At 72.5% G+C, this 57,047-nt stretch carries 47 protein-coding genes and 1 tRNA gene (2 of these 48 cut by a window edge); 18 read left to right on the top strand and 30 right to left on the bottom strand.

What is annotated here, in order from left to right; all coding sequences use genetic code 11:
- On the bottom strand, positions 1-338 hold the 5' portion of the coding sequence (locus IG94_RS39735; protein ID WP_052410829.1) for a hypothetical protein. It extends 13 nt beyond the left edge of the window; only the first 338 of its 351 coding nucleotides appear in the window; its start codon is at positions 336-338; its stop codon lies beyond the left edge, outside the window.
- A gap of 250 nt (positions 339-588) precedes the next feature.
- Between IG94_RS39735 and IG94_RS0123785 the strand changes: the two genes are divergently transcribed.
- Genes IG94_RS0123785 through IG94_RS0123775 form a run of 3 tightly spaced genes read left to right on the top strand, consistent with a single transcriptional unit; the run spans position 589 to position 5,554 of the window.
- Entirely contained in the window at positions 589-4,152 is a 3,564-nt protein-coding gene (locus IG94_RS0123785; RefSeq protein WP_031040673.1) for a CHAT domain-containing protein, read from the top strand.
- Positions 4,149-4,877, top strand: coding sequence for a serine/threonine-protein kinase (locus IG94_RS0123780; RefSeq protein WP_031040670.1), 729 nt, complete (start codon positions 4,149-4,151; stop codon positions 4,875-4,877). The genes IG94_RS0123785 and IG94_RS0123780 overlap by 4 nt, the downstream gene beginning before the upstream one ends.
- Complete coding sequence (locus IG94_RS0123775; RefSeq protein ID WP_031040666.1) at positions 4,877-5,554, top strand: RES family NAD+ phosphorylase; 678 nt, start codon at positions 4,877-4,879, stop codon at positions 5,552-5,554. Before IG94_RS0123780 ends, IG94_RS0123775 begins: the two co-directional genes overlap by 1 nt.
- Positions 5,555-5,658: 104 nt before the next feature.
- On the opposite strand, the gene IG94_RS0123770 is transcribed toward IG94_RS0123775, so the two are convergent.
- The 3 genes from IG94_RS0123770 to IG94_RS0123760 form a co-directional block, all read right to left on the bottom strand.
- Entirely contained in the window at positions 5,659-7,338 is a 1,680-nt protein-coding gene (locus IG94_RS0123770) for a hypothetical protein (RefSeq protein WP_031040663.1), read from the bottom strand.
- The gene (locus tag IG94_RS0123765) at positions 7,316-8,089 is read right to left on the bottom strand and encodes a hypothetical protein (protein WP_052410827.1); all 774 of its coding nucleotides are present in this window, start codon (positions 8,087-8,089) and stop codon (positions 7,316-7,318) included. Before IG94_RS0123765 ends, IG94_RS0123770 begins: the two co-directional genes overlap by 23 nt.
- A gap of 77 nt (positions 8,090-8,166) precedes the next feature.
- A complete protein-coding gene (locus tag IG94_RS0123760) occupies positions 8,167-8,865 on the bottom strand; it encodes a hypothetical protein (protein WP_052410826.1) in 699 nt (232 codons plus the stop codon).
- Positions 8,866-9,102: 237 nt separating this feature from the next.
- Here IG94_RS0123760 and IG94_RS0123755 point away from each other — a divergent pair, with 237 nt between their 5' ends.
- Complete coding sequence (locus tag IG94_RS0123755; RefSeq protein ID WP_031040655.1) at positions 9,103-9,783, top strand: 4Fe-4S cluster-binding domain-containing protein; 681 nt, start codon at positions 9,103-9,105, stop codon at positions 9,781-9,783.
- On the opposite strand, the gene IG94_RS43635 is transcribed toward IG94_RS0123755, so the two are convergent.
- On the bottom strand, positions 9,758-11,380 hold the full coding sequence (locus tag IG94_RS43635; protein ID WP_224326494.1) for a macro domain-containing protein: 1,623 nt from the start codon (positions 11,378-11,380) through the stop codon (positions 9,758-9,760). The two genes, IG94_RS0123755 and IG94_RS43635, sit on opposite strands and share 26 nt — an antisense overlap.
- A 235-nt stretch (positions 11,381-11,615) precedes the next feature.
- Here IG94_RS43635 and IG94_RS0123745 point away from each other — a divergent pair, with 235 nt between their 5' ends.
- From IG94_RS0123745 to IG94_RS43630, 4 genes are read left to right on the top strand one after another with little or no spacing between them, the layout of a single operon-like run.
- Positions 11,616-14,081 (top strand): protein kinase domain-containing protein, encoded by a 2,466-nt coding sequence (locus IG94_RS0123745; protein ID WP_031040648.1) that lies wholly within the window; start codon positions 11,616-11,618, stop codon positions 14,079-14,081.
- Positions 14,078-15,799 carry a hypothetical protein gene (locus IG94_RS0123740; RefSeq protein WP_031040645.1) on the top strand — a complete coding sequence of 574 codons (1,722 nt, stop codon included), beginning with the start codon at positions 14,078-14,080 and terminating at the stop codon, positions 15,797-15,799. The genes IG94_RS0123745 and IG94_RS0123740 overlap by 4 nt, the downstream gene beginning before the upstream one ends.
- A gap of 57 nt (positions 15,800-15,856) precedes the next feature.
- On the top strand, positions 15,857-17,938 hold the full coding sequence (locus IG94_RS0123735) for an AAA family ATPase (protein ID WP_078892403.1): 2,082 nt from the start codon (positions 15,857-15,859) through the stop codon (positions 17,936-17,938).
- Positions 17,935-18,456, top strand: coding sequence for an FHA domain-containing protein (locus IG94_RS43630; protein WP_063763406.1), 522 nt, complete (start codon positions 17,935-17,937; stop codon positions 18,454-18,456). Before IG94_RS0123735 ends, IG94_RS43630 begins: the two co-directional genes overlap by 4 nt.
- A gap of 67 nt (positions 18,457-18,523) precedes the next feature.
- On the opposite strand, the gene IG94_RS0123725 is transcribed toward IG94_RS43630, so the two are convergent.
- Positions 18,524-19,513, bottom strand: coding sequence for a helix-turn-helix transcriptional regulator (locus IG94_RS0123725; RefSeq protein ID WP_224326493.1), 990 nt, complete (start codon positions 19,511-19,513; stop codon positions 18,524-18,526).
- 877 nt (positions 19,514-20,390) lie between these two features.
- On the opposite strand from IG94_RS0123725, the gene IG94_RS0123720 reads away from it, so the two are divergent.
- Complete coding sequence (locus IG94_RS0123720) at positions 20,391-21,182, top strand: AfsR/SARP family transcriptional regulator (protein WP_031040638.1); 792 nt, start codon at positions 20,391-20,393, stop codon at positions 21,180-21,182.
- 66 nt (positions 21,183-21,248) lie between these two features.
- Here the strand turns inward: IG94_RS0123720 and IG94_RS0123715 are convergent, their stop codons facing one another.
- From IG94_RS0123715 to IG94_RS0123660, 12 genes are all read right to left on the bottom strand, one after another.
- On the bottom strand, positions 21,249-22,604 hold the full coding sequence (locus IG94_RS0123715; protein ID WP_051159660.1) for an NAD(P)/FAD-dependent oxidoreductase: 1,356 nt from the start codon (positions 22,602-22,604) through the stop codon (positions 21,249-21,251).
- An 88-nt stretch (positions 22,605-22,692) separates the two neighbouring features.
- Positions 22,693-23,679 carry an LLM class flavin-dependent oxidoreductase gene (locus IG94_RS0123710; protein WP_043484383.1) on the bottom strand — a complete coding sequence of 329 codons (987 nt, stop codon included), beginning with the start codon at positions 23,677-23,679 and terminating at the stop codon, positions 22,693-22,695.
- Between the two features lie 10 nt (positions 23,680-23,689).
- Positions 23,690-23,878 carry a hypothetical protein gene (locus IG94_RS42615; protein ID WP_123937921.1) on the bottom strand — a complete coding sequence of 63 codons (189 nt, stop codon included), beginning with the start codon at positions 23,876-23,878 and terminating at the stop codon, positions 23,690-23,692.
- Positions 23,879-23,904: 26 nt separating this feature from the next.
- Positions 23,905-26,826, bottom strand: coding sequence for a type 2 lanthipeptide synthetase LanM (gene lanM, locus IG94_RS0123700; protein WP_031040629.1), 2,922 nt, complete (start codon positions 26,824-26,826; stop codon positions 23,905-23,907).
- Positions 26,823-29,051: a peptidase domain-containing ABC transporter gene (locus IG94_RS0123695; RefSeq protein WP_224326492.1), complete on the bottom strand. Its 2,229-nt coding sequence runs from the start codon at positions 29,049-29,051 to the stop codon at positions 26,823-26,825. The genes lanM and IG94_RS0123695 overlap by 4 nt, the downstream gene beginning before the upstream one ends.
- Positions 29,052-29,053: 2 nt before the next feature.
- A complete protein-coding gene (locus IG94_RS38825; RefSeq protein ID WP_043484380.1) occupies positions 29,054-32,092 on the bottom strand; it encodes a type 2 lanthipeptide synthetase LanM family protein in 3,039 nt (1,012 codons plus the stop codon).
- A gap of 169 nt (positions 32,093-32,261) precedes the next feature.
- Positions 32,262-32,426: a class II lanthipeptide, LchA2/BrtA2 family gene (locus IG94_RS42930; protein WP_169752384.1), complete on the bottom strand. Its 165-nt coding sequence runs from the start codon at positions 32,424-32,426 to the stop codon at positions 32,262-32,264.
- A gap of 34 nt (positions 32,427-32,460) precedes the next feature.
- Complete coding sequence (locus tag IG94_RS0123680; protein ID WP_031040624.1) at positions 32,461-32,625, bottom strand: plantaricin C family lantibiotic; 165 nt, start codon at positions 32,623-32,625, stop codon at positions 32,461-32,463.
- Between the two features lie 240 nt (positions 32,626-32,865).
- On the bottom strand, positions 32,866-33,627 hold the full coding sequence (locus IG94_RS0123675) for an ABC transporter permease (protein ID WP_031040619.1): 762 nt from the start codon (positions 33,625-33,627) through the stop codon (positions 32,866-32,868).
- Positions 33,627-34,544 carry an ATP-binding cassette domain-containing protein gene (locus tag IG94_RS0123670; protein ID WP_031040615.1) on the bottom strand — a complete coding sequence of 306 codons (918 nt, stop codon included), beginning with the start codon at positions 34,542-34,544 and terminating at the stop codon, positions 33,627-33,629. The genes IG94_RS0123675 and IG94_RS0123670 overlap by 1 nt, the downstream gene beginning before the upstream one ends.
- A gap of 316 nt (positions 34,545-34,860) precedes the next feature.
- Positions 34,861-35,169 (bottom strand): transcriptional regulator, encoded by a 309-nt coding sequence (locus tag IG94_RS0123665; RefSeq protein WP_031040612.1) that lies wholly within the window; start codon positions 35,167-35,169, stop codon positions 34,861-34,863.
- Positions 35,169-35,675: a hypothetical protein gene (locus IG94_RS0123660; RefSeq protein WP_051159658.1), complete on the bottom strand. Its 507-nt coding sequence runs from the start codon at positions 35,673-35,675 to the stop codon at positions 35,169-35,171. Before IG94_RS0123660 ends, IG94_RS0123665 begins: the two co-directional genes overlap by 1 nt.
- 123 nt (positions 35,676-35,798) lie before the next feature.
- On the opposite strand from IG94_RS0123660, the gene IG94_RS0123655 reads away from it, so the two are divergent.
- Both IG94_RS0123655 and IG94_RS39725 read left to right on the top strand, forming a co-directional pair.
- A complete protein-coding gene (locus IG94_RS0123655; protein WP_063741515.1) occupies positions 35,799-36,782 on the top strand; it encodes an ABC transporter ATP-binding protein in 984 nt (327 codons plus the stop codon).
- Positions 36,779-37,954, top strand: a complete 1,176-nt coding sequence (locus IG94_RS39725; RefSeq protein ID WP_052410823.1) for an ABC transporter permease — start codon at positions 36,779-36,781, stop codon at positions 37,952-37,954. The genes IG94_RS0123655 and IG94_RS39725 overlap by 4 nt, the downstream gene beginning before the upstream one ends.
- A gap of 217 nt (positions 37,955-38,171) precedes the next feature.
- Here the strand turns inward: IG94_RS39725 and IG94_RS0123645 are convergent, their stop codons facing one another.
- From IG94_RS0123645 to IG94_RS0123605, 9 genes are all read right to left on the bottom strand, one after another.
- Positions 38,172-38,876, bottom strand: a complete 705-nt coding sequence (locus IG94_RS0123645) for a nucleotidyltransferase domain-containing protein (RefSeq protein WP_031040600.1) — start codon at positions 38,874-38,876, stop codon at positions 38,172-38,174.
- A gap of 279 nt (positions 38,877-39,155) precedes the next feature.
- On the bottom strand, positions 39,156-41,336 hold the full coding sequence (locus IG94_RS0123640) for a toll/interleukin-1 receptor domain-containing protein (protein ID WP_031040597.1): 2,181 nt from the start codon (positions 41,334-41,336) through the stop codon (positions 39,156-39,158).
- A gap of 197 nt (positions 41,337-41,533) precedes the next feature.
- A complete protein-coding gene (locus tag IG94_RS0123635) occupies positions 41,534-42,247 on the bottom strand; it encodes a hypothetical protein (RefSeq protein WP_052410822.1) in 714 nt (237 codons plus the stop codon).
- A gap of 208 nt (positions 42,248-42,455) precedes the next feature.
- Positions 42,456-42,590: a DUF397 domain-containing protein gene (locus IG94_RS40725; protein WP_224326506.1), complete on the bottom strand. Its 135-nt coding sequence runs from the start codon at positions 42,588-42,590 to the stop codon at positions 42,456-42,458.
- 538 nt (positions 42,591-43,128) lie between these two features.
- Positions 43,129-43,896, bottom strand: a complete 768-nt coding sequence (locus IG94_RS0123625; protein WP_031040589.1) for an SDR family NAD(P)-dependent oxidoreductase — start codon at positions 43,894-43,896, stop codon at positions 43,129-43,131.
- Positions 43,897-43,959: 63 nt separating this feature from the next.
- Positions 43,960-44,577: a hypothetical protein gene (locus IG94_RS0123620; RefSeq protein ID WP_052410821.1), complete on the bottom strand. Its 618-nt coding sequence runs from the start codon at positions 44,575-44,577 to the stop codon at positions 43,960-43,962.
- Positions 44,578-44,807: 230 nt separating this feature from the next.
- Positions 44,808-44,881, bottom strand: a tRNA-Pro gene (locus tag IG94_RS0123615).
- Positions 44,882-44,948: 67 nt separating this feature from the next.
- Entirely contained in the window at positions 44,949-45,707 is a 759-nt protein-coding gene (locus IG94_RS0123610; protein WP_031040584.1) for a Pr6Pr family membrane protein, read from the bottom strand.
- A 157-nt stretch (positions 45,708-45,864) separates the two neighbouring features.
- The gene (locus IG94_RS0123605) at positions 45,865-46,794 is read right to left on the bottom strand and encodes a metallophosphoesterase (RefSeq protein ID WP_031040582.1); all 930 of its coding nucleotides are present in this window, start codon (positions 46,792-46,794) and stop codon (positions 45,865-45,867) included.
- Positions 46,795-47,069: 275 nt separating this feature from the next.
- Between IG94_RS0123605 and IG94_RS0123600 the strand changes: the two genes are divergently transcribed.
- A complete protein-coding gene (locus IG94_RS0123600) occupies positions 47,070-47,534 on the top strand; it encodes a GatB/YqeY domain-containing protein (protein WP_031040579.1) in 465 nt (154 codons plus the stop codon).
- 136 nt (positions 47,535-47,670) lie between these two features.
- Here IG94_RS0123600 and IG94_RS0123595 read toward each other — a convergent pair whose 3' ends face one another.
- The gene (locus tag IG94_RS0123595; protein WP_031040574.1) at positions 47,671-49,974 is read right to left on the bottom strand and encodes a transglycosylase domain-containing protein; all 2,304 of its coding nucleotides are present in this window, start codon (positions 49,972-49,974) and stop codon (positions 47,671-47,673) included.
- 459 nt (positions 49,975-50,433) lie between these two features.
- Between IG94_RS0123595 and wblA the strand changes: the two genes are divergently transcribed.
- On the top strand, positions 50,434-50,775 hold the full coding sequence (wblA, locus tag IG94_RS0123590) for a transcriptional regulator WblA (RefSeq protein WP_031040570.1): 342 nt from the start codon (positions 50,434-50,436) through the stop codon (positions 50,773-50,775).
- A 128-nt stretch (positions 50,776-50,903) separates the two neighbouring features.
- Here the strand turns inward: wblA and bagB are convergent, their stop codons facing one another.
- Complete coding sequence (gene bagB, locus IG94_RS0123585) at positions 50,904-52,289, bottom strand: ATPase BagB (protein WP_052410833.1); 1,386 nt, start codon at positions 52,287-52,289, stop codon at positions 50,904-50,906.
- A gap of 205 nt (positions 52,290-52,494) precedes the next feature.
- On the bottom strand, positions 52,495-53,472 hold the full coding sequence (gene bagA, locus IG94_RS0123580) for an ATPase BagA (RefSeq protein WP_031040565.1): 978 nt from the start codon (positions 53,470-53,472) through the stop codon (positions 52,495-52,497).
- A gap of 106 nt (positions 53,473-53,578) precedes the next feature.
- Between bagA and sp36 the strand changes: the two genes are divergently transcribed.
- The 5 genes from sp36 to IG94_RS0123555 form a co-directional block, all read left to right on the top strand.
- A complete protein-coding gene (gene sp36, locus IG94_RS41865; RefSeq protein WP_003975360.1) occupies positions 53,579-53,740 on the top strand; it encodes a Sp36 family protein in 162 nt (53 codons plus the stop codon).
- On the top strand, positions 53,737-54,204 hold the full coding sequence (locus IG94_RS0123570) for a RidA family protein (protein WP_031040564.1): 468 nt from the start codon (positions 53,737-53,739) through the stop codon (positions 54,202-54,204). Before sp36 ends, IG94_RS0123570 begins: the two co-directional genes overlap by 4 nt.
- Before the next feature lie 197 nt (positions 54,205-54,401).
- Entirely contained in the window at positions 54,402-55,475 is a 1,074-nt protein-coding gene (locus tag IG94_RS0123565) for an alpha/beta fold hydrolase (RefSeq protein ID WP_224326491.1), read from the top strand.
- Positions 55,476-55,547: 72 nt separating this feature from the next.
- Positions 55,548-56,549: an NUDIX hydrolase gene (locus IG94_RS0123560; RefSeq protein WP_107060655.1), complete on the top strand. Its 1,002-nt coding sequence runs from the start codon at positions 55,548-55,550 to the stop codon at positions 56,547-56,549.
- Positions 56,546-57,047: the 5' portion of an MBL fold metallo-hydrolase gene (locus IG94_RS0123555; protein WP_031040554.1), read on the top strand. It continues 341 nt past the right edge of the window; the window shows 502 of its 843 coding nt (coding positions 1-502); the start codon lies at positions 56,546-56,548; its stop codon lies off the right edge, out of view. Before IG94_RS0123560 ends, IG94_RS0123555 begins: the two co-directional genes overlap by 4 nt.

Raw genomic sequence — 57,047 nt, 5'->3', positions numbered from 1 at the left:
AGCCTCACGATCCAGTAGGCACCGCAGCCCTCCTCACCGTCCGGTCGCTCCGCGTGCTCGAAGGCGCAGGTGCACATCACCGGGAACTCGGGCGCCCGCACGCCGTGTCGGCGGCCACGCCGGGGGCCGCGGAACGCCCGGGGCCGGTGGGTGAAGGTGAAGGAGCAGCCGCAGCGCGGACACGTCCCGCTCAGCACCGTCGTCCCGTCGTCCACGGGCAGGGCCTGCGCGTCCCGGCCGAAGTCCCGCGCGTAATCGGGGGCGGTCTGCTCGCGGTAGGGCACCCGGTGTGCTTCCTCCGAGGTGTCGGTACGGGGCGGGGCGCTCTCTCCCGGCATGCCGGCGGCCTCCTTGTGCGCGGGTACGGGGCAGGAGCCATCGTTCCCCGCCAGCTGCCGCCCGGCCTCGCGATGCCGGGAGCCGGGCGGCAGGCGACCGGAAGACGACCGGGAGGTGACCCGGTCGCTTCGCCAACAGACGCCCGCCGGGCGGAAAGTGGGCGGATCGTGGTCGCGTCGGAGGCAGTGTCGCCGGTCCCGCACGCAGGGTGCCGGCCAGTGGGCATGATGGCCCGGGGAGGAACGGACCATGAGCGACGCCACCGAGGAACCGCTGCTCGTCCGGGCCGAAGCGGCCCTGTCCCGTACGGAGGACTGCCGGGCGCCCACGGAGCCCGAGACGTACGACGGTCTGCGAGGACCCGAACTCGACCGGGAGATCGAGGAGATCGACGCCCTGCTGGCCGAGTTCGACGGGGGCCCCGCCGCGACGGTGGCCCGGCTGGAGGCGCGGCTCGGCCTGCTGCTCTGCGTCAGGTTCGTGCTCGGCGGATCCGACGAGGACCGCGTCCGTGCGCGGGACCTGCTGGCGGCGGCACGGCAGTACGACGTGCTGAGCGAGCGGGAGCGCGACACGACGCGGAAACAGCTGATCGTGCTGCTCGCCCGGCGGCTGGGCGGGGTGACGATGGAGTCCTTCGACCCCTTGGACGCGGCGACCCTCCAGCAGATGATGTGGGTGGGCAGGCCGGGGAGCCAGGGCGGCCCCGGGTACGTCGAGGACCTCCAGCTGCTCTACCGGTTGGCCGTCGAAGCGGGACTCGCCGAGCAGCTTCCCGCCCCCGTACGGCAGCTCATGAACACCCTGGACTCCTTCGCGGCGGTGCGGATGGACGACAGGGAATCGGTCGCCGGGTTCGCGGAGGAGCTGCGGGGGAAGTCCGCCCACCTCCCCGGTCCGCTGCGCCACACCATGGAGACCGCCGCCATGCTGATGCGCGACAAAGGGACTCCGGCGTTCCCTTCTTCCGGCTCCCCCGTTTCCCCCGAGCGGCCGGAGCCGCCCGGGGCGCGGGGGGAGGGCGGGGAGCGGGACGAGAGCGACGATTCCTTCATACCGGAGTTCCTGGCCATGATGGAGGCGACCTCGCCGCAGTCCGTGCGGGGCGAGGAGGTTCCCGCGCTCATCGACCGGCTGTCACAGCCGGACTCCCCGTTGCCCTCACGCATGATCGCCGTGATGCTGCAGATCTCGCTGGGTATGCGCACCGGGGACCGCGGACGCCTGCACAGCGCTCTCACGCAGCTCCAGAAGGCTGCCGCAGACGGCGAGTTCGCCGACGGGAGCCAGGCCCTGTGGCTCCACGGCACGCTCTCGATGCTGCTGATGCTCGCGGGGGAGGCGGGCGGCAGCCTGCTGGACACGGAGGCGGCGGAAGACCTCCTGGAGGGCCTCCCCGCGGTGCCGGCCGGCGGAGACGGCGGTGCCATGCGTGTCCTCGCCGACTGCCTGCGCGTCCAACTCCGCCTCAGGAAGCTGCAGGAGACGAGAGACCTCGCCGCCATGGACCAGCTCATCGACGAGCTGCACGACGTCGACCCCGGACCGCTGACCGAGGCGGGGATGCCGGGAACCCTGGAGTACACGCTGGGATACGCCTATCTGTCCCGCGCCTACTTGTCCGGCTCGCGAGCGGACGCGCACCAGGCCGTCACGCACATGCGGGACGCCATGGAGAGCCTCGGCGGGCTCGCCGCCTTCGAGACGCTGAGCGACATGAACGCGGTTCCCGTGCACGGCCTGGCCGCCCTGCTCGGGTCGGACCCGGAGGAGCTCAGGCAGGGACTGCGGCGTACGCGTTCCGTGCTGGGGAAACCGGGCCTCACGTTCGACTTCGAGGTCAAGACCCGCATGTTGCTGGCCATCGGCCTGGAGGTCCTCCACCTGCGTACCGGTGACCCGGACGTCCTGGACGAGGCCGTCACCGAGCTGGAGACGGCCTGCCGGCTCCTGCCGCCCGAGGGCGCCCCGGACGCACAGCAGGTGTACTGGCTGTACGCCTCCCGGCTGGCCGACCGGGCGGCGGCCCGCCCCGGCACCGCGCAGGCCGCCGAAGACCTCCCGGAGGCCGTGCGCGCCGCCCGCCAGTCGCTGCGCGCCGTCGCGGACGAGGTGCTGCTCCAACTCGGCGTGCGCCACGGGCTGAGCGTCGCCCGGAAGGGCGCGGACCACGGCTGCACCGCGGCCTCCTGGGCCCTGGCCGCGGGGCGGGTGGACGAGGCGATCGACTGCCTGGAGGCGGGGCGCTCCCTGGTGCTCGCGGCGGCGGCCGAGTCCAGGAGCGTCACCGACCGGCTGGAGGCCCTGGGCGCCACCGGACTCGCGGCCCGCTGGCGCGACGCGGTCGCTTCTGCCACGCCGGGCGTCGGGGCCCCGCTGTCGGTCGAGGCCCTGTTCGCGGCGGGGGCGGAGGATCCGCGGCTGCCCGGAGACGTACGGCGGCAGGCCCTCGACCTGCTGCGGACCGACGCGTGGCAGGGCGGTGAACCGACGCCCGCCGAGCGGGTGGCCGCGTTGCGGGACGGCCTGACGCGCGCCGACGTGGACGCCCTCGTCCATCTGCTGCCCGGCGGCGGCACGGACGACGGCGCGGTCCTGCTGGTCGCACCGGAGGGCCCCGCGCGGTCCGTGCCGCTGTCCGCCCTCTCCGCCGAGGGGCGCGCGCCGCTCGCCGCCTTCCTGGCCGCGGAGGCTGAGCGCAAGCGGGTGGACGCCGACGCCGGTTCCTCCCCGCAGGAGGCGCGGCGCGCCGAGGCACGGTGGCGGGAGGCGCTCGACGAGGTGTGCGTCTGGGCGGGGGAGGTGCTGACGCCCGTACTGGACACGCTGGACGTGTGGCCGCGGGCCCTGGCCGAGTCGGGGCTGGCGGACGCGACGGCGGGCGACGGTCGGGACGTGCGGCCGGTGCGGCTCGTCCTCGTTCCGTGCGGCAGCCTCGGTGCGGCGCCCTGGCCCTCGGCGCTGCTGCGGCCCCCGCAGGGGCTCGGCGGACCCGGGACGGTGCGCGCCTTCGAGGTGTCGGTCATCACGCACGCGGCCTCCGGCCAGGAGTTCCTGCGGGCGTCGGCCCGGACCCGGATGCGCCCCGCCGAACGTCCCGCGCTGGCCTTCCACGGGGACGACCTGCTGGCCTGGGCGGAGGAGGAGATCGCGCTCCTGCACGAGGTCTACTACCCCCACGCCGAGGTGTACCGGGACCAGGACGCGCCCGCCACTCCGGGGACCGTCCTGTCGCTGCTCGGGGGCCGCGCCGAGTCCGCCGCGTCGCTGGTCCACCTCTCCTGCCACGGCATCGCGGGCCCCGACCCCACGACCTCCGCCCTCCGGCTGGCACCCTCCCGGCCGGACGGCTCCACGGGCGGGGACGGCCCGGGTGACGACGAACCGCTCACCCTCGCCGTCCTCCTGGAGACACCGCACGACGGCGAGGCCTACCGGTCGCGGGGACCTCTGGTGGTGTGCGGCGCCTGCGAGACCGACCTGACCACCCGCGACCACGACGAGGCGCTGACGCTGACGTCCGTGCTGGTGCACCGGCTCGCGGCCGACGCCGTGGGAACGCGCTGGGGCGTGGACGACGACGAGTCCGAGATCCTGATGCTGGTCCTGCACGACCGGCTGGCCGCCGGAGCGGCGCCGCCCGACGCCCTGCGGGCGGCGCAACGCTGGATGCTCGCCGACCCCGGCCGACGGCCGCCGGTGCGGGCCCTGGAGCGGGTCCGGGCCCGCCGCTGGAACAGGGACTTCCGCCACACCGACGTCTGGGCGGCCTTCGTCCATCACGGCAATCCCTCGGGAGGTACACCGCAGTGACCCCGGAAGATCTCCTGACGCTCCTGGTGGGGCATCGGGAACGGCTGGCCGACGGCCTGCCCGACGCGGAGGACCGGCAGGAAGTGACCGCGGCGCTGCGCGAGTTGCACGAGGCGGTGACGTCCGGCCGGTCCGCCTCCCCGGCCGTGCGGCGACTGCGCCGGGCCCTGTCCGCCCTGCCGCCGGAGCACCCGGTGTCCGAAGCGCTGCGCAGCCGGCGGTACGCGGCCGACGGCGCCGGTGACCGGCCGGCACCGGCCCCCGACGCGATCGGGACCGTACTGAACCTGCTGGAGGCGCGAGGCCCGGGCGCCGTACCCGAGTCCGGAGCCCGGAAGGCCGTCCAACCCGGCCCTGACCCGGCGGACTTGCTGGCGGCGGCCCGGGAACGGCTGCTGTCCGTCCCCGCCCTGAACGGTCCGGAACACGCCCAACTGCTGGCCTCGCAGGGGGAGCTGCCGGACCTGATCCGGCTCGCGGACCCCCGGCCCGGGGCGTCCGGGTCGCGCTGCCCGCGTTTCCAGTTCCTGCCCGGCACGCTCCAGCCGCTGCCCGTCGTCCTGCGTGTCAACAGCCTGCTCCGCGCCGACGTGGACCCATGGGGCGCGGCCGACTGGTGGCTGGGCGTCAACAGTTGGCTGCACGGTGTCCCCGCCGACCTCCTGGGCACGCTGCCCGACGAGGACCTGGAGGGCGCCGCGCTCGAACTGGTGGAGTCGGACTGATGGGCCTGCATGCCCCGCCCGAGGGCGTCGCCATGGAACCGCTGCTCACCGTGCTCCCGGCCGGCAGCCTCGTCTGGCGCTGCCACCGGCACCATTACGGCGCCGCGGAGTTCAACCCCCGCCCGGCGCACGAGTACTTCAAGGGCAGCCGCTTCGACGCCACCGAGCGCGACCCCTATCCCTACCTCTACGCCGCGCTCGACCCGCTGACGGCCCTGGCCGAGGTCTTCCTGCGCTCCGTGGAGTACGGCAGCGGGTCCGGGGTCCGGCTGATCCCGTGGGCGCAGGCCTCCCAGTACCGGCTCTCCGCGCTGCGCACCACCGACGACATCACGCTCCTCGACCTGACCACGGCCGAGGGACTGGCGTCGGTGTGGCAGGACGAGTGGCTGGTCGACTGCGAGGAGCGCGAGTACGACAAGACGCGGTACTGGGTGCGGGTGATGCGCCGGCACTGCGGCACCGCGCAGGGACTGCGGTGGATGTCCAAGCGGTGCCGGCCCCGCGCCGCCCTGCAGTTCTTCGGCGACCGGGGCAAGCCGTGGGCGGCTGACGGGACGCCGCAGGAGAGTTGGCGGCTGGACTCCGAGGAGGGGGCGGACCGGGCCAACCGCCTCCTGAGCGACCTGCGGGCGGTCATCTCCGTCCCCTCGGGCGGACCCGCCGTACGGATCTGAGCCCGCGTACGGATCTGAGCCCGCTGCTCCGGCCCGACGAAGGGCCGGAGCAGCGGGCTCACCTGCTGTGCGCCGCGCCCGCCGTGAGGCGGTGCGGCACCGGGTCAGACGGAGACGTCGCTGCGGGTCATCGGGAGCAGGGGCCACTTCTGGGACAGCCGCATGGCCGCCTCCGTGACCGCCGGTTCCCTGGCCGCCAGGAGTACCCCGTCGAGGTAGCGGTGGGCCGCCGCCTCGTGGAGTTCGCGGGTGGCCCGCACCCTGTCCTCCACCGCCGCCCTGCGGTCCTCGCTCCGGGCCTCGGCCGTGTCCGCGGTGACCCGCTCGCGCTCCGCCGCCACCAGGCTGAGTTCCCGCCGCCGCACCAGTTCGCCGCGGCGCTCGATCGCCGTGCGGTAGGCGTCCAGGTGCGGGTGCTCCCTGCACAGGGCGAGCAGGAAGCCGATGCCTCCGGACAGCACGAGGAGGGCGACGAACAGCCAGGTCACCGTCCACGGTTCCAGGCTCAGCCGCTCGATCAGGCTGTCGGTGCCGGCACCCGTGTCGGCGGGGGCGAACCCGTCGGTGGCGGGCGGGGGTTCCTCGGTCTGCATGACGTACTTGGCGCGGACCACACCGAGCACCCCGGTCAGGAAGGCCCAGACGCCCAGCAGGGACAGCGCCGGCAGCCAGCCGGCCCGGACGGAGCCCGTCTCCGGCCGCCGCCGCAGCATCAGGCCCGCCAGGTGGGGCAGGATCACCATCAGGACCGCCGTGCCCGCGGCGAGCACACCGGTCTGGACGTCCACGTCGACGTTGCCGATGCCGTGGAACGGCTGGTAGGCCACCCAGTAGATGGGCAGTTCGACCGCGAGGATCAGGCCGAGCAGGGCCCACCGCATCCAGTCCGGGACGGCGGGCCGCTTGTGCAGCCCTTCCCACGCGCGGGCCAGTCCGGCCCCCGTCGCCCCGGCCCCCGTCGGCACCGTGACGCGGCCGGGGCCCGCCACGCCGTCCGGCGCCGCGGCGCCGGGGGCGGGCTGCCCCACGTTCACCCACTGCCGGTCACCGTCGTCGGCCGTGCTGCCGGGTTCCGCCGCGCCGTCCGCCGTACTGCCTTGCGCAGTCCCGCCGTTCGCGCTTTCGCTGTCCGCCGTGCCGCCTCGGGGGCTTCCGTCGTCGGCCGTGCCGCCGGTCCCGGTACCGGAGTTGTCCGGCTCATCTCCCGGGCCGCGGTGGCGGCGGGACTGTCCGCCGTCGCCCTCCAGTACGTTCCTCTCCACGCGCTCGCGCAGCGAGTCGCGGAAGCGGTTCCAGCGGCTCGACCTCATGGCCAGCAGGTCCAGTTGCCGGGTGGTGGTGGCGATCTGCTCGTCGGTCCGCTCCACCTCCCCGTCGATCAGCTCCACCTCGGCCCGCAGCCGCGCGGCCTCGGCGAGGGCGTGCGCGTCGTCGAGCCTCGCCTGCTCCTCGGCCCGGTGCGCCTCCGCGCCGATGCCCCGGATGACCCGGTCCCGCACCGAGGCCAGCGCGGCGAAGTACGGCACCCGGTCGTCGCTCTGCAGCGTCAGCGGATCCAGTGCCCCGCTGCGGGCGGCGGCGGCACCGCGGCGTTCGGCGTCGTCCAGGAACCGCTGCTCGGCCCGGACGTCCAGCACCACCGGGCGGCCGGACGCGGGTTCCTGCCGGGCGCCGTCGCGCCGTCCCGCGGTCCCCCGCCGCCGGGACGCCGGCCTCTCGGGGCGCGGTTCGGACCGGCGCCACCGCCTGGGGCCGGGTGCCTCACCTGTAGTCGTAGTCGACATGGGCCTGTGCCCTCCCTTCCAGTATCTCGGCCCAGAAGGCCTCGAAGTCCTCGCTCTCGCTGGGCCTGCCGTGGTACTGCATGCCGAGACCGACCGGATAGACGTGCATGTCCTTGAGACCGGGCAGGCCGCGCTGCTCGACCAGGGTGTCGATGACCGAGGTGCGCTTCTGCTCGGTCGACAGGTCCGCCTTGTAGAGGTTGAAGTCCTTGTCGGCCTGGTCGAAGTCGCTGACGACCAGCAGCTTGGCGCTCGACCCGGCACCGCCTCCGCCACCGGCCCCGTCCCCGGACACGGCCGCGCCGATGCGGTCCAGTGCCCCCCAGACGTCCGAACCGTCCTGGGTACGGGCGCACTCCAGCTCCTCCAGCGCCCGCTTGGCGGCGAGGCTCCGGGCCTTGGCACGGGCACGGTCGCGGTCGGTGGTCTCGTTGCCGGGCGGGTCCAGGTCGACGTCGGCGACCCGGCAGGGCGAGGACTTGGAGGAGCGGGTGATGGGCGCGAACTCCACCGAGCCGCAGCCCTGTTCGTCGAGGAACGGCAGCAGACTGCTCTTGAGCTTGGCCTCGGCGTCGAACCCGTCCTCGGACGAGCCCGATCCCGAGCCGTCGACGACGACGCCGCACGGGGTGTCGAGCGGGTCGGGCGGCGAGGTGCACGAGACCAGCGCGGCCAGCAGTACCACCGCGGGCACCAGCGCGGCCGTACGGCGGAGTCCCGCCCGCCGGCTGTCGGGGACCGATCGATGCACGGTTCGCTTCCTTCCGGGAGGAGCGGGAGTCTCGGCGGCGCCCGGCGCCGCAGGGGGTATTCGGAGGCGGTACACGGTCACCGGCCCCCTGCCCGGGCCTGCTGCCCGGCGGTGCCCGGCTGCTGGGTGCGCAGGATGGTCAGCGCCTGGACCACCGGCGGTACGGACTCGTCCCGGCCGCGCTCGGCGTACCAGGAGTCGGAGTCCAGCCAGTCGTCGAGGCGGTGCCAGGACGGATCGAGCTCCACCGTGCCCGGCAGCCAGCCGGGCGGCCGGGCCGCGTCCAGCCGGTGCTCGGCGTCCTCGGCCTGGCGGCGGTGTCCCCGGCGCCAGGCCGCGTCCCAGTAGCAGGCCAGCAACTGGTTGCCCTCGTCGACGAGTTCCTGCGCGCCGATGCGCTGGACGTCGGCCGCGTTGCGCCACTCGGCGACGATCCGGCCGTAGCGGGCCAGCGCGGCCGGCGCCGGGCGGCCCCGTTGCTCGTACTGGGCGACGACGCGGACCGACTCCGCGTGGATCGTGGCCACCAGCCCGCCCCGGCCGGACAGCAGCCGGCGGCGCAGCCGCGAGCAGCCCCGCTCCACCTCGTTCCTGATTCCGACCACGTAGGGCGGCAGCGGCAGGTCGGCCGGAGCGTCACCGCTGCGGGCGTCGGCCATGAGGGACACCAGGTCCGCCGCGTCGAGCCGGCCGTGGAGCCGGGCACCGGTTCTGGAGACGAAACCCAGTTTCGCCCTACGGGGGCGGCGGGCCGGCCCGCCCGGGAAGTTCGCCATGAAAACAGCCTCCCAATTCCGTCCGCGCGGCCGTCCGAGGGCGATCCGCGCATCGAGAGAGTAACGGAATAGCCGATCGCAACGGGCCCGGTTTCCGGCGGAATTGATCATTCCTGGCCGCGGATCCGGAAAACAACCGGAGTTCGCCCGGACGACGGCCCAAGAATGACGAAAGCGCGATTGCGTGCGCGGAGTTCGGATGCCGATACTTCTTGGCGGAGCGAGGGAGTGAAGATCATGGAGGTCCGGATCAGCGGGACGCATTTCCCCCTGGAAACGCTGGGGCCGGGACAACGGCTCGGCATCTGGTTCCAGGGCTGCGCGCTCGCCTGTCCGGGCTGCATGTCCCGGCACACCTGGGCTCCGGAGGGGGGAACCACCGAGGAGGTCTCCGGCCTGCTGCGGATGTGGGAGGAGGCCCTGGGGAGGGGGGCCGAGGGGCTCACCGTGAGCGGCGGTGAGCCCCTCGACCAGCCGGAGGCACTGGCCGGACTGCTGGCCGGCGCCGCCCGGGCGAGGGACCGCGCCGACGGCGGCGCCGACGGTGGGGAGGGCGGGGCCGACCTGCTGGTGTACACCGGCTACGAGCCGGACGAACTCACGGCCGCGCGGCACCGGGCGCTGCGCGGCGCCGACGCGGTGATCACCGGCCGGTTCCGGGTGGCGCGGCCGACCCGGCTGGTCTGGCGCGGCTCGGCCAACCAGCGCCTGCGCCCGCTGACGGCACGGGGCGAGCGGCGGTATGCCCCGCACCTGGCGCGGGACAGCGCGGGCGGCAGGCTCCAGGTGGTGGCGCAGCCGGGGCCGCCCGCCGGAGTGCGGGTCCACGGCGTACCGCTGCGCGGCGAACTCAGGGCCGTGGAACAGGGGTTGCGGGAGGCCGGGGTGACGCTCAGGAGCCCGAGTTGGCGTCCCTGAGGAACTCCAGGTACTCGCGGTGGACGGTCACCAGCAGCACGGACCAGCTCGGGTCCCGGCGCAGCTCCTCGCGGATCGCCGCGAGCAGCCGGGTCGCGGCGTCGGCGGCGGGCAGACCGCCGTGCCCGGCGCCCAGCAGGGGGAAGCAGATGCTGGTCAGCGGGAGCGCCAGCGTCCGGCGTTCGGCGCGGCCCAGTTCGAAGGAGGCCCGCACGGCGTCGGCCACGGTGCCGGGGGCGACGTGGTAGCGGTTGCCGTGGTCCACGGGGGTGGCCACGGCGGCGTGGTAGATGCGGCGGACGCCCTGCCGGGAGAGCGCTCCGGCGGAGGTGGGCACGACCGTGCCCGGCGGTACGGCGAGCCCGGTGCGGCGGTGGGTATGCAGCCAGAGCGCCAGCTCGCGGGCGAGGACGTCGTCCACCACTTCGCCGGCCGCGCGCTCGGCGGCGGCCCGCCGCAGTACGCCGGAGACGGTGGGCCGGAAGGTCTTGGACATCTCCAGGAAGACGTTCTCGGACGAGACCAGGATGTCGGTGTCCCACACCCGCTCGATGGGCGCCACCCGGACGGTGACACGGCCGGGCGCCCCGGGGAACGCGGCCGCGGGGAAGGCGGTGTCGGCGGATTCGGGGGAGGCGGACTGGGGCCAGGCGGACTCGGGCGAGGCGGACTCGGGTGGAGCGGACTCGGAGGGAACCTGCTCGGGGGGTCTGGTCGCGGGGGGAGTGACCGTGGCCGGAGTGCGCGCGGGGGACGGGGGACGGGTGGGTGCGGCGGCGCCGGGAGGGGGCGAGGGCGGGCGCAGGCCGTGGGCGGTGGGGGGTGCGCCGACGGGGGGCGTCCGGACCGTGGGCCGCTGGCCCGGCCGACTGCCGCCGTGGGTCCCGGACCGGCTGTCACCGGGTACGGCGGGCCGCGCCTGGCCGGGTACGGCGGGCAAGGCGCGGCCGGGCGCGTTGGGCCCGGCGTTGCCGTGGGCGGCCGGCGGGACGGCGCCGGGCGTACCGGGTCGGCCGCCGCCGGGGATACCGGGCCGTGTGGCGCCGGGGATGCCGGGTGGGCTGTCCCAGGGTGTGCCGGCGTGGCTGCCGTCGCGCGCACCGGGCGGCGGGGCACCGGGGACGCCGAGCCGCGGGGCGCCGGGCGTGCCGGCCCGGATGCCGCCGGGCGTGCCGGTTCGGCCGGACCGGGCCAGGGAGAGTACCGCCGAGGCCAGGCCGTCGAGCACTTCGTGCTCCTGGCTCTTGCGGAACCGCTCGGTGCCCACCCCGTACACGCCCGCCGCGGCCTTGCGCCGGTCCGGGGCGGGCACCCCGCGGCGGTAGGCGAAGAGGCCGAAGGAGTGCGCGGCGGCGCGGGCCAGCGGGTCACAGTCGTCTGCGTCCCGCAGCTCGCCACCGCCGCCCAGGCGTCGTACCGCGGACCCGAGCAGCTCCTCGATGCCGTCGAGTTCGTCGTCGGCGTCCTCGCAGAAGCCGGCGGCCACCGCGGCCGCGCGCAGTCCGTCCCGCGAGCAGTGCCGCAGCCGGGGGAGGCCGAGGAGCCTCAGGCGCTTCAACTCCTCGGTCAGTTCCCGGTGCGAAGGCAATGCGTCCATGGGGCGCATGGTAAACCGTTCCCCGGACTAATAAATATGATCATCGGAAATTTCAACGCTACGGGGCCGGGAGGGAAGACCGACGGCCCGTCCGACGGCCTCCCCGGCGCTCAATTCACGTTCCGCGCGGCGAATCGACAAACGCCCCACCCGCGTGGGGGCCACTCGGATAATCTCTTGATCCCCACGCCGCTTCACGATCGCGGGACGGGCATATTCACCGGAAGGTCGGGCGATGGCGACCACTGACCCCACAGACTTCGTTCCCCCCGAGAACCAGGGCTTCTCGCGGGCCCACCAGATCGAGACCAGGCGGGTCGCCGCCCAGGTGCCGGACGAACTGGCGGACCGCTTCTCCCTGCTCAGGGTCCTGCAGGCCGCGGAGCGGCCCTCCCAGGCCGTGGTGCTCAGGGTGAGCGACCTGCGGAGCGGGACGCCCGACGTTCCGCTCGTGCTCAAGTGGTACCACCGCATGCACGCTCCCGGCCGGGACATCGACCGGACACTGCTCGCGGCCGGCCGGGTGCGGCCCGAGGGGACCACCCACCTGGAACACCTGCTGGAGACCGGACGCGCCGACGGGCACCCGTACCACCTCCACCGGTCGCACGGCGAGACACACCTCGGCGAATACCAGCGGGAGCACCCGGGACCGCTGGCTCCGGAGCAACTGGAGTCGATCGTGGCCCAGTTGCACGCCGCCGTGTCGTACCTGCACGACGCGGAGGTCGTGCACCGGGACATCACCCCGGACAACGTCATGATCCAGGCGCAGGGAAGCAGCCCGACGGTCACGCTGATCGACTTCGGCGCGGCGGTCCACCGGCCGGACGAGTCGACCCGGCACTTCGACTGGCGGGGCAAGCCCCTCTACCTCGCTCCGGAGGCCGCTTCACGACTGCAGTCCGTCACCCCCGAGGCGGACTGGTGGTCGGTCGGCATGGTCGTCGCCCAACTGGCCCTGGGGCGGCCCCTGCTGGACGAGCGGGAGGACAGCGCCGTCATGGAGGCGCTCGCCACCCGGGACCCGGACGTCGGCCACCTCCGGCCCAACCGGGTCAGGACGCTCTGCGCCGGGCTCCTCACCCGCGACCCGGAGCACCGGTGGGGCGCCCCGCAGGTACGGGAATGGCTGGACGGCGGATCCCCGGCCACCGCACCGCGCGCGTCCGGGTACGGATCCGCGCCGGGGTACGGTTCCGTGCCCGGGGACGGGGACGGGGCCGCAAGGGGAGCGACGTCGTCCTGGCCGGAGCCGGCCCCCCTCACCCCGTTCCACTTCGTCGGCGAGCGGTTCACCCTGCGGGAGCCGCTGGCCCGAGCCCTCGACCACTACCACGTCGCCACCGACCGGCTGCTGGAGGACGAAACCCGACGATCCGAACTCGGCGACTGGATGGGGCAGTTCGCCACGGCCGTCGGTGCGGGCGGGGAGGGGCGGAGGACCCTCGACGGCCTCCGCGACGCACTGAAGCGGCCGCCCACCCCCGACCTCCCCATCCGTCTGATCAACTGGCTGGGCCCGCAACTCGAAGCCGCCTGCTGGGGAATGCCGCTCACCGTCCGCGGCATCCGCGACCTGTCCCGGGCCGTCGGGCAGAACGACGGCGCGGCGGTCCACATGGCCGAACACCTGCGCAACCACCCGGAGATCCTGACCGCCCTGGCCGATCGGCCCCTCGGTGAAGGGCTGGCCGAGACCGTCACCCGCTGGCAGTCCCTGCGCACCGGGTGGCCGCACGTGGTCCGCGAACTGCTCGCGGACCCCGACCTGCGGCGCCTGCCCCGGGTGCGGCACGCCCTGCGGCAGACCGTCGCGGTGGACACCCTGCTGCTGGAACTGGCCCGGGAACCCGACCGCGTGGAGGCCCTGCTGGCCCACGAGGCGGCGAGGTTCGAGGACGCTCTCCCCCGGGGAGTCGCGGTCGCGTGGTTCAGCCGTCTGCTGCGGCCCGTCGACGACGACGTTCCGCGCCGCCTGCGGCTCGTCGCCGCGCGCCGGCTGACGGACCTGGCGGTCCGGGACGCCGACGCGCGCTACGAACGGCAGCTGCAGGACGAGGCCGAACGGCGGCTGCGGGAGGACCAGGACGGGGCCATCGCCGTCCTGCAGCGGCTGGACCTGCCCGCCGCCCTGGGCTGGGCGCTGCTCGGCGCCACCCTGGTCACCTTCCCCTACACCTTCCTGATCGGGCTGGCCGACGTGTTCGCCTGGGCCTCCCAGGACCAGGTGGTCGTCGCCTGGCTGTGGAGCCTCGGGCTGACGCCCGCCGTCTTCGCCGCCGAGCTGTTCACCGCGAACTGGATCCGCCCGCCGGCCTACCACCCGCGCCACTCCCTGGCGGGCCTGATCATCGAGCGCGCGGAGCGCCCCGCCTCGTTCGTGCTGTCCCGCAGATCCCGGTTGTTCCTCGGTGCGCTGACGCTGCTGGCCGTGTGCGCGCTCGTCGTCGGGACGGTGACGTACGCCCCGTGGCTGTGGCCGGCGGTCTCCGCGGGCGCGGTCGTGGTGTGGAGTGTCCGGCGGTGCCTGGCCTGGAGCAGGGGCGGACGCGGTCGCCGACGCGGAGTCCGACGGGGGCGGACCGGCGGCCCGGCACCCGTCGGGGGCCGTGACGTACCTCCGCAGCGCACCCCCGTGTCCCCGGCCCCCTCGGCCGGGGACACGCAGGGGAGCCGGATGACGGGAGCCGACCGGTGAGCGAGGCGTTCTTCCAGTGGGTCCAGGCCGGTCCGGTGGCCCCCGGCGTGGACTTCGCCCTGCCGCCGGCCGCGCCTCCCGTACCCGCTCCCGACCCCGTCGAACTCGCCCACACGGGCGCGCTGCACGTCGACGGCACGACCGAGGAAGTCGCCCACCACCTCGGGGATCTGGCGTCCGAGGCCGCTCAGCAGGCGGCCGACGCCGCGGTCCAGGTGCTGGGCACCCTCAGCGGGGCCCTGCTGGCGGGCCGGGCCGCGCTCGCGACGACGAAGGTGCTGGCGGGGGCGGCCGTCCGCGCGGCGGAGGAACAGCGGTGCCTGGAACGGCAGGAGAAGATCTCCGCCGACGCGGCGGAGCAGTGGCGCAACGCGGCGTTCGCCGCCGCCCGTGCCAACGCCCGCCGTACGGTACTGCGCGCACGGATCGCGCGGATCGCCGCGCGGCCCGCGCCCGGCGATCCGCCGCCCCGCCCCGACCTGCCCGGCCCACTCGACCCGACCGCGGGCCGGCTGGCCGACTTCCGGTGCGAACTGGCCCGGTTCGAGCGGAGGCTGGCGGCGGCGGAGAAGGCGCAGGCGGACTGGGAGGCCGAGACCTTCCTGGCCACGCAGGCGGGCGCGGCGGGCGGCGACCGGGGCGGCCGGGACGGCCGGGGCGGTTCCGGTGGTCCCGGTGGCCGCGGCCCGGACGGACCGGACTGGCAGGACGCGGTGCGGGCCCGGCGGGACGCCATGGTCCGGGACAGGCCGGCTACCGAAGAGTCCCCCCTCCCGGTGCCCGATCCGCCGCGCGCGGCCGGCCCGGCGGGTGCCACCGGCCCGGCGGACGGGGCCACCGTGCGCGACCAGGGCGCCGACATCCTGGCCTCCCTCGACCCCCAGGCCGACGCCGACCTGGGCGGGATGGCCGCGAAGGCGGTCGAGCACGCACTGGCCCACGCCGGCCGCCCGCAACGTGCCCGCCGCTACCTGCGTGAGGCACGGACCCTCGTGGCCGACGCCAACCGCAGGGCGTGGCAGCTGCGCCGCGAGGCGGAACAGGCGGCGGTGCAGCTCGACTTCCTGACCGGTCCGCTGCCCGACGCCCCGGACCTGCCCGACCCGGACCCGGAGGCCGTGGAGGCGCTGCGCAGGTGCGTGGCGGACCAGATCCCCTTGACGGCCGACGAGCGGAAGGCGGTGGAGCAGAGTACGGCGGCCCGGTGCGCCGCTCTCGAAGCCCTGTACCTGGAGCGGCAGTGCACCGGTGTCCTGGCCCGGCTGGCCCAGGACACCGAGGGCGACCTGCGGGTCGGCCGGTCGGACGGCGACGACGACGGCGGCGACGGCGGCGACGGCGACACGGTCACGCTCGACTGGACGCCCGGGGACTGGGACCCGGACCACTGGATCAGGCTGCAGTTGCGGGGGGAGGACGTCCACGTCGTCACCATGCGCCCGGCGACCCGGGGCGAGCGGCGGGCCGGGGACCTGGAGCTGGACGCCCGGCGGTGCGCGGAGGCGGCCGAGCGGCTGGACGAGTTCCGTTCCTTGGCGGCGACGGCCGGACTGACCCTGACCTTCGAGATGCGGCACGGCGAGGTGCTCCCGGGCACGCGCGTCCGCCGCACCGGGCCCGGCGGACGTGCCGGGTACCAGGACCACCGGAGGCCCCCCGGCCCGAGGAAGCGGCAGCACCGGGCCCCGGACGACCCGGACGGCCCCGGCCGCACCTGACCGTCCGGTCGCCCGCGCCGTCCGGCCGGGCCCCGTCCTCCACGGAAGGCTCACCCCATGGACCTGCAGAAGCAGGAGCAGGAACAGACACACCGACTGGAACAGACACACCGACAGGAGCGGACACACCCGCAGGAACAGACACACCCGCAGGAACAAGCACAGGAGCCGCAGCACGGGCGGAGGCAGCAGGACGGCGTCGGGCTCCCGCTGTTCGTGCAGGAACTGACGGGCACCCTCAGCGTGCACTCGCAGTACGTCCTGCACGGCAACATCCACGATCTGCACCTGGTGCGCGCCCACGGCCGGGACCGGCACCACCCCCTGCTCGACGTGGTGTGGAACCCCCTGCTGCAGATGGGCTACCAGGTGCTGGTCGGGTGCGACCAGATCAACGGGCTCCGGATCCTGCACGCCCTCCCGGAGGTCGACGAGGCCGCCAGGACCCTGCTGCCGACCCGGCCGTTCCCCGGGGCCGACCCGGCGCAGCAGGAGAAGGCCGGTGCCGAACTGCGCAACATCGTCACCGGCTGGGCGGACGCCCGCAGCAGGGCGAGGTCCGACAACGTGGCGCTGCCGCCGCTGCGCGTCGCCCTGGTGGTCGAGCACGCCTCACGCCTGGTCCAGGACGTCACCCGGCTCACTCCGGACGAGCGGGACTTCTTCCTCTCCTGCCTGCAACTCGCCGACCTGGCGGAGCGGATACGGGACCCGAGGCGCACGGACGGCCGCGAGCTGTTCAACCCGGTGATCTGGCTGGCCGAAGGGGAGCGCGACCTGCCCAACTGGTTCGTCTCGGGCAGTGAACGGATCCGCCCGATCGCGGTCCCCCAGCCCGACGCCGACGAGCGGCGCCGGATGGCCGATCTCCTGCGCCGGGACTTCCGGGCCCGGCAGCGGACGGCGCCGCCCCACGGCGACGACGTGCCCGAGGCGGACCGGGAGACCGTCGAGGCGGTGGCCCGGGCGGCGGGCGGGATGACGCTGAGGGCGATGCGGGAGAGCCTCGACCTCGCGCTGGACCGGGGGCTCGCGTTCCGTTCGCTGCCCGACGCGGTGCGGATCTACCGCCTCGGTGTGGAGCGGAACCCCTGGAGCCGGGACGAGGTCCGCCGACGCATCCTGCGGGGCGAGGACCCGGACGACGAACGCTCCGTCCCCCGACGGGTGCTGGGCCAGGACGCCGCGGTCGCCAAGACGCTCGACATCCTCAAGCGCGCCGCACTGGGCCTGTCCGGGGCGCAGGCGACCAGCCCCGGCCACCGCCCGCGCGGCGTCCTCTTCTTCGCGGGCCCGACCGGCACGGGCAAGACCGAACTGGCCAAGGCCGTCGCGGCGGTCCTCTTCGACAACGAACAGGCCTACCTCCGCTTCGACATGAGTGAGTTCTCCTCCTCGCACGCCGCCGACCGGCTGGTCGGGGCGCCACCCGGCTACGTCGGGTACGAGGCGGGCGGCGAACTCACCGCCGCAGTGCGGCAGGACCCCTTCCGGGTGATCCTCTTCGACGAGATCGAGAAGGCCGACAAGGGCGTGCTGGACAAGTTCCTGCAGGTACTGGAGGACGGCAGGCTCACCGACGGGCAGGGCGTCACCACGTACTTCAGCGAGTGCGTGCTGATCTTCACCTCCAACCTGGGCGTGCAGCGCATCGACCCGCAGACGCAGCGCCGGGAGTGGGTCGTCCAGCCGGGGACGCGGTACTCCGAGCTGGAGGCGACGGTCAAGAAGAACGTCAAGGACCACTTCGAGCAGGTCATCGGCCGGCCCGAGCTGATGAACCGGATCGGCGGCAACGTCGTCGTGTTCGACTTCATCTCCCAGGACGTGGCGAAGAACATCTTCGACCTCCAGCTGAAGAACATCCGGCGCCAGCTCGCGGCCGAGCACCACGTCGTCCTGGAGATCCACGAAGCCGCCCGCACCACGCTGCTGCACCGCTGCACCGCGGACCCCTGGACGGGCGGCCGGGGCATCGGCATGGCGTTGGAGACGGACCTGATCAACCCGCTGGCCCGCGCGCTGTTCGCCGAGCCGGGCCTGGGCGAGGGCACCACCGTGGTGGTCGCGGGCGTCACGGAACTGCCGGACGGCCAGGTGGAGCTGCTGGTCGACTTCAAGGAGTCGGCTCCCCGATGAGCACACCCGCCGACGACGGCGCCCCGGACCCCGTACCGGACGGTGAGCCGGAGGCCGACGGCTGGATCTCCGTCGTGCGCGCGACGACCCTGCCACCGCCGCGCCGTGCCTCCGGGACCGCCGCGCCCCATTCGGTCCGGGCGGTGCGCGCCCAGCTCGCCCTGGACTTCGGCGAGCTGGGCGGGCCGTTGCTCCTGGACCGCGGGCAGACGGTCCGGCTGGGCCGCAGCAGCGGCTGGGCGACGCCGGACGCGGCCGGGATCCTCTCCGGGGAGTCCTCGGTCTCCGCCCGGCACGCCAGTGTCGAGTACGCCGAGGACGGCACGGTCTGGCTGACCGAGGTGCCGGAGGGCTCCACCAACGGCGTCCGCGTCGGCCAGCACGTCCTCGCCCCCGGACACCGCCTGAGGGTCCGTACCGGCGACACGGTGTGGCTCGGCCCGCACGTCAGCTTCCGGCTGCGCGGCGGAGCCCCGCCCGGCCCGCCCGCCACGGACCGCGCGGCGAACGGCACCTGAGCGCGGGCGCCACCCGCGCGCACCGCCGCCACCCGCGAGGTCACGCGCCCGGTGGTGAGTGCGCGCCTCAGATCCACCGCCGACGGGTCGCCTGCACGCCGGCCGCGAACCGGCTGGAGACGCCGAGCCGGTCCATGAGCTCGGCCACTTTCCGGCGCTCCGTGCGCACGCTGATCCCGAGCGCCCGTGCCACGGCGCCGTCGGTCAGGCCCTCGGCGAGCAGTTCGAGCAGCTTGCGCTCCTGAGGGGTGACCTCGTCGGCCTGCGCCTCGCCGAAGTCGTCGCAGGGGAACCGGTCGGAGTGGTCCCAGTACGCCTCGAACAGCGCCCGCACGGCCAGGACGACCGGCTTGCCGCTGAAGAGCAGCACCGACTCCGGGTCCTCTCCGGGCAGTCCGCCGACCACGGCGGCCGTCGTGTCCACGATCAGCAGCCCCATCGGGAGGGAGGGGGCGGTCCGCACCTCGCCCCTGTGCTCCACCGTCCACAGGGCGTGGGAACGCGTCGCGTCGTCACGCACGATGCCGTCGAGGTAGATCGACCGGAGGCGGGCCCCCCGGGCAAGGGCCTGCTCGTAGAGTCTCGGTGGCACCGCCGCCTGACCGGGCTCGTCGGCCGGCCTGTCCCCAAGGTCGGCGGGGTGGGCGGGATGGGCCGGGGGCTCGAGGTAGAAGGCCAGGCTTTCGTGCCGGCAGGACTCCGCGAGCGCCTCAAGACGCGTACTGATGTGGTCCGCGCCGTACAACCGCTCCACACCGTCGCTGTGGGCCTGTCTCCTGACGGCCGCGTATTCGCTGGCGAGGAGGTCGAGCATGGTCGTGTTGTGCTTGATGCGGTGTTCCCGGCGGGCGAGTTCGTGCTGTTCCTGCTGGAGCAGCACACGCATTCCGCGCGACGGATCGACGGCCCTCAGGCCTCCCGGGGACTCCCTGGAAGGGGTGAGCAGAGACAAGTCGATGAGCCGCGCGACGGCAGCCTTGACGCAGTCGTCGGCGCTGTCGGCGAGTTGTGCCGGCCGGTGGGCGTCCTCGTCCTGAAACAGGAAAGCGCGGTACACTTCAAGCGTATTCTGGTCAAGTGGTGCCACTTCTTTCATTTCGTCCCCCGTTGCGTCGCGCTGGAATATGCATCCGAGGGCCGCACTTCGCAACTCACTGATGCGAACCGTCACGGCCGCCGCGATGCTCCGCCACCAGTTTGCACGGTCGTCGCAAGAGTGCGGACGGGACGTGGTGGGACCCGCGGTCGACGACTCCCGTGTGCCCCGCCGCGCCCGCGTCACGTGGCAGCTACCTGCTTGGCAGGTAGCTGCCAGATCATGGTGCAGACAGGCGCACTTCATGATGATTTCCTCTCCTTGCCCGTTGATGCAGATGGGAGAGGTGGGGCGACCGCTGAAGGTGTGGTCGAGAAGTGAGCGCACCGCGACCCCGCCGACGGAGCGCGTGTGCGGCCCGGCGAAGCGGCCGCGTCCCCGAGGACGGTGACGCGGACATCTCGCGCCAGGCGGGGACCTGCCGCCGGGCCGGCAAGGTGCGGACGGCGCATCGCCGCCGGAAAACGCCATAGAGGAACAGAGGCTGGAAAGCCGGCACAAACAGACAGAAACAGACTCGGGGGAGTGGTTCGGATGTTCAGTCGTGCCGCACGGCCCGTCGGGTTCGGAACATTACCGAGCCGGCGGCGTGACCCCCTTCGGGGGCCATCGCGGACCGCGTGCGGTGATCGCGGCAGAGACCACGGCGAATGACCAACACCCGAGTTCCGGGCGCGCCGTTCACTTTTGCCCGGAAAGTACGTTAGATCTACACATCGAGGAATTGTGGGGGACAATTATGACCTCGGGCATGCAAAATTCGACTTCTGCGAGACCCTTTTCCGCAACGGTGGTGCCGTTCACCGTCGCGTGTCCCCCTCTTCGCTGAGGGGGCGCGATGCTGTTCAGAATTCTCGGACATCTCCGGATACGGGAAGAGCTTGAACTTCGCTCCCCACTGCGGCGGGCGATTCTCACGGCCCTTCTCCTGAGACCCGGTCGGCCCGTCGGGATGACGGAACTGGCCGAACTCCTGTGGGACGACCCGCCTTCGTCCGCCCTGGCCAACCTCCGCAGCCACTTCACCGGTCTGCGGCGCGACCTCGACCGTGCCCAACCGGGGCTGAGCCGGAGGATCACGACCTGCCGCGGCTCCCAGAGCGGCTACCGGATCGAAGCCGGACCCAACGAGATCGACCTGCCCACGTTCGTCGACGCCTCCCGGCAGGGCCGCAACCTGCTGGCACGGGGCGAACTCGACGGCGCCATCGCCATGCTGGAGGGCGCACTGACCCTGTGGCGCGGTCCGTTCGGGCAGGACCTGCCCGTGACGCGCTGGTTCGACGCACACGCGACGGGACTGCGCAACGGACGCCTCGACACCTACGAGGACCTCTTCACCGCCCTGCTCATGGCGCGGCGGACCGAGATGCTCTCCTACCGCATCGAGACGGTCGTGGCGGAGGCGCCCTACCGGCAGCGCCTGTGGGAGCTCCTGGCCGCCGTGTACTGCGTTCAGGGTGACGCGGTGAGCGCCCTGGGCGTGCTCAACCGCTGCCGCGCGGTCCTCGTCGAGGATCTCGGTCTCGACGTGCCTCCGAGCGTCGAGGCGATGCGGGGCGCGGCGCTCACCTGGGACAGCGAGGAGGCGCTCCGGCTGATCACGCGGGCCCCCCTGGCCCGGTCGTAGGCTCCCGGCACCACCGCGCCGGTCGGCGTCCGCACGGACGCCGGCCGGCGCGGTGGTGCCAGGACTTCAGGGCGTCGCGGGCGTCCCCTGGGGCACGGTCGCGACGCCGGGCCCGCGGCCCGCTCCGTCGGCCTCCCGGCTCCCGGACGCCTGCTCGTCCCACTCCTGCATGAGGTCCTCGACCTCCTCGACGTTCATCGGGTCGAAGTCCACGACGTCCGCGACGGCGCTCACACCCGAGATCATCGAGATGAAGCCGACCCGTGAACTCTGCGTCACCATGTTCCCGATCTCCCGCGCCCGCTCCTCGTACTCCTCGCGCAGCCGGGTCGGGTCCATGAAGAAGCGGACGTAGGCCAGGATGTCCTGGAACAACTGGCGGTAGACGGCGTCGAAGTGCTGCAGCGACGCCTCCTCCCGGTCCTCGTCCCGCAGCGCGGCGTCGAGCGCCCGGGCCGCGAGCCACGCCCCGGACGTGCCCAGCCACACGCCGGACGAGAACAGCGGGTCGATGAACGCGGCGGAGTCCCCCACCGCCACCCAGCCCGGGCCGTGGAACGTGTCGCACACGTGGGACCAGTCGCGTGTCGTGCTCAGTTCGCCGAGCGCCTCCACGTCGACCATCGTCTTCGCGAGATTGCTCCTGCGCAGGCAGTCCAGGAAGACGTCGCGCTGGGTACGGCCCGCCCGGGTCTCCTCGGTGAGCTTGTCGACGGGAAGGACGTACCCCATGCTCAGCCTGGTGTCCGAGAGCGGGATGCCCCACACCCAGCCGCCGCCCTCGATGGCCTCGACGAGGATGTCGTCCTTGTGGTCGAGGGGGGTGTAGGAGTCGAAGTAGCTCCAGACCGCGACGTTGCGCAGATCCTCCTGCCAGCTGGTCTGCGTCAGCCGGCGGGTCAGCAGGCGGCCCTGACCGGAGGCGTCGACCACGAACCGCGCGGTGGCCCGGTGGGTCTCGCCGCCCTGCGTGTAGACCACCCCGGTCGTCCTGCCGGACTCGTCCTTGAGGACCTCGGTGACCTGGGCGGCCTCGTGGACCTTCGCGCCGAGGCTGCGGGCGTTGTCGAGCAGCAGCTCGTCGAACTCGCTGCGCGTGACGTGCCAGGCGTGCGTGAAGTGGCTGCCCGTCGAGGAGAACGCCGCGGAGAAGTCGCTGCGCCACGGTTCGGGGTCCTTGCCCCACCGCAGGGTGATCCCGCTCTTGTGCTGGAAGCGGGCGTCCAGCTCCGCCACGAGCCCCAGCTCCTCCATGAGCGGTGCCATGCCGGACACCATGGACTCGCCGATGTGGTAGCGGGGGAAGGTCTCCCGCTCCAGGACGAGTACCTCGTGGCCGGCCTTGGCGAGCAGGCCGGCGGCCGTGGAGCCGGCCGGGCCGCCGCCCACGACGACGACGTCGACGTTCTCGGTGCGCGACATGGGGTCCTGTTCTCTCTACTAGGAGGTCTCTACTGGGAAGTGGTGCGTGTCTCGGGTCGTGTACGGAGGGGAGCAAGAGGGCGCGCGGTCAGAGCACCGGGCCGGCCTCGGCCGCCGAACCGCCGCGGACTCCGCCGAGGAGCTGCAGGAGGTCCTGGGCGGCCGCTTTGGGGCCGTGCAGCTGCGCGACACCGGTCGTGTTGAGGACGACCTCGTCCACGCCGGCGGCGGCGAACTCGGCCAGCCGCTCATGGATCTGGTCCTCGGTGCCGTACAGGAAGGCGCCCGCGTCCACGACCAGCGCCGCGTCCTGCGCGTCACCCCGCTCGGACACCGGGATCCCGGCCTTGCGCAGCGCGTCCTGGTAGTGGGCCGCCTTCAGGTGGTTGCCGCAGGTCGCCTCGGCCAGTGCGGTGGCGTCCCGGCCCGGACGGGCGACCGCGACCGGCACGATGGCCGTCGTGCGCGCCGGTGTCCCGAGCGTGCGGTCGGCGCCGCGCACCGCCGGGATCACCGTCCCGGCGAGGTGGGCGGCGGGCAGCAGCCAGGTGATGGCCCGGTCGGCCACCTCGCCCGCGAGGGCCGCCATCTTCGGGCGCAGCACGCCGAGACCCACCTCGACCGGCGGCGCCGGACGCTTCAGCAGCCGGGCCGCCACGGAGAAGTACTGGCCCTCCACCGCGGCGTCCGCACCCGACACCAGCCGGCGCACGACGGTGGCGTACTCCCGGGAGGCCTGCAGCGGTCTGGCATACGGCCGTCCGAGCACGGCCTGCTGGAAGGAGACCGGTCCCGGACCGAACCCGGCCACCACGGGGTGCCCGGTCGCGAGCGCCACCGAGCGCGCCTCGAAGGCCGCCTGGTACGGCGACCGCAGCGGCATCAGGGAGACGCCGAACCCCATCGGGACGCGCACCCCGATCCCGGCCAGCCAGGTGGCCAGATGATGGGAGTCGAGGACCAGCGACTGCCCCTGCCACAGCCGCTCGGCCGCCGTCCACTGCACGAGGTTGGCGAACAGCACCGCCTGTTCGGGGCGGGCCGGCGTCACCGGCAGCAGAATCGAGTACTTCATCGCGTGCCGCCTACCGCTTGCGCCGGCGCGCCACGAGGATCAGCGAGATGACGACGCCGGCCACCAGGCCCAGCGCGGCGCCGCCCCAGTTCTCCTGGGCCGCGGCCGCGGCCGCGACGACGGCCCCGACGAACAGCGGAAACGAAGCCGCCATACCGGCCCGCTTGTTGTCGTTCATGTTGTGCTCTTCCCTACTCATGGTGTGCTTTTCCTTGCCTTGGGCCGTCAACGCCCGGCGCCCGCCCGGACGTTCGCTCCGGGACGGCGGGACGGTGCCGGCTCCTCCGGCGCTCCGGCGGCGGTCAGCGCGACCGGTACGAAGGCCGGCGCCCGGCCGGCCAGCGCCTCGTCCAGCATGAGGTCGGTGTGGCCGATGCCGGACCAGCCGAACATGTAGCCGAGCAGCGAGGTCCTCCCCGGACAGCCGGTGTGGAAACCCCTGGCCCCGGCCGCCCGCGCCGTCTGCTCGCGGTACTCCGCCGCCCGCCCGAGCAGCGACCGGTCCTCCAGCAGCCGGCTCGTGGCGATCAGCGACTGGACGACACCGCTGGAGCCGTGGCACACCGACAGGTCCACCGGCCGGTCTCCGCGCGACGACGTCGCCCCGTCCACCAGCTCCGCGAGGCGTCCGCCGGTCAGCACCTCCGGACGGCCGGCCGACGTGAGGATCTCCGCCGAGACCAGCAGCACGCCCGCGCTGCCGTTGCACCAGCCCGGCACCGGCGGCAGCTCCCCGGCGGACAGCCGTTCCGTCAGCCGGTCCGCGGCCTCGCCGGACAGGGCCGCGTCGCCCAGGTACCGGCCGATGCGGGAGACGGCCCACCACATGCCGACGTCCCCGTGCGCCACGTCGTACCAGGCGCGGTCCAGCGGTGTCGCGGCCTGGCCGAGCACCAGGTCGCACAGCCGCCCGAGCTGCTCCTCGTCCATCAGCCGGTCCTGGCCGGCCTCGAGACGCGCCAGGACGGCCATGAGGAGGCCGGCGGGGCCGTTGGCCAGGTCCTTCTCCAGCGTGCCGGCCTCGATCCGCTCCGGCACGCGCTCCAGCAGCCGCGCCGTCCACGCGCGGTCCTGCCGCCTGGGCCGCGTCAGCATCATCGAGGCGGCCCCGGTGAACACGCTCTCCGGAGCCCTCAACTGGGCCTCGTCGTACACCTGGAGGAGCGCGCTCAGTCCGCGGTCGGCACGCCGGTACAGCTCCGTGAACCGGGGATCGCGCTCCGCGGCGTCCTGCAGGAAGGTGACGATCCCCCCGTTGTCGTGGAACGACAGGTAGTTGCCCGGGAGCAGGGTGGGGACCCCGCGGTCGGGTCCCACCCCGCCGACCCAGCCGCACTGCACGCCGTCCGCGTCCGAGTACGTCACCTGGGTGTCCTGGAGGATGCGGGCGATGTGGGGCCACCAGGGCTCGCCCGCGGGCGTGTCGAGGACGGGCGCGAAGACGCTCTGGGCGGACATCACGTCGGGCGCGGCCTCGGCGAGTTCGCCGAAGCACTCCTCCAGGACGAACCGGTGGTAGCGGTCGCTCTGGGCGGCGTGCAGCGCGAGGCCGGCCCGGGCGGCGTCCGCCGGCGAGGACGGATGCGCCCCCGGCAGCCGGTCGGTGTGGGTGGCCAGTTCGGTGGTGCCGGCCCGGCCCGTGAAGTAGGGCACGTTCCCGGTGTCCATCGCGACGCGCTCGGCCTCACCGGCGAACGCGCGTGCCTCGGGCGCCAGTTGCCGGGGGAACTGCTTGAGCAGCCCCAGGAACCGCTCGCTCTCCCCGGCGTCGCGCAGGTACCGCGGCTGGGTGGCCGCGTCGAGGAACCGGCCGTACACCATCGTCGAGCGGATCAGGCAGCGCACGGGCAACTCGTCGTAGCGGCCGATGACTTCCTCGATCGCCCGGCGCTCCCGGACGGCTCCCAGCGCGTCGGTGTACCCGGCGACGATGTCGCGGTAGAAGCGCACGGACGCGAGCTTCTCGTCGCCGAGCCGCGGCACGTTCTCCTTGTGCTGGTACACGATGGGTTCCCAGCGCAGCCGGAGGGCGTCCGTGCCGCCGTCCTGGAGGGCGCTCTTCTTCATCTTGCCGGACACCTGCTCACCGCTGACGCCGACGCCCGCCATGATCACGTCGATCGGCGACTCGGGCCTGACGTTCGGGACCAGCATGGTGGAGGCCACGGACGCCTCCACGTGGTTGTTCAGCCGCTGCTCCAGCGAGCCGTCCCCGGTCCCGGAGCCGGGCCGGAGCATCATCTCCGTGTCGATCACGCACGGGTACTCCCCGGCGGCCAGCAGGTTCTCGTCGTGCAGGTCGGACGCGCCGATGGCGCCGAAGAGCGCGCACAGCGCCCCGAACCGGTAGAAGTACCGGGCCGGCTGGTCCGGGCCGGTCATGGCCCGCGGCGTGACGAAGCTCTGCCATCCGTGGTCCCCCACGGACAGCGACTCGGGCACGCATCCGCCCAGGGAGTGCGCGAGATACGGATCGACCACGGCGTACAGGTCGCGGACGAAGTCGTCGGCCGCCAGCGTGCGCGGTTTGAAGACCAGCCGCCCGCCGCCGGCCAGGCGCACGCCCACGACACGCCGGTTGTCGTTGTGGGGGTCGCCGCCCGTGGTGATCAACGAGGCGAGCGTGTCGCCCCCGTCCGTGAGCAGACCGCGCTCCACGAGCCGCGGCCGGTCGTCGCGGAAGGCGGTGAACAGGTCGTCGTACGCGTCCAGGAAGCGGTCCAGGACCACGGTGAGCCGACGGCGCAGGACGTCGTAGCGGCCGAGCAGCTCACGGCAGTTGTCCGGGTCCTCGATGTGCCGGCGGAACCTGCTGATCGCCTCGTCGCTCCCGGCGGTCGCGGGCAGCCCCCAGGACTGCCGGAACTCGTGGAACTCGCCGATGAGCACCCGCAGGGAGTGCCCCTCCACGGCGGTGACGAGGTCCTCCCAGACCTGGTCGACCAGTGTCCCGGCGTGCTCGGGCGCGGCCACCTGCGAGAGCGGGCCGCGCAGCCGGTCCACGACGACCTGCCGGGGAATCCGGTTCCGGTAGAACGGCAGGAAGTCCTCGACCGCCACCTGCGGTTCGGTCACCACGTGTGCGTCGGCCGCCGCCGTCGGACCGGTTGCCGGTCGTGCGTCGGTCGCCACCTGTACCTCGCTCATGCCCGCTCTCCCGCCACCAGGGTCCGCTCCAGGTCGTCCTCGCCGTACAGGTCCGCGTACAGGTCGCCGTCGCCCAGGAGGCTCTCGTGCGTTCCCGCCTCGGTGATCGTCCCGTTGTCGAAGACGTAGATCCGGTCGGCCGACTTCACCGTGGCCAGGCGGTGCGCGATCACGATCTGGGTGGCCCCGATCTCCGAGATGGCCCGCAGCACACGGCGTTCGTTGATGTTGTCGAGCGCCGCCGTGGCCTCGTCCATCACGAGGATCTTCGGATCGCCCAGCAGGGCGCGCGCGATGGCTATCCGCTGGCGCTGACCGCCCGAGAAGTTGGCCCCCATGTCGGAGACCAGGGTCTGGTAGCCCATCGGCAGCTCCTCGACGAAGTCGAGGATGCCCAGCCGGCCGCAGAACTCCCGGACGTACTCCTCCGACAGGTCCTTGCCCAGCGTGAGGTTCTCCAGAATGGTGCGGTTGTGCATGTGCACCTCCTGGGGGATGTAGCCGATGGTGCGGCGCAGCGCGGACCTGTCGTACTCCCCGAGGTCGTGGCCGCCGTACTCGATGGTCCCGCCGGTGGCCTCGTAGAGCCCGCAGATGATCCGGCCGAGGGTGCTCTTGCCCGAGCCCGACGGCCCGACGAGGGCCACGCGCTCTCCCGCGCCGATCGTCATCGAGACGTTCCGGACCACCAGCTCGCTGTGGAGCGTGAACCGGAAGTCGACGTTCTTCAGGGTCACGGACGGTGCGACCAGCTCGGTGCGGTCGCCGCCGGCCGCCTCCGGCTCCTCGTCGGAGATCTCCGAGAGCCGGGCCACGTACCGGGACACCTCGTTGAACGAGGTGTACGTCTGGAACACCGAGTTGGCCAGCGAGAAGTAGGTCGCGGAGATGGCCTGCACGGAGACGGCCGCCCCGAGCGAGATGCTGCCGTGGCTGACCATGTAGAGGCTGAGCAGCAGCAGGATCAGCGGGCCGAACATCTGCGTGGTCGTCGACAGCCCCGCGATTCGGCCCTGCTGCAGACGCATCCGGGTCCGCATGGCGTCCAGCGAGTTGCCGTACGTCTCGTTCCAGCCGCGCAGGAACTCCTCCGCGTAGCCGCCCATCTTGATGGCGGGGATCGACACGATGGCGTCGAGCTGGGTGCCCTGGCTCTTGGCCAGGTACGCGATCTCCGAGTCGACGGCCTCGGTCACCCGGTACCGCGTCTTCATCAGGTACAGCGCGTTGAGCAGGAAGATGCCGACCGCGACGGATCCCAGCCGCCACTCGGTGACGAGCAGGTACACCGTGACGCAGAGCAGGGTCCCCACGTCGAGGACGCCCTGGGCCGTCCGGGAGGAGACCAGGTCGCGCACCGCCGTCACGCTGTTGAGCCGGTACATCAGTTCGCCCGGCGGCCGTGTGGTGAAGAACTTGAACGGCAGGTTGAGCAGCCTGGTGAACGTCTGGCTCATCAGGTCCTTGCCGAGCACGGCGATCAGCGAGGACAGCAGCACGACCCTCGTCAGATGCAGCGCGAGGTAGCACACGGCGGCCGCCAGCACGGCGGCCAGGACCACGGCCGCGTCGCCGAAACCCTGCCACTGCGCGTACCGGTCGACCGCCCACCGGGTGAGCACGGGAATGCCGAGCACCGTGCCGTAACCGCTGAGCGACAGCAGCGCCACCAGGGCGATCCGCTTCTTCGTCTCCGAGGTGATCACCAGGAACTTGCGCCACTCCGCGAACGGCGTGGCGCGCTTGCGCTCGAAGGTGTCGCCCGGCTCGGCGGACAGCACGATCTCGGTGAAGCTCTTCTCCAACTCGGCGCGGCTGATGCGCCGTCGGCCGACCGCGGGGTCCATGACGACCGCGGTGCGGCCGTCGAAGCTCTCCAGGACGACGAAGTGGTAGTTCTCCCAGTACAGGATCACCGGTGAGGTGAAGTTCGCGAGAGCGGCCACGTTCCGTACCCGGTACGGCTTGACCCGCATCCCGCGCGATTCTAGGAACTGCGCCAGCTGGCTGGCCGACAGGCCGTCGCGGCCCGCCTCCATCACCGAGCGGGCGCTGACGATCTCCTCCGCGCGCCCGTAGTACCGCAGCAGCGCGATGGACGAGCACAGGCCGCACTCCGTCTGCGTCACCTGCGTCACGGTCGGCACCCGGCGCGCCGTGCGCACCTTCCCCCGGGTGTCCTTCTTCTGGGTGTCCGTCTTCTGGGTCGCCGTCGTCGCCGTCACGGTCAACGCCCTTCCACGGTGAGGGTGAGCGGGCACAGGCGCAGCCCGGGGTCGATCCGGTTGAGCAGGTGCAGGGCGAGCCCCGCGCTGCCGACCATCAGGCTGTTGGTGTGCGCGTACCGGCTGTCCGGATCGGCCAGCTTGCGCCGCATCACCTCGGGCCGGAGCCACTGGCGCTCCTTCTCCCGCACCTCGTCGTGGAGCGGACTCCCGTCCGGGCCTGCGATGAAGCGCAGCGCGCCGTGGTTGCCCAGGTCGCCGTGGCACCAGGTCAGGTTGCGGCCGAAGCCGAGGCGCAGGGTGTTCTCGACCGCCTGGTCCCGCCGGGCCGCGACGGTCTCGTGGCCGAGCACGCCGGCGGCGCCCGACAGGGCGAGCGCGACACTGGTCGCGCCGTGGCACCAGCCGGTGGCGAAGCTGCCCCGTCGCGACAGCTGGGACGACCAGTTCCGCTCGGCGGGGTCGTAGAACGTGTCGAGCCGCCGGACCAGGTCGGTCAGCGCCGTCCCGACCGGTGCCCGGTGCTCCGCCGGCAGCAGGGGGTGGGCGCGGCCGAGGGCGTGCACGACGCCGCTGATGCCGTGGGCGAAGCCGGACTGGTCCAGCACCGACCGGGCGAGGGCGCCGTCCCGCCCGAGTGCCCGCGTGAGCAGGAGCGCGACCTCGGTGACGGCCTCGCGCCCCTCGGGGGCCGCGACTCCGCTTCCGGTGGGGTCCGCGACGGCCGCGAAGCAGTTCAGCACGCCGGCGAGGCCGCTGATGACGTCCAGCGGCAGCTCGTCCACCGGTACGGCGCGGATCTGCTCCAGGACCAGGGGCACCGCCCCTTGGGCGGCGCTCACCCACGCCTCCTCGCCGATGAGCCGGCCCGCCGCCGAGAGGCAGAACAGGATGCCCGCCATGCCCGTGTAGCCGGCGTATCCGGCCTGCTGGAGGCTCCGGGTCTCGTAGCGGTGCGAGGCCAGGATCTCGCCGGTCGCGGAGAAGATCTGCCGGGCCACGGCCAGGCAGCGCTCGTCGTCCAGGACCCGTCCGGCCGCGGCGAGCGTGAGGGCGATGCCGGTCCGGCCGGTGTACAGGTCGTAGCCGAGCACGCCGGGCGGCCAGGGGCGGTCCGCCTCCGCGGACGCGAGCGGCCCGATCCAGGTCCTGGGCAGGTGCGCGAAACGGTCGGGCAGCGAGGTCTCGACCAGGCCGTCGGTGAGTTCGCGGGCCAGCGAGGTGAGGGCCGCGCGCTCGCCGGAGTCCGCACCGCCGCCGGAAGGGGCCTCGGTGGGCCGGGCGGGCGTGAGGTGGTTGTCCGGGAACTGGGCGGTGAACGCCGAACGGATGAGCCGCAGCTGCTCTCCCAGGTCGGTCTCGCCGAGGCCGGCCGCCTTGTCGAGGGCGAGGTCCAGCGGGGAGGAGCCGAACGCGGCGCCCACCTCGCGGCCGTCCCCGTCGCAGACGCGGGTGCCGGTGGCGCTGACGGTGAAGTAGGGGACGTCGCGCTCGGCCAGCTGCCGCAACTCCGAGGCGATCAGCGTCCGGTCCGAGGTCTTGCTCGCTATGGCGATCCGCTTGAGCAGCGCGAGGTAGGTGTCCGGGTCGTCGAGCGCGCTCGGACCCGTGACCATGCGCAGGGTCTGGGAGTAGAGCGCGGTGGGGTTGTGGACGTAGCGGATCCGCAGCCCGTCGGCGGCCTTGCGCAGGAGCGCGGTCCAGGTGCCGGGTGCCGCGAGGACCGCCCGGTAGGTCCGGGTGAAGCCGTCGGCCATGCTCCGGCCCAGGCGCAGGATCTCCTCCTCGGTCCGCTCACCGACCACGGTCCGGCGCGCGGACACCTCCTGGGCCTTCAGGGAGAGCCGGATCCGGTCCGTGTACGGCTCGTCGAAGCTCATCTGCTTGAACGGGGACGCGCCCCGCCCCGGCCCGCCGAGGAACCCGAGGTCGACGTGGCCGCCCTGGTCCCCCCGCCGGCCCGCCATCACCAGCGGCAGGATGCCCACCCCGTAGACCGACCGCCCGATCGTGCCGTACGCGTTCCCGTCGGCCTCCGGCACCGGTCCGACGTGGATGCGCTCCGGGTGCAGCACCGTCTCCAGGTCCACCGGGACGGGACCGCGGCGGGTCGGCACGATGTTCTCGAAGTGCATGTCCCGCGCGTTCAGCAGGTAGAGCACGGCGGCAAGTTCGCCGCTCTCGTAGAGGAAGCGCTCGGAGATCGCGGAGACGTCCTCGGTCTCGACGTACTCCACGTATCCGTAGCCGTCGCGGGCGAGCGCCGTGACCGCGTGGAGACGGGTGCCGAAGGCCGCGTTGAACTCGTCCGCGAGCACGGCGAAGCCGGCCTCGCAGGACACGTCGCGCGGTTTGTAGACCAGGCGGGTGCCGGACTCGAAGGCCAGGATGCAGACGGCCCGGCCGTGGTGGTGGGTGTCGCCCTGCGGCCGGCCGAAGGAGACCAGCCGGTCCTCCACCGCGATGCCGAAGGTGTCACGGATCGCCGCACGGTCGGCCACCAGCCGGGAGCAGAGTTCGACGACGGAGTCGACGGTGCCGGCCAGCACCACCGGCGTCAGGTTCCGCAGTACGGGGAAGTCGAGGCCGCCGGCCGAGGCGACCGAGCCGCGGACGGCCTCGTCGACGAAGTACCGGTAGCGCTCGCGGGGGGTCTCTCCCAGCAGGGAGCCCTGCTCACGGGCGTGGTTCACGGCCGCGACCAGCGGACGGGTGTACAGCTCGCGGATCCGCGCCTCGGCCCGGTCGAGGAGTTCGGTCAGCGCGTCGTCGCGGTCGGCGAACAGGCCGGGGAAGGCGGCGAGCGGATCGCCGTCCGCGGCCCCCGCCGCGATGTCCCTGACCACCTGCTGGAACGGATACTCCTCCGCCCGCGCCGTCCAGTCCTTGACGACCCCGGGCCTGGAGGGCAGCACGGCGGGCTGCTGCGGCTCACGGGAGACGACCGCGCGGACCTCGTCGTCGAAGGCAGCGAGCGGGGTGATGGTCTCCTCGATCTCGGTGTCGTCGAACTCCGGGTAGTAGTTGATCGCAGATCTCATGGCCCGTCTTTCCGCCCGTGCTGTGAAGTGACCCTGACCCCCATAGGACAAGGCGGAATGGACCCTTGGGGGTGCTTCGGTCCATTCCGCCTGGCCGATTACATCGACCGTGCAGAACTCACGTTCTGCGTGATCGCTCCCACCCGCCGCTGACCGGAGGGCAGGAGAATCAGCACTCCTTGGTGCACTTGGTGGTCGGGCAGAAGGCGACGCTGGCCGCCACCGACACCGCGACGGAGACCGGGGTGGTGCCACCGGTCACGTCGGACTCGCTCAGCTCGATGAGCTCGGCCTCGTCGTAGGCGCCGAGGAAGTCCTTCTGGTTCTCACGCATGGTGTTCCCTCTCGTCGTTTCGGTTGGGCGGGGTTCAGCTGCAGTTGGGCTGGCATTCCTTGGTGAGGGTGCACCAGCCGCCGTGGTTGCCCAGCGAGTCGGACAGAGAGAAGGTGTTCGTGGTGCAGGCGCCGTACGCGACGCCGTCGAAGTCCTGCTCCTCGATCTCTTCGATGAGGGACAGGTCGCCCTGATACATCAACGTTCTCCCTTGTGTCATGGGTCGTAACGCCGCACCGGACTTCCGTGTCGGCGTCTGGTCCCATCCTGGGAGACTGATGTTCGACTCCCGCATCGCGTCGGAGGGGATGCGGGCATCGGCCGCGCATAGGGTTCGCATGCGCGGCGCACCCGGGCCTCGCAGGCTCGCGGTTTCGGGCGCCCCCGGGCTTCGCACGCCCGGGGTGTCGGGCGCCCCGGGCGTCACGCGCTCCCGGTGTCAGGCGTCGCGGCGCCGCAGCGCGAGGTAGCCGGCGCCCAGCGCGGCGGCCGTCCACGCCGCGAGGACCGCGAGCCCGGACCACGCGTTCAGCACGTACCCGTCGGGCGCGTGCCGGTAGAGCGCCAGCCCGCCGGCCTGGTCCGGCAGGAACTGCGCGGCCCGGCCCACGCCGGGGACGTTCGTGAGGATCGTGGAGACCGTGAAGAACAGCGGCATCAGGATGCCCATGGTGAGCACCGAGGAGCGCAGGAGAGCGGCGACGCCCATCGAGAACAGGCAGAGCAGGGTGGTGAAGAGCACGGCGCCGACCAGCGCGGCCGGCACACCGTCGTCGGTGAGCGACACGCTCTCTTCCCCCATGGTCGCCTGCGCGAGGAAGAAGCTGGTGAGCACGGCGACGCAGGACACCGCACCGGCGGCGAGCCCCCCGGTGAGCATCTTGGCCGCGTAGAACACCCCGCGCCGCGGAACCGCGGCCAGTGAACTGCGGATCGTTCCCGTGGAGTACTCGCTGGTGACGGCCAGCACCCCGAAGACCACGAGACCGATCATCCCGAGCCGCAGTCCGCTGAACCCGGCGGAGACGGGATCGAACGACGACGGCGCGGGTTCGTCCGCGTACTGACGCCGTACGACGGCTCCGGTCACCACCGCGAGGGCGAGGCTGAGGGCGACGCACAGCACGAGGCTCCACACCATGGAGCGCACGGTGCGCACTTTGGACCACTCGAAGTCGACGGCCGCGTTCAGACTGCTCATCACCGTGCTGCCCCCTGTTCCGCCCGGTACTCGACGGAATCCGCCGTGAACTGCATGAAGGCGTCCTCCAGGGACGCGGTCGTCGTGGTCACCTCGTAGAGGGCGATCCGGCTCTCGGCGGCCAGGGTCCCCACCGTCTTCTGGTCGGTGCCCACCGCTTCGAGGGACCCGTCGGGCCCGTGGTCCACCTGGACGCCGCGCGCCGCCAACAGGTCGCGCATGCGCTCGGGTTCGGGGGTGCGGATCAGGACGTACGACCGGGAGTTGCCGGTGATGAAGTCGTGGGCGGGGGTGTCGGCGAGGAGCCTTCCCCGGCCGATCACGACCAGGTGGTCGGCGGTCAGCGCCATCTCGCTCATCAGGTGGCTGGAGATCAGCACCGCGCGGCCCTCGCCCGCCACGCGCTTCACCAGGTCGCGGACCCACTTCACGCCCTCCGGGTCGAGGCCGTTGACCGGTTCGTCGAGCAGCAGGGTCTGCGGATCGCCGAGCAGGGCGGCGGCGATGCCCAGGCGCTGGGACATGCCCAGGGACAGCCCCTTCGCCCGCTTGTCCGCCACGCTCGCGAGCCCGACCGTCTCCAGCAGCTCGTCGACACGCCGTGCCGGCAGCCGGTTGCTGCGGGCCAGCCCGGCCAGGTGCCCCCGCACGCTCCGGCCGCCGTGCACCGCGCGGGCGTCGAGCAGCGCGCCCACGGTGGTGAGGGGCCGGGGCAGGTCCTCGTACCGCTTGCCGTCGACGAGGACCTCGCCCGAGGTGGGCCTGTCGAGACCGACCATCGCGCGGATCGTCGTCGATTTGCCGGCGCCGTTCGGGCCCAGGAACCCGGTGACCCGTCCCGGCTCGACACGGAAACTGAGCCCGTCGACCGCTCGGACCTTTCCGTACCGCTTGGTCAGTTCTCGCACTTCGATCATCGCGGTGAGTCTCCTGTGGTGAACCTTGCTCGTCTGGACGTGACGGGGGACGTGACGGTGGATGGGGACAGGGATGTGGGGGGTGGGGGAGGGGCGGTGGGCATGGCGGCGGGACCCCACCGCTCGCGGGGAAGAGCGGGCGGGAAGAGCGGGCGGGAAGGGCGGGCGGGTCCCGGCCGCCCGCGGGCAGGCCGACCCCGCCCGGCGCCGCCGCACGCTCACGGGCGCGGCGGGACCAACCGGGTTGCTGCGCGGGTCAGTCGGTGTTGGCGCGGTTCAGTCGGTTCTCGCGGGAATCAGCCGTCTCTCGCAGGGATCAGTCGGCCGGCCGAGCGGTGCGGGCCGTCACCGCGATCCGCTCCAGCGCCGCCGCGTGCCGCGCGAACGCCTCCCGTCCCTTGGGCGTGAGCCGTGCGAGCTTGCGCCGCCCGGCCGAGGCCGGCTGTTTGCGTACTTCGATGTACTCCTCGGCCGCGAGCGCCGACAACTGCTTGGACAGGGCCGAGTCACTCGTACCGATCGTGTCCCGGATGAACCCGAACTCCGTCCAGTCGGCGGGTGCCAGCAGGGCCACGATCGTCAGCCGCGGAGCCGGGTGCAGGAAGGCGTCGAAGTCGGCGTCCATCAGCGACGCCGATCCGCCCGGCCCCGCAGCCGGGCGTCGGCGACCTCGCGGACCCGGGGCGCCGCCAGCAGGCAGCCGCCGACCACCACGGCCGCGGACAGGAGGTGGGGCGTGGGCACCCCGCCCGCGGAGAGCGCCGCTGCCAGCCCCCGGAACACCGCGTAGCCGGCGAGCCCGCCGACCACCCCCAGCAGCACGCCCCGGGTGCCCGGCCTGTTGCGGACCGGCGCACCGTACGTGTGCCGGAGCACCAGCAGCGCCACCAGGAGCAGCCCGGGGAGCAGCACGGCCCCGCCCCAGGGGTTGGGCAGGTCGAAGGACGCGAAGGAGACGAACAGCAGCAGTGCGGCCGTCAGCAGGGACGGACGCGACAGGGCGAAGCGGAGTTCCGCCGCGCCGGACTGCTCCCGACGGGTGCGGATGTCGTCGAGTGCGGCCCGGGCGTCGGCCGGCGTGAGGGCGTGTTGGTCGACGGCGCTTCCGTCGTGCTGGTCGTCGGTCGGCATGGGACCTCGCACCTTCCTGCCGAAGGGACGTACTTTCCTACCGAGAAAGTAGCAGACAGTTTCCTGTTGGGAAAGTACACTCCCGGCACGGACCCACGGGGTGACAGTGAACGGGGAGGATCTATGAAACCCTTGATGCTGGAGGGGTTGTCGAAGCGCTTTGGCAGCCAACAGGCGCTGGAAAAGCTGACGTTGGCAGTGCGGCCGGGAGAGATAACCGGCTTCGTCGGCGGCAACGGAGCAGGCAAGACCACCGCCATGCGGATCGGCGTCGGGGTGCTCGAACCGGACGAGGGACGGGTGCTCTGGGGTGACGCACCGGTCACCAGGGCGGAGACGGAACGATTCGGCTACATGCCGGAAGAGCGCGGGCTGTACCCCAAGATGACGGTGGCCCGCCAGCTGACCTACCTCGGCGAACTCCACGGCCTCTCGCGCGCCGAGGCCCGTGACGCGATGGTCCGCTGGACGGAGCGGCTGCGGATCACCCAGCACCGCGACAAGCGGGTCGCCACGCTCAGTCTGGGCAACCAGCAGCGCGTCCAGCTGGCCGCCGCCCTGGTCCACGATCCCGACGTACTCCTCCTGGACGAGCCGTTCTCGGGCCTGGACCCCCTCGCGGTGGACGACATGAGCGAAGTCCTGCGCACCAAGGCGGAGCAGGGCGTGCCCGTACTCTTCTCCAGCCACCAGCTGGACCTCGTCGAGCAGCTCTGCGACCGGGTCGCGATCGTGCGCGCCGGGCGCCTCGCGGCCTGCGGCACGCACCAGGAGCTGCGCCCCGCGGACTCGCGCGGACAGGTGTACGTCGAGATCGACGGCGCCGGCGGGGACTGGCCCGCGGACTGCGCCGCGGCCGCCGCCCACCGGGCCCACGAACAGGGCGTCCTGGTCGACCTCGCCGCGGGCCGCACCGAGAACGACCTGCTGGCGCAGGCGGCACGGCACGGCACCATACGGCAGATGCGGCGGCACGAGCCCAGCCTCGCCGAGCTGTTCCGGGACCTGGTGGAACCGGCCGACGACCCGCCCACGGACCGTGGAGAGCCGGACGCCCCGGCCTCCGACCCGGCTCGTACCTCCGACCTGGACAAGGTGTCCGCATGAAGCGCCCGGGCTCCAGACAGCACACGCTGCGCCCCACCCGTGTCCGACTGGTGTACACCCGCGAGCTGCGCGCACGCATGTGCACCCGGGGCTACGTCGTCGGCCTCGCCCTGCTCTCCCTCGTCACCTTCGGCCTGGTCATGGGCTTCAGCATGCTGGGCGGCACCGGCGACTCGACGGTGGCGGTGTGCGGCGCGCCGGCCGAGTCGACCGGCACCGCCCCTCCCGGCATACGGGTCACGTCCTGCGACGGCATGACCGACGGCCGAAAGCTCGTCGAGAACAAGGACGCGGACGCCGCCGTGGTCGTCACCGGCAACCGCGCCACCCTCCTCTCACGCGCCGACACCGGCGACCAGGCGAAGGCGGGAGCCGAGGCACTCGCCACGTCGTGGGCCGGCCACCAGGCCCTGCTCCGGCAGGACGTGGACCTGCAACGCCTGGAACGGGACACCGCCGCCGCCGAACTCACCACCGTGACGGTCGGAAAGTCCGTCGGCACCCTCCAGTTGGGCGCCGCGGCGACGCTGATCATCGTGCTGTTCACGCAGATCGTGAATCAGGGGTCGGTGATCGCCCAGGGCGTGGTCGAGGAGAAGTCGACCCGGGTGGTCGAGGTGCTGCTGGCCACGCTCACGCCGCTGGAGCTCCTCATGGGCAAGGTCGCCGGCATCATCACGGCCGGCATGGTGCAGGTGGCGACGATGCTGGGCGCCGTCGTCTGCGGACAGGCACTGGTGTCCGACACGAGCACGGAACTGCCGGGAGCGCAGGCCCTGGTGGTGACGGTGCTCTGGTTCCTGCTGACGTTCGCCCTGTTCGCCTCGCTGTACGCGGCGGCCGGCTCCCTGGTGTCGCGCCCCGAGGACCTGCAGGGCGTACTCACCCCGGTGATGCTGCTCGCCCTCGCCCCGGTCGGCACGGCGACGGCAGCCGCCACCGACCTCTCCGCGTCCTGGATCTCGGTCGTGCAGTACATCCCGCCCTTCTCCGGCCTCCTGATGCCGCTCAAGGCGTCGGTCGGCACGGCCAACCTTCCCGAGCAACTGATCGCCGCCGCACTCCTGCTGGCGGCCACGGTCTGCTGCATCACCCTCGCCGCCCGCATCTACAGCAACTCGGTCCTCAGGGTGGGCGCCCCGGTGCGCTGGCGCCAGGCCCTGGCCGCGTAGGCCGCCGCAGGTCCCGGGCGGTACGACCACGGTCGCACCGCCCGGGACCGTGCAGCGCGCCCACCCGCCGTACACCGCCGCTGAGGCACTGACCGGCACGGCGCGCGCCGCGGCCTTCGAACAAACCGGCCGATCGTGCCCGGTCGCCGGCGTCCACGAGACGCGAACCGGACCCGGCACGGGGCTGCTTCCACCCGAAGGCGAGAGGGCTGAGGGTTCAAGCGATGCCAGCACGCTTGTAGCCGACCCACAACCGGCCGCCGACCTGCCCGAGCACCTCGTCGACGACGGCCACGAGAGGCTCCACCCTCCCGCTCAGAACCTCCTGCAGTCCGTGGTGGAGGCGTGCACCGAGCCCCGGCACGGCCGTCTCGAGGCGACGTGCCAGCCACTTCCCACCACCGCCCCAGGACCCGGCAGCCGCCAGCGCCAACTCCCCGGTCCGGCGGACCAGCTCGCCCGCGATGAACAGCCGCTCGCTCCGGTCGGTGCTCCCCGCGAGGTCGTCGAGGAGGTCGGTGATCGCGTAGCGGTGGTCGTCGATCTCCTCCGCCGGCACCGGGGGCGGTCCGGCGTCGGTCAGCTTCCGGGCGTGTGCGGCGAGCCGCGCCCCGAGCCCGTCGGTGTCGAAGAGCACCAGCCCGGCGGCACACATCCACAGCAGCGGCGACCGGCGCGTGGGCAGCTCCCGATCGATGTAGGCGTGCCACGTCGCCTCGGTGTGCACGAACATCTCCACCGGCCAGCCGGCGTACTGGAGGCTCTCCCGGTAGGGGGCCGGCGCCCCGTGGAGCAGCACCACGATGTCGAGGTCCGACGTCGCCGTACCGCGACCGGTGGCGACACTGCCGCCCAGGAACGCGGTACGCGCTTCGGGGTGCTGCTTCTCTACAACGGCGCGCGCGGCATCGATCCCATCCATACGCCAACTATCACCGCTGCGCCCCGTCGCACGCCACGTGCTTTCTCTCCCCCACCCCGCCCTGCCACCCCGCATCCCCCGGCAGCCGCCTCCCTACCGGCTCTCAAAGGCCCCAGGAAACACCTCAGGGACCCGACCCGCACTGCGGATCAGGCCCCTGACCTGGTGTCTCCGGTGCGGCCGAGCCGTGGGGGTGGCACCGACCTCTGCGAAAGCGTTGATGGCCGGTACGGGTTGCCAACGGGCTCGCAGGCGATCGTACGGCCCTCCGACGGCAACTCACTCGGGTGGTGAAGAAGGCGTCAGGAGATCGACGCCGCACAGGGCCGCGAGTTCCTCGGCGACAGATGCGAGTGGTCCTCGCAGCCCGGCCAGGTCCGCACGCATCTCGGGGGAGCGCTTCCAGCTCCTCTCGTGCTCGACGGGGCTGACGTCTGGTGGTCGAGTCGCTTCGTGTTCCTGGAGTGCCGGGTGCCATGTGGTGAGGAAGGGACGCAGATGGGTGTTGGTCAGCCGCGCGGCGATGGCGGGGAAGGTCAGAGGGGTGGCTGTGGTGGCTGTTTCGGTCGCGACTCGGTGCAGCAGGTCGCGTGTCGTGGCGAACAGTGAGTGGAGTGAGGTCAGTGCTTCTCGCAGGGATCCGTGGTCCCGGGGGAGCGGCTGGACTCCGACTCGGGTGACCAGCTCGACCTGGAGGTCGAAGGCCGCTGCTCGTTCCAGCGGGCTGGGGCGGGTACCGACGGAGGCATCGGGCGCGAGTTCGGCTGTGCGGGCACTCGCCGTAGCGATCCCGGTCGGAACCGAGCCCCGAGCGAAAGTGCCCGGAACGAGCGTGTGCAGGAGGCCACGACGGAGGTCTTCCTGGCGGGCCACGTCCGTGTCGTGGCGGTGTACGGCCCGGGCGAGCAGCGGATGGACGGTCCACGACCGGTCGGGCGATGCGTGGCGCAGTGCACCGGAGCCGCGAAGGGCCTCCACGGCCTCCGCGACGAGGGGTCCCACGTCCCACGGGTCGTAGGGGCCGATGGCGGACAGGACGTTCTCCAGGGTTGTCTGGGACAACGGTGCCGGGCAGGCGAGGGCGAGCAGCCGCAGGACGTCGTCGGCCGGGTCCGCACTGAGGAGGGGACGCGGCAGCAAGGCAGTCGAGAGGGGACGCCGGGCCGGCGCACCGGTGGCGGACACCGGCCGGCGGGTGGCCAGTACGTCCGGGCCGTGGGCGTGCAACCGGTTGCGCAGGCCGGCGAAGTCACCGGTGACGGTGAGGTCGGCGAGGTCGGCGAGAAGATCCAGCGCCTCCGGGTGCCCGCCGACATCACGGACGAGCGCGAGAGCGGCGGCCTGCTCCGGTTCGTCGCCGGGTACGCGACGGGAGGTGAGGAGGTGGTAGCCGTCGGCGTCCGACAACGGAGCCATGTCGACGCACTCGGCGAAGTCCGTGTACCGCAGGGACCGCGTTGTGATCAGGGTGGCCGTGAGCAGGTGCGGGCCGCGCAGCAGAGTGAGCTGGTCCGTGGCGAGTCCGTCGGGGACGCCGTCGACCACCCACAGGCAGGGCAGACCGCGTTCTCCCAGCGCGATGGCGAGGTGGCTGAGCAGGCCGGGCAGTGAGGAGGCCGACGCGGTGACCCGCAGGGCCGCCAGCACAGTGGAGACCTGCTCCGCGTACGACCGCATCGCTTCCGCGGGCTGTCCCTCGTACCGGTGCAGGTCGAACCAGAAGACGCCGCCCGGAAAGGCCGAACTGAAGTGGAGGGCGTATTCCTGGGCCAGCAACGACTTCCCCAGCCCCGGCATGCCGCGCAGTTGCGCGCCGCGTCCCCCGCCGGTCCGGTCGACCAGCGGAGCACGGTGACGGTGCAGGGCCGTGTGGATGTGCCACTGCTCGGGCAGCCGGGCGGTGAAGCGGAACGAACCCGTACGGGCCGGCGCGGGCAGCCACGGAACGACGGACGCGTCCGCCGCCTCTCCCATGAACGTGGCGACGGTGTCCACGTGGCCGGCCACGCGCGCGGCGAGACGGTCGAGCAGCTCCGGGGCGGTGGGCCAGGGCCAGTGCCGGGCGTCTCGCAGTTCGACCGGGTGCACGTGGTCGGAAGCGGGCTCGGGGTTCAGCACCAGGATGCGCCGACGAGGATCGCCCTCGCGCTGTCCGGCCAGGTACGCGTAGGTCAGCTCCCACTGGCACGCGCGCCGCTGCGGGTAGTCGGCCGAGTACAGGGCGAGCAGTATGCGGGAGTGGGCCAGCGCTTCTGTGACGGTGGCGGTGATGGACGCGAAGTCGTCCACGGCCGTGTCGTCGACGAAGACGCGCAGGTCACGTGCGCGCAGCGCGGACACCAGCGCCCCGACCCGGCCGGCGTCGGACCGGCTGTAACTGACGAAGACGTCCCATCCCGGTGCTCCCGGTGCTCCCGGTGCCTCCGCGGCTCCCGGTGCCGAGGCGTCGGGCGTACTCATGTCCGCCTCCTCGGGGGGACCGCGGTCGACAGGCTGTCCCCTCCCTCACGACAGTCGGAAAATCGCTGGGGGGGGGCGTAAATGGCGTGGTGGTCCGGGACCGGCCCACCAGGTGTCCGCACGACAGAGATCGTCACCTTGCCATCATGCGACACCAGGCTCACCGCGCTCACCGCGCGAGGCCGCCGAGCGCGGCGTCATTCCCGCGTGCCGGGTCGTGCCCCGTCCTGCTGCGGGACCGCAGGACGGCTCTGAGCGGAGCGCCCCGAAGGACGCAGGTGCCGCTCCGGATCCCGGATGCCGGCGATCTCCCCCAGCCCGATCACGTACGGCCGCAGCCGCTCCTGCAACTGGCGCAGCTCCGCGCGGAACGCGGCGTTCTGCGGCCACTCGGACTCGTCCCGCTCGGGATGGCGGGCTTCGAAGTCCGCGAGACTGGGGTGCCAGGCGGCCAGGAACGGGGCGAGCTCGAAGTTGAGGATGTCCAGCACCAGTTCGTACACCGAGTCCCCCTTGGCCGGGGGAGGAGGCGTCGTGTGGCCCTCCAGTGGCTCCCGGTAGAGGTCGAACAGCGTCTTGAGCGAGGTCAGGGCCTCGCGCAGGTTCCCGCTGCCGTCCTCCAGCGGACGAGTGGCGACCCGGGTGGCGGCTTGGAAGAACATCCGCTGAGCGGCCTGCCGCATGTCCGTCTTGGTGGTGAACGACATCTCGTTGCCGAGGAGGACGAGACGGACCTCGGTCAGCTGGGCGGACCTGCGGTACAGCTCCAGACCGAGGGCCACGGCGACGCCGATGAGGCACCCCACGATGACCGACAGCCGCTGCCCGCCGGTCTGGCTGATCGCGTACGCGGCGATTCCGACCACGCTGCCCGAGACCCCGGCCAGCACCGCACGCAGGGCGACGCGCACCGCGTTACCACCCTCACGCCCACCCCACCTGGCCACCGGCTTCCCCTCGTCCCGCTGACGCTCCGTTACGTCCCATCCGCCGGCCCACGCCCCCGACACGACGGCCGTCTCCCGCTCTCCGGCGCTCGTCCTGCTCCGCACCGGCGAACGTGACCACGCCACCTTAGGCGCAACGCGGGTCAGTTGGGCGTGCAAGCGAGAGCCGGCGTCAGCCGCGGAACGCGCGACGACTGACGGCTCCGACGAAGTCCCGCCACCCGTCGCGGGTGAACAGGAGCACAGGGCTGCCGGGGACTTCGCTGTCGCGGCCGGCTGTCGAGGCGGGCAGGGCGGCGACCTCTATGCACTGCCCCTCCGTGAGCAGTCACGGCCGAGTCGGTGGACCTGATCGACTGGGAGGACCGACCCTTGACCCTCGTGATCCGTCACGCCGCTGAGCCCGGGGCGGTGCCGTTGGGCGGGCGGTTCGCGTCGAACGTCCTCAGCGACTGGGGACTTGAGTACCTGGGCGAGCTCGCGGCGCTGATCGCATCCGAGCTGTCGACCAACGCCGTGGAGGCCGGCGGCACCCCGAAGGCCGAGCCGGGCCGTGGCGAGCGCGAGACGCTGCCGTCGGTCGCGGTGCGGTTGCGCGTGTGCGAACGGACGCTGACGGTCGAGGTCTGGGACACCAGCCGGACGCTGCCCCGGATGCGCACGCCCGACGCGGACGCCGAGAACGGCCGGGGCCTGCCGGTGGTGGCGCTGTCGAGCGAGCGCTGGGACTCGTACCGGCATCCCTCGGGCGGCAAGGCCGTCTACGCGGTGCTGCGTCTCGCGCGCGAGGTGACCGACAGGACCGGGGGCGCTGCGGAGCCGGACCCGAGAACCGTACGGACGGGTCAGAGGTGGATTCCTCCGCTGACCTCAATGCGCTGGGCAGTGATCCACTGTGTGGCGGCACTCACCAGAGCCGTCACGGCCGGGCCGATGTCGTCGGCGGCGGCGACCCGGCCCAGAGCCGACATGTCGCTCATGGCCTTCTGGTACTCCTCGCTGATCCGCAGGTAACCGCCGGCGAAGTCGGTGGCCGCCGGGCCGGGGGCGATGGTGTTGACAGTGATGCCGCGCCCGCCGAGTTCGACGGCCCAGTAGCGGGTCAAGACCTCGACCGCGCCCTTCAACGCCGAGTAGACCGAGAACGGCGCGGTGACGATCCGCGAGAGGCAGGAGGAGAAGTTGATGATCCTGCCGCCGTCGGCGAGCAGCGGCTCGGAGCCCTCGGACGCGGTGGCAAGGGCCTGGGTGAGCAGGTAGACGCCCTTGAAGTGGACCTGGTAGAGCTGATCGATGACGCTCTCTTCGGTAGCGCCCAGAGGACTGTCGCCGGAGAAGCCGGCGTTGTTGACCAGGATGTCGAACGTGCCCCGGCCCCACTCCGCCCGCAGGACCTCAGCCAGGGCCGCGGTGAACGAGGGATGGGAAGCAGTGTCGGCGGCGTCGAGCCGGATCGCCGTGGCCCTCCGGCCGACGGCGGCCACGGCATCGACGGTCTGCTCGGCCTCGTCCTCGTGCGAGCGGTAGGTGAACACGACATCGACGCCGTCGGCGGCCAACGCCTCGACCGTGGCGCGACCGATGCCGCGGTTGCCTCCTGTGACGAGCGCGATCTTCTCAGCGGACGTGGGGGGTTAGTACTGGTCACGTGGGGGTGGTTCTCCTGTCGTGCCCACTCATGCTGACCCAACGAAGCGGGACGTCTCACCCGAGGCCGGCAGAGAGGGTCCGGCGCAGGCTGAGACGGCTTCCGGGAGGCCGACGAAACCGGTCTTCAACGGTTTGAGGCTCTCAAGGCTGGCCAAGGTGATGGTCTTCTGAAGCCGACAACGCTCGTCCAAGACGTGAGTGGGCAGGACATAGAAGGTCCACTGGCCAAGGTCCAGAGGATCTAGGGTCTGCTTCTCCCGGTGATGCAGAAGGCAGAACACGTACACGTCCGCGCTGCGCAGTACATCGGCTGAAGTGATGTCGGTCCGGGCGTCCCAACCGGAGGCGGGCGCGATGCCGAAGGAGACTCTCGACGTCTGCGACTGTGCCCACGACTGTAGGTAGGCCGTTGACTTCACCTCGATACGCCAGTTCTGGGGCGTACGGATGTCAACCGCGTCCCATTCGGTACGGGTACCCGTGGCAGCGCCCAGCGCGGTGGCCACGAGGTACTCGGCCAGCACGCCTCGCATGGTGTTGCTGGTCAGGTCGGAGCACGCCCAACTCCAGAAGTCGGCGAGCTTGCCCACCGTCCTGCCGTTGGCGTGTATCAACTCATCGCCGCTGCGACGCGCGATGGCCATCGGCCCAAGCTCGGTTCCCACACAGTCCTCCGGACTATCAAGCAGGTACAGAGTTAACCGGGGCGCGATGCGTACGCCCGAGCCGAGAAGAGGCAGAAGGCCGCTCCCTGGGGAGTCACCGGGAGCCGGATCCCGAAGATCACACCCAGTTGGCTCCCAAAACCGGGACGCAAAGCAGAACAGGCCCGGCTCTGATCTCTCAGAACCGGACCTGACCTGGTGTTTCTCTGTCGGGGTGGCGGGATTTGAACCCACGACCTCTTCGTCCCGAACGAAGCGCGCTACCAAGCTGCGCCACACCCCGATTGTCGCTGCTCGTCGCGGCGACGTCGTTTACTTTAGCCCACCGGTCGCCGGAGACGAAATCCGATTCAGCGGCGGCCGCGGAGCAGGGTGGGGCGGATGTGGTCGAGGGCCACGAGGAGGGCGGCCACGGCGTAGAGGGCGAGGCCGATGAGGAGGGCGTTGCCGAGGACGCTCTTGTAACCGTGCTGGTCGACGTCCAGGAAGGGGTAGAGGTAGTGGGCCTGCGTGCCGGGCGGGAGGAGCTCGCCGCGGGCCAGGGAGAAGGCCAGGTAGGCCAGGGGATAGAGGAGCCAGCCGGGGGCTTGGCGTTGACGCAGTTGGCCGGGGATGGTGAAGAGGAACCAGTCCAGGGCCGCGGCCACCGGCACCGCCGTGTGCAGGATGTGGGTCGCGGCGGTCTGCCAGCCCGTGCCGGCGCTGCCCCCGAGGGCGAAGGGGCTCGTCGGGTTGGCCAGGAGGGCGTGGTGGACGAGGGCGGCCGCGACGACGTAGAAGAGGGTCGCGCCGGTGAGGGAGGCCGGCAGGGGGTGGTGGGCGGACCACGCGCACTGCGCGGAGGCCAGCATCACCAGCGCCAGCAGGATGCCGCTCAGGATCGTGAAGTTGCTCAGGGTGTCGGCCACCGGGCCGCCCGCGGTCAGCTCCAGCGCCACTCCGGTCAGGGCCAGCAGGGCGATGAGGGTCCGGAAGGCCGCGACCGGGCGGCGGCGTACGGGGAGCAGCACCGCTCGGGGCGGGACCACGGTGGGCAGCAGGGCGGCGCGGCCCGGGATCGGGGGGAGGTCCGGGAGGTCCCTGGGTATCGGCGACGTCGGGGCTGTCATGGCCTCACGGTAGGCATACCGGACATAGCGGGCGATGTGGGTAGGCCGTGTGGGTTACGCGGCCCGGCCCGCTGTCGCCCTCCCCGCGTACGCCGTACAGCACCCGCGTACGCCGTACCGCGGACCGCCCGCTCGCAGGCGGCCCGGCCCTCCGGCGTCAGTGGTCCCGGCCCACCAGGGTCAGCAGCGTCGCCTCCGGGGGGCAGGCGAAGCGGACCGGGGTGTAGCGGCTGGTGCCGCAGCCCGCCGAGACGTGGAGGTAGGACGTACGGCCCTCCGCCGTGTGCGTGGACAGGCCCTTCACGCGGTCCGTGTCCAGGTCGCAGTTGGTGACCAGGGCGCCGTAGAACGGGATGCACAGCTGGCCGCCGTGGGTGTGGCCGGCCAGGATCAGGGGGTAGGCGTCGGCCGCGTAGGCGTCCAGGACGCGCAGGTACGGTGCGTGGACCACGCCCATCGAGAAGTCCGCCGCGCCGGACGGGCCGCCCGCCACCTCGGCGTACCGGTCGCGCTTGATGTGCGGGTCGTCCAGTCCCGTCAGCTCGACCGACACGCCCTCGATCTTGAGAGTGCCGCGGGTGTTCGTGAGGTTCTGCCAGCCCGCGGCGTCGAAGCCGTCGCGCAGGTCCTCCCACGGGTTGTGGACGGCGTCCACGACGGGCGCGTTGCCGTTCAGGCCGTGGCGACCCTGGACCTTCTCCAGCAGGTAGCGGGCGGGGTTGCGCGGCTTCGGGCCGTAGTAGTCGTTGGAGCCGAAGACGTAGGCGCCCGGGAACTCCATCAGGGGGCCCAGGGCGTCCAGGACCTCGGGGACGCCCTCCGGGTCGGACAGGTTGTCGCCGGTGTTGATCACGAAGTCGGGGCGCAGCCCGGCCAGCGAGCGCAGCCAGCGCTGCTTCTTGCGCTGGCCGCCGACCATGTGGATGTCGGAGACCTGGAGCACGCGCAGCGGCCGCATACCGGAGGGCAGGGCGGGGACCGTCACCCGTCGGAGGCGGAAGGAACGGGCCTCGAACCCCGCCGCGTAGGCCAGACCGGCGGCGCCAACCGCCGTGATGGACAGGGGTACTCCGTATCGCGCGCGCATGCGTCCATCGTGTCAGAAGCGGAGGGCGGGGGCCGACCGCGGTCGGGCGGCGGCAGCCCGCGGTCGAACGGCGGCAGTCCGCCGTCGGTCCGCCGTCGGTCTGCCGTCGGTCTGCCGTCGGTCCGCCGTCGGTCGGCCGTCGGGCCGTGGGACCGGTGGTGGCTCCGTCGCGGCCCTGTGTCGGGCCGCCGCCGCGATGCGGGCGTGGGCCGGGTCCCCGGCGGTGCGGCAAATCGACGCGCGTTCCTCTTCCCGTACCTGCGACAATCAGGTCCATGACCACGCTCAAGTCGAAGCTGCACGACGACCTCAACGCCGCGATCAAGGAGCGGGACGAGCTGCGTTCCTCGACGCTCCGGCTGACGCTCGCCGCGATCACCAAGGAGGAGGTCGCGGGGAAGAAGAAGCGGGAGCTCTCCGACGACGAGGTGCAGAAGGTGATCACCCGCGAGGCGAAGAAGCGCCGTGAGGCCGCCGAGGCCTTCGCCCAGGGCGGCCGCCCCGAGAGCGCGGAGCGGGAGAAGGCGGAGGGCGAGGTGCTCGCCGCCTACCTGCCCAAGCAGCTGTCCGACGACGAGCTGACCGCGATCGTCGCGCAGGCCGTCGAGGAGGCGAAGGCGGCCGGCGCCGAGGGGCCGCGGGCGATGGGCGCCGTGATGAAGATCGTGAACCCGAAGGTGGCCGGGCAGGCCGAGGGCGGCCGGGTCGCCGCGCTGGTCAAGAAGCAGCTGGCCGGCTGAGCCGTCCCGGTCCCCGAGAACGGGCGAGGGCCCGCTCCGCACGATGTGCGGAGCGGGCCCTCACCCGTTTATGCCTACCCGGTCACCCGGTCACCCGGTACCCGGTCATCCGGCCACAGACCGACGGGACCGCTCGTCAGTCGCGTCCGCCGGGGCCGTTGCCCGCGCCCTGGAACCAGTTGCCGGGGAAGCCGCCGTCGTCCGAACCGCCGTCGCCGGTGCCGCCGTCGGACAGGCCGGCGATGAAGCCCTCGTCGTCGCCGTCGTTGCCGCCGCCGCCATTGCCGCCACCGCCGTTGTTTCCGCCGCCGGGCTTGTTGTCGTCGCCGCGGCCCTTGTCCTTGTCTTTGTTCTTGTCCTTGTTCTTGTCGCCGTCCGGGATGTCGACGAGGTTGAACGGCGGTGCGTCCTTGCCCGACAGGGCGCCGGTCATGGCGTCCTTCCAGATCGGACCGGGGACCGCGCCACCGAAGACGAGGGAGTGGTAGACGCCGCCGATCGTGATGTTCTTCATCTCGACCTTCTGGGTGGCGCTGCCGACCCAGACGGCGCCCGACATGTTCGGCGTGTAGCCGACGAACCAGGCGTTCTTGCGCTCGTCGGTCGTACCCGTCTTGCCCGCGTTGTCGCGGTCGCCCAGGCCGGCTTCCTTACCCGTACCGGAGTCGACCACGCCGCGCAGCAGGGTGTTCACGCTGTCCGCGGTCTTCTCGGACATGGCCCGCGAGCACGTCGACTTCGGGACGTCGAGCGACTTCTGCTCGTCTCCGACCTTCTGCGTGATCGACTCGATCGCGACCGGCGTGCAGTACATGCCGCGCGAGGCGAAGGTCGCGTAGGCGCTCGCCATGGTCAGCGGGGACATACCGACCGAGCCGAGGGCGAGGGCGGAGGGGTTCTGCGGCAGCTTGTCGCCGTTGCCCTGGTGGACGTGGAGCTTGTCCGCCATGGTCGAGACGGGGCACAGGCCGATGTCGGAGAGCATCTGCACGAAGTAGGTGTTGACCGACTTGGCCATCGCCTCCTTCAGCCGGTACGGGCCGACCTCCGACTCGTTCTCGTTCTCGACCCGGTAGCCGGAGTCGTTGATCCAGGGCTTCTCGCAGGTCTGGATGGGGCTCGGGTAGTCCATGTCGTACGGCGACGAGTACTCCTTCGTCGCCGGGACGTTCTCCTCCAGGGCCGCGGCCGCCAGGAACGGCTTGAACGTCGAACCCGTCGGGAAGCCGAAGTTGGAGCCGCCGTAGGCCGCGTCGACCGAGTAGTTGTACTCCGTCTCGTTCTTGCCGTAGCCGAACGGCTTCGACTGGCCCATGCCGACGATCTTGCCGGTGCCCGGCTCGACCATCGTGACCGCCGCCGCCACCGAGTCCGCCTTGTAGACGTGGTTCTTCAGGGAGTCGTTAACCGACTCCTGGGCCTGCGGGTCGAGGGTCGTACGGATGGTCAGGCCGCCCTGGTTCCAGACCTTGGCCCGGTCCTTGCGGGTCTTGCCGAAGACCGAGTCGCTGAGGAACACCTCGCGCACGTAGTCGCAGAAGAAGCTCGCGCTGTTCACGGCCGTGATGCAGCCGTTGTTGGGCTTGCTGACCTTCAGTCCGAGCGGCGCCTTCTTCGCCTCGGCGGCCTCCGCCTGCGAGATGTCGCCGACCTGGGCCATGCGGGTCAGGACGGTGTTGCGCCGCTTGGTGGCCTCGGCCTCGTCGTTGACCGGGTCGTAGCGGCTGGGCGACTGGACGATGCCGGCCAGGAGGGCGGACTCCTGGACGTTGAGGTCCTTGGCGTGCTTGGAGAAGTAGCGCTGGGAGGCCGCCTCGACGCCGTAGGCCTGCTGGCCGAAGAAGGTGATGTTCAGGTAGTTCTCGAGGATCTTCTTCTTGCCCAGTTCCTCCTCGACCTGGATCGCGAGCTTCAGCTCCTGGATCTTGCGGCCGATGGTCTGCTGGGTGGCCTGCGCGACCTTGGTCGGGTCGTCGCCCGCCTCCTCCACGAAGACGTTCTTGACGTACTGCTGGGTGAGCGTGGACGCGCCCTCGGAGACCTCGCCGCTGCGCGCGTTCTTGTTGAGCGCGCGCAGGACGCCCTTGAGGTCGATCGCCCCGTGCTCGTAGAAGCGCGAGTCCTCGATCGCGACGATCGCCTTCTGCATGTACGGCGAGATGTCCTTGAGGTCGACCACCGTGCGGTCGCGCGAGTAGACCGTGGCGATGGTGTCGCCCTCGGTGTCGAGGATGGTGGTGCGCTGGCTCAGCGGGGGAGTCTTCAGGTTGGTCGGGAGGGCGTCGAAGCCCTCCACCGACCCCTTGGCGGCCAGCCCCAGCGCGCCCACTGCGGGCAACGCGATGCCGGCCAGCACTGCTCCCGCGAGCACACTGACACCGAGGAATTTGGCGGCCTGCTGCGTTGGCGACAGACCACCGCCCGAGCGCTTCTTTGGCATGGAGGCAGCCTACGTTCTCATTCGCCGGACACGCGTATATGCCTTGGCCTAAGCTGCACCCAACTGTCACAGCAGTGCGGCCACGTATCAATACGTCCGGCGACCCCGAATCGTTCCGGATCTGCTCGAATTTTTTCTGCGAGGCCCCGCTGGGGGCGCGTTGGTGTGTACCGGCGCGTTCCGCGGCGCGTGAGGTGTGTGTCCGAATCCGCCTCGTGTGTCAATCAGTGTCCGTTGTGGCGCAGCGAAGATGACCGGAATGCCGGGATAGTCGCGCATGTCGCCAGCTCACTCCCCCGGGTGATCTGCCGCTTACCCATAGTCCGTTCGGGCCATTCAAGATTGGGCCCGAAGGGGGTGTTGCGCTGTGCCCACCTTCCGTAACGTCCTCAACTGGCGGCGGTGAATATGCCGCTGCCGCCGTGGGGGAGCCTCGATTCGGGAGAGGACGGCGCCGGTATGGGCTGGGTAACCGACTGGAGTGCGCAGGCCGCCTGCCGCACTACCGATCCGGACGAACTGTTCGTTCAGGGAGCAGCGCAGAACAGGGCCAAGGCGGTGTGCACCGGGTGCCCGGTGCGGACCGAGTGCCTGGCCGACGCGCTGGACAACCGCGTCGAGTTCGGCGTGTGGGGAGGAATGACGGAGCGGGAGCGCCGCGCGCTGCTGCGCAGGCGGCCCACCGTGACCTCCTGGCGCCGGCTGCTGGAGACGGCGCGGACGGAGTACGAGCGGGGGGCCGGCATCGTGCCCCTCGACGACGACGAGATCTACGAGAACTACGCGGCGGCCGTGGGGTGAGTCGGCGATCGTGGGGTGAGTCCGGAATCTGACGGTCCGGGAATCTGACGGTCCGGCTGTCTGACGGTTGTCGAATCCGACGGTCCTCGAATCCTGACGGTCCTCGAACCTGAACAGGCCTCCGCCTCTCAGGCGCCCGGATCGGGCAGCTCGGGCCGGTCGGTCGCCAGGCGTGCGCCGACGTCCCGCAGACCCGCGAGGTCGTGCACGTCGCCGGGGAGCGCGGCCACCTCGGTGACCGCCACTTCGGGGTGCCGTGCGGTGAAGCGGTCCCGCGTGCGCTGCTCGCGGGCGAGCAGGTGCATGCGCTCCGCGTGCAGCCTCAGCAGACCGGCCGCGAGCCCGTCGACGGACCGCTCCGGCGTGTCGTCCGGCGCGGTCGCCTGCGTGCCTGCGGACGGGTCCGCCGGTGTGCCGGGAGCCGTGGGAGAGGGCGCCTCGGGAGAGGGTGCGGGGGCGGAGCCGGGAGCGGTGGCGTCGGGGGCGGCGCCGGACTCGGGCTCGGCCGACTCTGAACTGCCTTGCGTGTCGGGAGAGTTACGAACTCCAGCTTTCCCGTCGCCCTGATCCACAATGCGGGGATCCTCAAGATTTTCCGCGGCGGCGATCGCCCGCTCGGCCGACAGCCGGTCGGCGCCGCTGCCGTGCACCCGGTTGAGCACCAGACCGGCGAGCGGCATGTCCTCGGCGGCCAGCCGCTGGACGAAGTACGCGGCCTCGCGCAGCGCGTCCCGCTCCGGCGCCGCGACCACCAGGAACGCCGTCCCCGGCGCCTGCAGCAGCTTGTACGTCGCGTCGGCGCGGGTGCGGAAACCGCCGAACATGGAGTCCATCGCGGCCACGAAGGTCTGCACGTCCTTCAGGAACTGCCCGCCCAGCACCTTCCCCAGGACGCCGGTCATCATCGACATGCCGACGTTCAGGAACTTCATGCCGGCCCGGCCGCCGACCTTCGCGGGGGCCAGCAGGACCCGGATCAGCTTGCCGTCGAGGAAGGAACCGAGGCGCTTGGGGGCGTCCAGGAAGTCCAGCGCCGAGCGCGACGGCGGCGTGTCGACGACGATGAGGTCCCACTCGTCCCGCCCCCGCAGCTGCCCCAGCTTCTCCATCGCCATGTACTCCTGCGTGCCCGCGAAGCCCGCCGAGAGCGACTGGTAGAAGGGGTTGCCCAGGATCGCCGCCGCCCGGTCGGGATCCGCGTGCGCCTCGACGATCTCGTCGAAGGTGCGCTTCATGTCGAGCATCATGGCGTGCAGCTCGCCGCCCGCCGAGTCGTCGACGCCCTTGACCCGGCGCGGGGTGTTGTCGAGCGAGTCGATGCCCATCGACTGGGCGAGCCGCCGGGCCGGGTCGATGGTGAGGACGACCACCTTGCGGCCGCGCTCGGCCGCGCGCAGCCCCAGGGCCGCAGCGGTGGTCGTCTTGCCGACCCCGCCCGAACCGCAGCAGACCACGATGCGGGTCTGCGGGTCGTCCAGCAGCGGGTCGACGTCGAGCACCCGCGCGGGGGCCAGCCGCCGGGCGCCGTCCTGCTGCCGGGCCGGGCCACCGCTCGCGCGCTTTCCGGTTGCCGGGTTCGTGTGTTCTCCGGTTTCCGGGCTCGCGCGCTTACCGGTTTCCGGGCTCGTGTGCTTACCGGTTTCCGAGCCCGTGCGCTTCCCCGCTTCCGGGCTCGTCCGCTTCCCCGCTTCCGCGCTCATGCGATCCCCGCTTCCGGGCTCATGCGATCCCCTGCTTCCGCAGCTCGGCGGCGAGTTCGTACAGGCCCGCCAGGTCCATGCCCTCGGCGAGCAGCGGCAGTTCGTCCAGCGGCAGGCCCAGGTCGGTCAGGACGGCCCGCTGCTCCTGCTCCAGCGCGTACCGCTCGCCGTACTCCGCGGCCTGCGCGAGGAGCGGGTCCACCAGCCGCTCGGCGTGCCCGCCGCGCCGCGCCCCGCCGAGCCCGGCACCGGACAGGGACCGCGCGAGCGCCGTACGCGAGGTGCTCCCCACGCGTTCCAGGTCGGTCGCGTCCAGCACCTGGGGCCGGACCATGTTGACGACGACCCTGCCCACCGGGAGCCGTGCCGCCCGCAGCTCGGCGATGCCGTCGGCGGTCTCCTGGACCGGCATCTCCTCCAGCAGCGTCACCAGGTGCACGGCGGTCTCCCGGGACTTCAGCACCCGCATCACGGCCTGCGCCTGATTGTGTATCGGGCCGACCTTCGCGAGCCCGGCCACCTCGTCGTTGACGTTGAGGAAGCGCGTGATGCGGCCCGTCGGCGGGGCGTCCATGACGACGTAGTCGTACGCGAACCGCCCGTTCCGGTCCTTGCGGCGCACCGCCTCGCACGCCTTGCCGGTCAGCAGCACGTCCCTGACGCCTGGCGCGACGGTGGTCGCGAAGTCGATCGCGCCCAGCTTCTTCAGGGCCCGGCCCGCGCTGCCCAGCTTGTAGAACATCTGGAGGTAGTCCAGAAGGGCCCGCTCGGCGTCTATGGCGAGGGCGTACACCTCCCCGCCGCCGGGAGCGACCGCGATCTTGCGCTCCTCATAGGGCAGCGCCTCCGTCTCGAAAAGCTGCGCGATGCCCTGGCGGCCCTCGACCTCGACGAGAAGCGCGCGCTTCCCCTCGGTGGCCAGGGCCAGCGCTAGGGCCGCGGCCACCGTGGTCTTGCCGGTTCCGCCCTTGCCACTGACGACCTGGAGCCTGCTCACGTATTCGAGCGTAACCAGTTCGGGCTCCGAGTACGCCGGGGGCTGTGGACAACGTCGCTCCGGACGGCCCGCGGAGGCGTCCCCGGCAACGGCTAGAGTCGGCCGCATGACCAAGTGGGAATACGCAACCGTGCCGCTGCTCGTCCATGCCACGAAGCAGATTCTGGACACCTGGGGCGAGGACGGCTGGGAGCTCGTCCAGGTCGTGCCCGGGCCGAACAATCCCGAGCAGCTCGTCGCCTACCTGAAGCGGGAGAAGCAGGCATGAGTGCCGTCGAGGCCAGGCTCGCCGAGCTGGGGCTGACGCTGCCCGAGGTCGTTCCGCCGCTGGCCGCCTACCAGCCGGCCGTGCAGTCGGGCCCGTACGTTTACACCTCCGGCCAGCTGCCCATGCTGGACGGCAAACTCGCGGTCACCGGCAAGGTGGGCGCCGAGGTCACCGCGGAGGAGGCCAAGGAACTGGCACGCACCTGCGCGCTGAACGCCCTGGCCGCCGTCAAGTCCGTCGCCGGCGACCTCGACCGCGTCGCGCGTGTCGTCAAGGTCGTCGGCTTCGTCGCGTCCGCGACCGACTTCACCGGCCAGCCCGGTGTGATCAACGGCGCCAGCGAGCTCCTCGGCGAGGTCCTCGGCGACAAGGGCGTCCACGCCCGCAGCGCGGTCGGCGTGGCGGTCCTCCCGCTGGACGCGCCGGTCGAGGTCGAGGTCCAGGTGGAGCTCGTCCAGGCGTAGCGGACCCGCCACCGCGCGGGGATGCGTTCACCGCGCGGGGGCCCGTTGCCAGGGCGGCAACAAAGCTCGCCTCCCTCGTGGCGTCCCCGCAGGATCGGTTCCGGTGCCCCGTACGGCGTGGGAGCCGGCTCCGGCGGGCCGGAGCGGTCCCGGCCGGTTCCGGGGCCGTACCGACCCCGTATGCGCCAGGAGGAGCCATGCCGAAGCCGTCCACGAGCGACCCGGCCGAGAACCGTTCCGGCCGGTCCGGCCCCCGGTCCGGCCACCGGCCCGTCTCCCCGCCTGCCTCCCGGCCCGTGCACCGTCTGGTCCCCTCGCCCGCGGGCCGCGTCCACCTGGTGGAGCAGGGCAGCGGGCCACTGGTACTGCTCGTGCACGGCTTTCCCGAGTCCTGGTACTCCTGGCGCCGCCAGCTCCCCGCGCTGGCCGCCGCCGGGTTCCGGGCCGTCGCCGTCGACGTCCGCGGGTACGGGCGCTCCTCACGGCCGGACGCCGTCGAGGCGTACCGCATGCTGGATCTGGTGGCGGACAACGTCGCCGTCGTGGAGGCGCTGGGCGAGCGCTCCGCCGTGGTCGTCGGCCACGACTGGGGCGCGAACATCGCCGCCCACTCCGCGCTGCTGCGGCCGGACGTCTTCCGCGCGGTGGGCCTGCTGAGCGTGCCGTACACCCCGCCGGGCGGCCCGCGGCCCAGCGACGTCTTCGCCGGCCTGGGCGCCGCCGGGCCCTTCGCCGGGCAGGAGTTCTACGTCTCGTACTTCCAGGAGCCCGGCCGGGCCGAGGCGGAGATCGAGCCCGACGTACGCGGCTGGCTCGCCGGGTTCTACGCCGCGCTGTCCGCCGACACCATGCCGGCGCCCCAGGAGCCCGACCCGCACTTCGTCGCGCCCGGCGGCAGGCTGCGCGACCGGTTCCCGGCCGCGGGGAGGCTGCCGGCCTGGCTCACCGAGGAGGAGCTGGACGTCTACGCGGGGGAGTTCGAGCGCACCGGCCTGACCGGCGCCCTCAACCGCTACCGCAACATGGACCGCGACTGGGAGGACCTGACCGCACACGAGGGCGCGCCGATCACGCAGCCCGCCCTGTTCCTCGGGGGCGCCCTGGACGCCTCCACCACCTGGCTCTCGGACGCGATCGAGGCGTATCCCACGACGCTGCCCGGGCTGAGCGCCGCGCACCTCCTCGACGGCTGCGGCCACTGGCTCCAGCAGGAGCGGCCGGAGGAGACCAACCGGCTGCTGACCGAGTGGCTGGCCGCCCTGCCCGGATGACGTCCGTCTCACCCGTCCGTCCCGCTCCCGGGGCCACTCGAACATCCGCCCACCACCGGATAGCCTCCGGCCATGGCGAAAGGTCAGGCGAACGGCCGGGCGGGTGAGCGGCCGGGTGAGCGGCCGGGCGGTCCGGCGAACGGCCAGTGGTACCCACCGGAGTGGCCGGACCGCATCCGGGCGCTGGCCGCGGGGACCCTCACTCCGGTGACCCCCAGGCGGGCGGCCACCGTCATGCTCCTGAAGGACACCGGCGGGGACGGCGGCACGGCCGTCCACATGCTGCGCCGCCGTACCTCCATGGCGTTCGCCGGGGGTGCGTACGCCTATCCGGGCGGCGGCGTCGACCCGCGCGACGACGACCGGGACATCGGCTGGGCGGGCCCCACGCGCGCGTGGTGGGCGGACCGGCTCGGCGTCGACGAGGCCGGCGCCCAGGCGATCGTCTGCGCGGCCGTGCGCGAGACCTTCGAGGAGGCGGGTGTGCTCCTCGCCGGCCCGACCGGCGACTCGGTGGCCGGCGACACGACCGGTGCCGACTGGGAGGCGGACCGCTCCGCCCTGGTCGCCCGCGAGCTGTCCTTCGCCGAGTTCCTGGACCGCCGGGGTCTCGTCCTGCGCTCCGACCTGCTGGGCGCCTGGGCCCGCTGGATCACCCCGGAGTTCGAGTCGCGCCGCTACGACACGTGGTTCTTCGTGGCCGCGCTCCCCGAGGGGCAGCGCACCCGCAACGCATCCACGGAGGCCGACCGCACGGTGTGGATCGCGCCGCAGGAGGCGGCGGCCGGGTACGACCGGGGCGAGCTGCTGATGATGCCGCCGACCGTCGCGACCCTGCGCGGCCTCGCGGCGTGCCGTACGGCGGCCGAGGCGCTGGCGTCGGCTCCGCAGCGGGACATGACGCCCGTACTGGCCCGGGCCCGGCTCCTGGACGACGAGGTCGTCCTCTCCTGGCCGGGGCACGAGGAGTTCACCAAGCACGTCCCGAGCACGGCGCCGGAGGCCGCGAGTCCCTCCGCCCCGGACGACGATGCCGGTCCCGATCCCGACCCGACCGGGGGAACCTCCGCATGACGGACGCAGCAGCACTGCCCGGCCAGCCGAGGGGCGGCGTCCTCTCCGGGCCCGCCACCGCGCGCGCGGTGAACGTTCTCGCGCCGAACGCCTCGGCGATGACCCTGGATGGCACCAACACCTGGATCCTCGCCGAACCCGGCTCCGACCTGGCCGTCGTGGTCGACCCGGGCCCGCTGGACGACACCCACCTGCGGCGTGTCGTCGACACGGCCGAGCAGGCCGGCAAGCGTGTCGCGCTGACGCTGCTGACACACGGCCACCCGGACCACGCGGAGGGCGCCGCGCGCTTCGCCGAGCTGACGCGCACGAACGTACGGGCCCTGGACCCGGCGCTGCGGCTCGGCGACGAGGGGCTGGCCGCCGGTGACGTGATCGGGGTCGGGGGCCTGGAGCTGAGGGTCGTACCGACCCCCGGGCACACGGCCGACTCCCTGTCCTTCCACCTGCCCGCCGACCGGGCGGTCCTGACGGGCGACACCGTCCTGGGACGCGGTA

Source organism: Streptomyces olivaceus (genome assembly GCF_000721235.1).
In the GTDB taxonomy this organism is placed as follows: Bacteria; Actinomycetota; Actinomycetes; order Streptomycetales; family Streptomycetaceae; genus Streptomyces; species Streptomyces olivaceus.
The sequence above is the reverse complement of the archived record's forward strand: the minus strand, read 5'-3'. Positions and strand labels throughout refer to the sequence as shown.

Bases quoted from the DNA above. Each gene is read 5' to 3' on its own strand.
- IG94_RS0123785 (WP_031040673.1), top strand. From the start codon at position 589: ATGAGCGACGCCACCGAGGAACCGCTGCTCGTCCGGGCCGAAGCGGCC.
- IG94_RS0123775 (WP_031040666.1), top strand. From the start codon at position 4,877: ATGGGCCTGCATGCCCCGCCCGAGGGCGTCGCCATGGAACCGCTGCTC.
- IG94_RS0123770 (WP_031040663.1), bottom strand. From the start codon at position 7,338: ATGTCGACTACGACTACAGGTGAGGCACCCGGCCCCAGGCGGTGGCGC.
- IG94_RS0123760 (WP_052410826.1), bottom strand. From the start codon at position 8,865: ATGGCGAACTTCCCGGGCGGGCCGGCCCGCCGCCCCCGTAGGGCGAAA.
- IG94_RS0123755 (WP_031040655.1), top strand. From the start codon at position 9,103: ATGGAGGTCCGGATCAGCGGGACGCATTTCCCCCTGGAAACGCTGGGG.
- IG94_RS43635 (WP_224326494.1), bottom strand. From the start codon at position 11,380: ATGGACGCATTGCCTTCGCACCGGGAACTGACCGAGGAGTTGAAGCGC.
- IG94_RS0123745 (WP_031040648.1), top strand. From the start codon at position 11,616: ATGGCGACCACTGACCCCACAGACTTCGTTCCCCCCGAGAACCAGGGC.
- IG94_RS0123735 (WP_078892403.1), top strand. From the start codon at position 15,857: ATGGACCTGCAGAAGCAGGAGCAGGAACAGACACACCGACTGGAACAG.
- IG94_RS43630 (WP_063763406.1), top strand. From the start codon at position 17,935: ATGAGCACACCCGCCGACGACGGCGCCCCGGACCCCGTACCGGACGGT.
- IG94_RS0123720 (WP_031040638.1), top strand. From the start codon at position 20,391: ATGCTGTTCAGAATTCTCGGACATCTCCGGATACGGGAAGAGCTTGAA.
- IG94_RS0123715 (WP_051159660.1), bottom strand. From the start codon at position 22,604: ATGTCGCGCACCGAGAACGTCGACGTCGTCGTCGTGGGCGGCGGCCCG.
- IG94_RS0123710 (WP_043484383.1), bottom strand. From the start codon at position 23,679: ATGAAGTACTCGATTCTGCTGCCGGTGACGCCGGCCCGCCCCGAACAG.
- IG94_RS42615 (WP_123937921.1), bottom strand. From the start codon at position 23,878: ATGAGTAGGGAAGAGCACAACATGAACGACAACAAGCGGGCCGGTATG.
- lanM (WP_031040629.1), bottom strand. From the start codon at position 26,826: ATGAGCGAGGTACAGGTGGCGACCGACGCACGACCGGCAACCGGTCCG.
- IG94_RS38825 (WP_043484380.1), bottom strand. From the start codon at position 32,092: ATGAGATCTGCGATCAACTACTACCCGGAGTTCGACGACACCGAGATC.
- IG94_RS42930 (WP_169752384.1), bottom strand. From the start codon at position 32,426: ATGCGTGAGAACCAGAAGGACTTCCTCGGCGCCTACGACGAGGCCGAG.
- IG94_RS0123680 (WP_031040624.1), bottom strand. From the start codon at position 32,625: ATGTATCAGGGCGACCTGTCCCTCATCGAAGAGATCGAGGAGCAGGAC.
- IG94_RS0123675 (WP_031040619.1), bottom strand. From the start codon at position 33,627: ATGAGCAGTCTGAACGCGGCCGTCGACTTCGAGTGGTCCAAAGTGCGC.
- IG94_RS0123670 (WP_031040615.1), bottom strand. From the start codon at position 34,544: ATGATCGAAGTGCGAGAACTGACCAAGCGGTACGGAAAGGTCCGAGCG.
- IG94_RS0123665 (WP_031040612.1), bottom strand. From the start codon at position 35,169: ATGGACGCCGACTTCGACGCCTTCCTGCACCCGGCTCCGCGGCTGACG.
- IG94_RS0123660 (WP_051159658.1), bottom strand. From the start codon at position 35,675: ATGCCGACCGACGACCAGCACGACGGAAGCGCCGTCGACCAACACGCC.
- IG94_RS0123655 (WP_063741515.1), top strand. From the start codon at position 35,799: ATGAAACCCTTGATGCTGGAGGGGTTGTCGAAGCGCTTTGGCAGCCAA.
- IG94_RS39725 (WP_052410823.1), top strand. From the start codon at position 36,779: ATGAAGCGCCCGGGCTCCAGACAGCACACGCTGCGCCCCACCCGTGTC.
- IG94_RS0123645 (WP_031040600.1), bottom strand. From the start codon at position 38,876: ATGGATGGGATCGATGCCGCGCGCGCCGTTGTAGAGAAGCAGCACCCC.
- IG94_RS0123640 (WP_031040597.1), bottom strand. From the start codon at position 41,336: ATGAGTACGCCCGACGCCTCGGCACCGGGAGCCGCGGAGGCACCGGGA.
- IG94_RS0123620 (WP_052410821.1), bottom strand. From the start codon at position 44,577: ATGGCCATCGCGCGTCGCAGCGGCGATGAGTTGATACACGCCAACGGC.
- IG94_RS0123610 (WP_031040584.1), bottom strand. From the start codon at position 45,707: ATGACAGCCCCGACGTCGCCGATACCCAGGGACCTCCCGGACCTCCCC.
- IG94_RS0123605 (WP_031040582.1), bottom strand. From the start codon at position 46,794: ATGCGCGCGCGATACGGAGTACCCCTGTCCATCACGGCGGTTGGCGCC.
- IG94_RS0123600 (WP_031040579.1), top strand. From the start codon at position 47,070: ATGACCACGCTCAAGTCGAAGCTGCACGACGACCTCAACGCCGCGATC.
- IG94_RS0123595 (WP_031040574.1), bottom strand. From the start codon at position 49,974: ATGCCAAAGAAGCGCTCGGGCGGTGGTCTGTCGCCAACGCAGCAGGCC.
- wblA (WP_031040570.1), top strand. From the start codon at position 50,434: ATGGGCTGGGTAACCGACTGGAGTGCGCAGGCCGCCTGCCGCACTACC.
- sp36 (WP_003975360.1), top strand. From the start codon at position 53,579: ATGACCAAGTGGGAATACGCAACCGTGCCGCTGCTCGTCCATGCCACG.
- IG94_RS0123570 (WP_031040564.1), top strand. From the start codon at position 53,737: ATGAGTGCCGTCGAGGCCAGGCTCGCCGAGCTGGGGCTGACGCTGCCC.
- IG94_RS0123565 (WP_224326491.1), top strand. From the start codon at position 54,402: ATGCCGAAGCCGTCCACGAGCGACCCGGCCGAGAACCGTTCCGGCCGG.
- IG94_RS0123560 (WP_107060655.1), top strand. From the start codon at position 55,548: ATGGCGAAAGGTCAGGCGAACGGCCGGGCGGGTGAGCGGCCGGGTGAG.